Here is a 56,793-nt window from a genome sequence, read left to right as displayed (position 1 = left end):
GGGCTATCCCCCAGTATGAGGCAGGTTGCTTACGCGTTACGCACCCGTTTGCCACTGGTCTTGCGACCCGTTCGACTTGCATGTATTAGGCCTGCCGCTAGCGTTCATCCTGAGCCAGGATCAAACTCTCCATCGTAAATATGTTTGTGACCACCGAAGTAGTCACGATGTTTATAGCCTTAAATAGTGCTAACCTATTGATGTCAACATGTCAAAGAACTGTCTCAAACCTTTCAGTTTGATTGTAAGACCAACCGTTGTTGGTCTTCCTTATATTTGGGAGTGCAAAGGTACAACACTCATTCTTTCTTGTCAAGAAAAAGTTGAAAATATTTTTTGTCAACTTTTTCAATTCCCATTTGTAACTACCTGAAAGAAAAGCATTTAAATTATTAACACGCTTGCTCTTTCGTCGTTTGGGAGTGCAAAATTAGGTGTTTAAAATCCTTTACGCAAGCATTGTTTAAAACTTTTTCTAAAAAATTATTCAGGCTGTAAAAAAGGATACTCGAAAGACTTCGGTGGAGAAAAGGTCTCCTTGATGGTACGCGCTGACACCCAGCGATATAGGTTTAACGCTGACCCGGCTTTGTCATTTGTACCTGATGCTCGTGCGCCACCAAATGGTTGTTGCCCTACCACAGCTCCAGTCGGTTTATCGTTGATATAAAAGTTACCAGCAGCGTTTTGAAGCACTTTAGCCGCCTTCTCAACGATGTATCTATCCTTTGAAAAGATGGATCCCGTCAATGCATAAGGCGAAGTTGTGTTGACAATTTTTAGTACGTTGTCAAATTCTGACGGCTCATACACATAAATCGACAATACCGGGCCGAAGATTTCTTCACACATTGTTCGGTAGGCTGGGTCCTCTACTTGTAATACGGTCGGTTCTATAAAGTAGCCTTTACTTCCGTCGTAATTACCCCCCGCCACGACTCTCACTTTATCCGTTTGTTTGGCTTCCTTTATATAAGCTGTAATCTTATTGAAAGCTCTCTCGTCTATAACGGCATTAACGAAATTGGAAAAATCTTCCGTTTCGCCCATTTTGATCTCGCTCAAGAACTTCGTCATCTTCGCTTCAACCGCTGGCCAAAGCGTAGATGGTATGTATGCTCTCGAAGCCGCAGAACATTTTTGCCCTTGGTATTCGAAGGCTCCCCGTACTAAACCGGTTGCTACCTCGTCGATATCTGCCGATTCGTGAACCATCACAAAGTCCTTCCCCCCTGTTTCACCTACAATGCGTGGATAAGTTTTGTACTTATGGATGTTAGTGCCGATCGTATTCCAAATCTGCTGAAACACTCCTGTACTTCCTGTGAAGTGAATTCCTGCAAAATCCGGGTGACTAAAGATTACTTCCCCTGCAACTGGACCATCAACGTAAATAAGGTTAATTACACCAGCCGGTAAGCCTGCTTCGATTAGCACTTCCATAATTACCTTAGCTGACAATACCTGCGTATAAGCTGGTTTCCAAACAACCGTATTGCCCATTAGAGCCGCCGAGGTTGGCAGGTTTCCGGCAATAGCCGTGAAATTGAAGGGTGTTAAAGCAAAGACAAATCCTTCGAGTGGACGATATTCTAACCGATTCCATACGCCCGGCGATGAACCTGGTTGTTGTTTATATATATCCGTTGCGTAATGGACGTTAAACCGGAGGAAGTCAATTAACTCACATGCAGAATCGATTTCTGCCTGAAAAGCGTTTTTCGATTGCCCTAACATTGTTGCCGCGTTTATTTTGGCACGATAGGGACCTGCTATTAATTCAGCAGCTTTCAGAAAGATAGCCGCTCTATTTTCCCATGCCATGTTAGCCCATGCTTCTTTAGCTATTAATGCTGCATCAATCGCTTTTTGAACGTGTTCTGCTTCTCCTTCATAGAAATAGCCGAGGGTATGCTGATGGTCATGTGGGGGGGCAACCCGAAGTTTCCGATCCGTTCTTACTTCTTCTCCACCTATATACATTGGAATATCGGTTTCCTGATAGCGGAATTCTGCTATTGCTTTTTTAAGTGCTTCCCGTTCCGGAGAGCCTGGACGGTATTCTTTTACCGGTTCATTTACCGGTACTGGCACATTGAACGTTCCAAATGACATAATGAAGTGTTTGAGTTTTTACAAATTTACGGATTGCCTTATTTATCCACTAATCCACATTAGTTTTCCACATTTTATGCCTGTTTTTCGATTCATTGCCCTGATTTGACGTACTTTGTATCTTTATTTTCCGTGGTTTATGCGTTTTTACAGCACTAATAGTCCGTCAGTTACAGTTTCTACCAAGCAGGCTTTGTTCCAAAGTATGCCTGCTGATAAAGGGCTTTATATGCCTACTCCGCTGCCTTATCTCGGCGCTGACTTTTTTTCAGCTATTGCGAATCAATCGTTGGCCGACATAGGCTTCGCTATTAGTCAGGCGTTGTTTGGGGATGAAATAAACAAGTCAGATTTGGAAGATTTGACGCATTATGCATTTCCGTTCTCTACACCAGTTATAGAATTAGAGGCAGGCAAGGTTGGAGTTCTGGAGTTGTTTCATGGGCCTTCGCTTGCATTTAAGGACGTTGGCGCTCGTTATATGGCGGGGTTAATGTCCTATTTTTCGAAGCAAACGGATAAAGAGATAAATATTCTGGTAGCTACATCGGGCGATACTGGTGGGGCTGTTGCCATGGGTTTTCATAACGTTCCGGGTGTTAGGGTCTCTATTCTTTATCCTAGTGGTCGAGTTAGTGACTTACAGGAGAAACAACTGACAACGCTTGGTGGGAATATCCAGGCGTTTGAAGTAGATGGTTCTTTCGACGATTGTCAGGCTATTGTAAAACAGGCTTTTGTTGATTCTGAACTGAATGCTCATCTTGCTCTGTCTTCTGCCAATTCAATTAACATTTTCCGTCTTATTCCTCAAGGCTTTTATTACGTGAGTGCCTTTGGTCAGGTCAGATCTTCCGGTAAACCTGTTGTATTCTCCACCCCCAGTGGTAACTTCGGAAATCTGAGTGCTGGCGCGCTTGTACAAAAAATGGGATTACCAGTATCTCATTTTGTAGCTGCCACCAACCTTAATCATGTGGTGCCAAACTACCTTAAAACAGGAGACTATGTTCCGAAGGCCTCTATAGCCACCATTTCAAATGCCATGGATGTAGGAAGCCCTAGCAATTTCATAAGGCTTTCTCATTTATACGATGATCGCTATGATCAATTTAAAGCAAATGTTTCCGGCTACTTTTTTGACGATGACGAAACCCGAGATGGGATGAAGCGTATTTATGAGGCATACGATTATATATCCTGCCCTCATACCGCTATTGGTATTATGGGTTTAGAAAAATACCTGACTGATACCAAACAAGATGTTACCGGTGTTGCTCTTGCAACAGCTCATCCTTCAAAGTTTAAGCCGCTGGTAGAAGATGTTCTTAATGTTTCTGTTGAAGTTCCAGACAGGCTGGCAGAATTGGCCCAGCGAGAAAAAAATAGCTTTCGAATTTCTGCGAATTATGCTGATTTCAAAGAATCATTCCTACTGACAGTTTAACAAAGTTATCCACAAAAAAAGGCCTATTCCTGTGAATAGGCCTTTTTTTGTGGATAACTTTGTTAAACTGTCAGTAGGAATTTAAACAACTAATTTAGAGTATCTCCTCTTAACGCACGGAAACGTTTACGTGCCTCGGCTCCATGAATACTACCCGGATATTGTGTTAAGACTTTTTGGTAAGCTTCCATTGCTGCCTGTTTATCTTTCAATCGGTCTTCATAGATTTTGCCCTGCATAAATTGGGCATCATCGCCAAGTATATCGTTCGGATAAGAAGCAACAATTTTTTTGAGGTCCTCTAAAGCCTCTGTCGCCTTCCCCTGCTTCAGATAGGTATTAGCTCGTAGCCAGAGTATTTCATCGGCCAGGCTATGGTCTGCATAAGTTTTCAACATTTTGTTGAGGGCCTCTACTGCTTCGTCTGTTTTATTCTGAAACAGCATCAGATCAATGTCGGCATATTCACGCATTGCCGCTTCTGTACTGTCCATACCCGTGTTATCCACAATTAATAGACTTAACTGCTCAGCATCGTTTGCAATTTCGCGGGAAGTGGCCAGTTTAAGCACATCCAGCAGATCTTTTGCCACAGCCATGTTACCCCGGTAATATTGAAGCTTGGCATTTTTAAGTTTTGCCTCGTAGCCGAGTAACTCCTCCTTTTGTGACTTTTCAACCTGAGAGTACAGCAATGTTGATTCCCAAGGCTCTCCTTTCAGGAGGTAGATATCACCCTTGTCCAGTTTACAACGATCGACAAAATTTTTATCGGTTTTACCTAGATCGATAGCCAGGTCGAGTACCGTCAAGGCAGTATCCTTACTATCCAGATAATTGCCATACAAGTTGGCAGTACTACGCAATGCTTCGAGTGTTTTGCTATTCGTACCAATCTCCTGAAGCATTTTTTGATAATCACTAATGAGCTTTCTAATCTCTAGCTTATCAACCGGATAAGTGTTTTTTACCTGCTCTTCCCGCGCATTAATGACTAGTCGGCGAGCAAATGGATAAAGTTGTCCTTGTGGATACGTTGTGGATACATACTCGAATGACTCAGCCGCTGTTTTATATTCTTTATTATTCATGGCTAGCATCCCTAAATCATACACCCGGCTTCCGTTTAATTTCAGCCGTTTGTCAGTTGCTTTTTCCTGTAGCAGGGCACGGCTGAATTTTTGCTTCTGGACAAAATACCAGATAAGGAGTTCATTGTATGATAGCTCGTTTGGCTCCAGTTGAATCTTGGAATAAAGGGCCTTTTCCACAAGTGGTTCATCTTTTGTGTTGATAAATCCTTGCAATGCGGCTAAAACGGTTTCCTTCTTTTCAGGTTGCTTTCCCGTCAGAATAATTTCGTCAATGGCTTTTTCGGTTTGCCCTGTCGACCTATACAACGTCATTAACTCCTCACTGTAAGCTGTTTGCTCTCTACTGACCTCCCGAGCCGTTTCGAGTGTTCGGATGGCCCAGCGGCTCTCTCCTACCTCGCTGAAGGCAGCTGCAAGTTTTTCGAGCTTACTTATTGACGATCGGCTCGACTGTAAGGCAGCCGTAAATTGAACTTTTGCCTGTGTTGTATCTCCCTGTTGCGTGGCCAACTGTCCACTTAACAACTCGTAATATGATCGGTTTGCTTCATCGCTTCGCTGTTGCTTGCGTAAAAATTTTAATGCGTCCTCGGTCTTATTACTTTTTTGGAGGCTATACACATACCTGGAGAGCTTTGTCCAGTTCACATCGGTCTTCAACAACTTCGCATATTCATTCGCAGCCTTTGCAAAGTCGCCAGCTTTATAATACTCCTCGGCCAGCGTCGCTCCGCCCGATGTAGGGCTGACTTGCGCCCAGGTAAGTCCGGCAGACAAAACCCATAATAGCCCAATAATGACTGTTGACCTTATTAACATTTTATATAAAAGCTTTTTTAAAAAGAACGTTGTTTCAACTATTAGCCTTGTGGAAATGTGTATAAATAAGTTGTCCACTCATCAAGATACTTAATGTGGATAAGAACCACAAGATATCCACTAGTTCTTGTTTTATTATCCACGCTTAATTCACTTATACTTAAGTAAATAACATTTTATCCACATTTTGTGTGTTAATATCTTGTGGATTTGTTTATAAACTTAATGCACAACTTTACTTGGGGAAAATTTGTGGAGTTGCTTGGTATATGTTGTGGTTTCTCCACAATGCTCGTGCTCTTTTTTGCTGATGTGGATTACTTCCCTATTCGTCCACACTCCCTTTGTGGTTTGTAAACAAATTATCCACCCAGTTGTGTGAGTTATTCACACACTTATTCACACGAAAGTTTAACTTTTTTAATTTAGAATAGACCTTTACCCGACTAGGTTAAAATCACATGTTACGGTGTTGATAAGGCAATAACTATGCCTTCTTTAAGAGGTATATCAGGCTAGATGAGTTACCTAGCTTTTTGGCTTTCGCATTTGATGACAATCCTACCTGTATACTTTTCAGATAATCGGTTTTTCCAGTCTGGTACCGGGTACTTAACATGGCGATGTAAAAAGCATCGAATATCATGGGTAGTTGCTTAACTAATCTAAAGCCGTGTTTGTTGAAGAGAGGCTCTATTGTTGAGGGTGTGAAGTGATGTAAGTGGCGCGGCACATCATAAGCAGCCCAGTACTGTTTAAATAATTGGGCATCATAAGAGTCAGAATTTGGTACGGCTATCAACAGGGTACCCTGCTCCTTTAATAATTCACGAAGTTGAATTATTGATTCATTTAGATTTGGAATGTGCTCGAGCACGTGCCACAGCGAAATGATATCGAAGGTCTCTGCTCCTGCAAGCGCTTCCAGACTAGGCTTAATGTCTGCTTGCAACTTTTCCTTGGCAATGGTGCGAGCATCTGGATCTGGTTCCATTCCGGTTACCGACCAGCCACCTTCTTGGCAACTTTGCAGAAATGCGCCTGTTCCACAACCCACATCTAAAATCTTACCTGCTTTGCCTGAGAGCTTGTTAATAAGATTTAATTTCGATCGTAATGTATAATTTCTGACTAGTCGATACGCCGTATTGATCAATCCACCTCCATTATCATTATGGGAGATATACTGGTCCGATTTGTAATATGCCCCTATGGAGTTGCTATCCGGACGTGGATTAGTTAATCGAAAACTACAACGCTGACACTGTTGAATTTCAAATTTCTGATTGCTGACCAGATAGTCTTCACAACTTAAATAAGTACTGAAGGTGGTATTGCCACAGACTGGGCATTGAGTTACGGTTTCCAAAGCAGTGTCAGAATTGAGTGAATACAAAAAGGGTGTCAACTTTTTTAATAGCTGACACCCCACAAATGTTTAGCGGCCCATGTAGACCAACAGAATAGAAACGTCTGACGGACTGACTCCACTAATTCGTGAAGCCTGACCAATTGTTGACGGCCGTAGACGTTTAAGCTTTTCTTTACCTTCAAAAGAAAGGGCTTTCAATCGGTCATAATCGAACGCCGGATTTATAGAAAGACTCTCCCATTTATCGAGTTTATCAGCGTTTTGCTTTTCTCGACTCAGGTAGTCTTCGTATTTTATTTCAATAACGGTTTGTTCAATTGTCTCCTCCCCTACCCCACTCGGCATGTCAGGAAGGTTCGAAAGCAGGTTTTTTACATCCGTTTGATCTATTTCAGGACGTTTGAGCAGTGTGTACAGACTTCCTTTTTCCCGAAGTGGTGCGCTACCTTTCGATTCCAGAAAGGCATTAATCTCTTCTGGTTTTACTTTAGTGGTGCGGATTGTTTCGGTCAGTTTAGCGATACCTTCCCGTTTTGCAACCATAGTTTCGTAACGTTCCTGCAAGGCTAAACCAATGGCGTATCCTTTTTCAGTAAGCCGTAAATCCGCATTATCCTGCCTCAAAAGCGTTCGATACTCAGCCCGTGATGTGAACATTCGGTAAGGTTCTTCGGTCCCTTTCGTGATCAGATCATCGATCAAAACACCTATGTATCCTTCAGAACGTTTGATTGTAAATTCGGCTTCTTGATGACTATTGCGATGTGCATTTATACCTGCCATTAATCCCTGGCAAGCAGCTTCTTCATAACCAGTCGTCCCATTTATTTGTCCCGCAAAGAAAAGATTTTGAACAAGCTGGGTTTCAAGCGTTGGCTTTAACTGGGTGGGTGGAAAGAAATCATACTCCACTGCATAGCCGGGTCGGAACATTCGTACGTTCTCAAACCCTTGAATTTTACGAAGCGCATTATATTGAACGGTTTCTGGTAAGGATGTAGAAAATCCGTTCACATATACCTCCACAGTATCCCAGCCTTCAGGTTCCACGAAAATCTGGTGTCTGTCCTTGTCGGCAAAACGGTTGATTTTATCCTCTACGGATGGGCAATACCGAGGTCCTAATCCTTTTATTCGACCAGTAAACATTGGCGACTTATCGAAGCCTGTTTTAAGTTCGTCGTGTACAGCCTGATTTGTGTATGTGATCCAGCAACTCCGCTGTTTCGTCAAAGGTGACGTATTTGTGTATGAAAACTTACCAGGGTTCTCATCTCCAAGCTGCTCTTCCATCAATTCATAGTTGAGACTTCGACCATCTACACGGGGTGGCGTGCCAGTCTTCATTCGACCTGCTTCGAAACCTAACTGAACCAGTTGTTCAGTCAAGCCAGTCGCCGAACGTTCTGCCGTACGTCCGCCACCAAATACCTTTTCACCAATAAACATTTGGCCGTTCAGGAATGTGCCGTTCGTAAGAACAACTGCTTTAGCAGAAAACTCAACACCTAAACTTGTTTTGACACCTTTAACCCGCCCATCTTTTACGATTACTTCATTAACTGTATCCTGCCAGAAATCTATATTAAGGTTCTCTTCCAATGCCTTCCGCCATTCCCATGCGAACACATTTCGGTCACTTTGGCAACGAGGGCTCCACATAGCAGGGCCTTTAGAACGATTCAGCATTCGAAATTGGATCATGCTTTTATCGCTTATTATCCCTGACAGCCCGCCTAATGCATCAACTTCCCGAACAATCTGCCCTTTGGCAACACCTCCCATAGCAGGGTTGCAAGACATTTGTGCAATGGTTTGCATATTCATTGTAATCAGCAAAACTTTTGAGCCCATGGTGGCTGCTGCACTGGCTGCTTCACATCCGGCATGGCCCGCTCCTACTACAATGACATCGTATGAAGAATACATTTTTGATACTTTTTGAAAAATGTTTCACGTGGAAACTTTTCACAAAATTGATGAAAGTTGTTGAAAAGGTAAAACGTGATGATGAATTGATACGAAAACAACAAAAAACCGCCGACCTTAGTGCAAAGTCGGCGGTTTAAAAAGTATTGAGTTTACTTGCTTACCTTCTGTAAGTATTGATTTGCTTCTTTTTTGTAAAAAAGATTATAGTTAGGTGTAACGGACCGGAGTACTTCAACTTGTTTAGATTTTTGCTGAAAGTTTGTTGAATCGAAAAAAGCTGGTGTACTTTTCTTTGTGGTTTTAGCCGCTTCAGCCTGTCGTTTAGGGTCTTCTTCCTGCTGCTTTAAAGCTTTTTCGGATTCAAGCAAGCGCGTCAGAATCTCGTTCTGGCGATTGATGGTATTAGGATTTACCCGCTTATTAACAAGGTCGGTTTCCGCTTCATCCATCTTCTCCATCAACTCTTTAACTTGTTTTTCTTGTTGTTTACCAGCTTCGGTGCCTTTCGCACTTTCTTCAAGTTTCTTAAGCATGCTGCGGATCATCGCTTGCTCGGCGGCCATTTGCGAAAGCTCTTCTGATAAGCCCCTACCCGTCTTACCACCTTTCTGCATCTGTTGCATCTTCGCATTAAGCTGCTTTTGCATTTCACCCATTCCGCTTGGGTTATCACCTTTCTTTCCTCCTTTACCCTTACCAGGCATGGCCATCGCATTCATTTGCTGTTGCATATTCTTCAGAACATCGCTCAACATAAGTGCGAGGTTATTTATGGACGTCATAGCAAACTGCTGTTTAGAAGAAGCCATACTTAAACGGCGATCTTTAAGTTGCTGTACGCTTTCATCCATGTAGAACTTCATATTTGTAAGCTCCCGCGTAACAAAAGACTGGATTTGTACTACGCGACTTGCCAAGGCATTCAGGCTATCCTCAATGATCTTGGCATCATCCTGTAGCTTTAGCTGCTCCTGAGCTAACTTGGTAGCACGAGGATCTTGAATGTTCATCCCACGAAAATCTTTCATAACCCGTTCCTGTCCGAACGATAGCGTGATAAGGTTGTCAAGGATATTTCTAAGGTCATCCATATTTTCCTGCATCTCTTCCATCTCTGATGATTGCATAGACTCTTTCATGGCCTTACTCATTTGCTTCATGGCCTTTGCTGACTTTTTTTGCTTTGAAGAAGCTTGTTTGCCTTTGTTGCTCTTCATGTCTTTAGCCGCATCGTCCAGCTCTTTCTCAATCTCCTGCTGTTCCTTTTCGGATGCCTCTGGTTTGTTAAGATCTTCCTTTTCGGCCTGCTCCTGAAGCTCTTTTAATTGCTCTTTTGTGTTCTTAAAATCTTCCTGAGACTTCTCTTGTTGCTTTTGCTGCTCCTGCGTTGTCTCATTCTTCTTGGCACTTTCGTCGGCCTGTTTCTCCAACTGCTCAGCCTGCTTCTCTAAATTTTCCGCAACATTGTTGACCTTTTGTTCGAGTTGCATTTGCTTAAACAGCTTAAGGGCACGATCAAGGTCACGTTCCAAGTTCTTCTCTTTGCGAGTTAATCGGTCAAGCATATCCGAGGCTTTTTCATCTTGTTTGCGCTCTAATAGCTGTTTAAGCTGCTCATACAACTGCTTTGACTCTGGGTCTAATAAGTCTTTAAACAGTTTCTGCAACTGCTCCATTTTATCCTGTAAAGCTTGATTCTTCTCCGCGAATCGTTGTTGAGTGTCGTTTGTTTTCTGCATTTGTTCTTGCAGTTTCTGAACCTCTTTCATCAACTCTTCCCGCTTCTGTAGAATTTCCTGAAGTTGTTTCTTGTCCTGAAAATCAGAAGACTTTTTAGTTCTCATCCGATCCTCCATCGTTTGAAGTTCCTTCTTGATTTCCTGCGTCTTGCTAAGCGCATTGTCAATTTGCTGCTCAGTTTTTTCAGCAGATTTGTCGACCTGTTTCTGAATTTCAGCGTTTGAAGGAATGACAAAATTGAGTTGGTTGGAACGGCTGGACTTCGCCCCATTGACACCATCGTTATCCCAAACTTGTACAAAATAGTCTAGTCGGTCCTCCTGCCCTAACTTCAGACTATCGAGTGACCAGTTGTAGACAAAGTTTTGAGATGTCGTTGATTTGTTAACAGGAATGTCTATCACGTACGTCTGTGATGCCTTCCCGTTTCGGTTAATCTTGTAGTTAAGTTTAAGTTTTGAGAAGCCGTAATCATCTGAAATAAGCCCGGATAAGGCAATATAATTGTAAGTTACAGTGTCCTGTATCCGATCGACGGAAATCTGTGGATAACGATCTGGAATCACCTGAACGTTGTACTGAATCGTTGACGGAGACGCTACCTGACCGTTTTTTAGTGACACAGTGTAAACCGCATTTTGCATTAATCGACGGTTTAGTATGAATGTGTTATCATCAATGAGACGAGCAGCCGTGGGCCTTATTTCCGTGTTAAACTTGAACAACAGCGAATCGGTATGATCGGCAGCAAATTCCCAATTAACAGTAGTGCCCTGCGGTACAAGTAGATTACCAACATTCGACAGTTGTTCCGAGGGCTTGTTCAGATAAGCGGGATAATCAAGTTTAACATTAAAGGAAAGAACTGCCGGCCGATCAATTAATGACACCTTGTATTCTGGCGAGTTATAACCCGAAGCTTCTAAACGAAAATCTAAATCCCGTTGGAGATTGTCAAAATTATACGTGAACTTATTTCCCGACTGCTCAAGTTTGAAACGTGTTCCATTAGCCACAACGTAAACAGCCTGGGGCAACACATCGCCCACCAGTTTGACTGAAAGCGGAAAATCTTCATTTCTGAATGCTTTCAACGCTTTGTTTTGAATGACAAACTGAAAAGGAGCTTCTTCTACGAACTCTTTGTTATAATTGACAAGACGCGTGGAAGACTTGGTAAAAAAATCTGGATTAACTACCAGAACCAGCAGGATAACGGCAAGTGGTGGAATAGCATATTTGAGAAATTGCCGGTTACGGCTAATCTGAATTGCATTAGCGAAACGATTTATCAATAATTGCTGAGAGCGCTGGTTTAAACTTGCTTGGAGTAAATCGCTCTGATCCGTTGAAATCCGCTGAAGTTGAAGCGTGTTCAGAAGCTTATCCCCTACTTCGGGAAAAAACATACCAATTTGCCGGGCTGCTTCGTCGTTAGAAAGTGGCTTATTTAATCCATATAAATTAAATAGTGGGCGAAGTACCAGAAGATAAAGTCCAACAAGTATGGTGAGCAGAAAGCCAAAGAATAAGGCTCCACGGCCAATTGAGCTAAAGCGACCAATAAACTCAGCCGTGTTGATGAACAGGTAGCCGGTACAAAGCAGGGCTATAAAAAATAGGCTACCCTTAACTAACTGATTCTGAAAATAACGTTTCTTATACTCATCAATTCGCTGAAGCAGCGTGGTATAAGCAGATGAAGATTGCATAGAATTCAGATTGAGCAGTTAAACAAATAGAGACTCGAAGTACTGAATAACGTGTTGTTTCAAAAAAATCTCCTGGGCCAATAAGTCCCCATGTGGGATTGGCTTTGCCAACGTCCATTGAGGCCATCCATCTTTATCATGACCTTCAAATATGTAGTAACCTTTTGTGCTAAGGACTCGGCAAACAGCAATGTGCATTAGATCTTGCTTAGCTTCTTTCGAAAAGCGTTTGGGACCTGTTCCTAATTCCTGTACACCAATCAGGAAGAGAACGGAATTAAGATCAGCAGGGCGTTTTCCAACAAGTGCCTGTAACTGATCAAGTAATTCATCCCACTGATTATCGAGACTGTTTTCCATTTCTGCAGCCATAATTTTTATTCTTCTTCCTAAATTACAACGTTTTATCTTATCAAACGAATGCATCCCGCCGTTCAAAGAATTTATCTACTGTTTGCCGATTTTGTCGATCTGCTCTATCCAACTCTGTGTGTGGGCTGTGCTAAATCGCTCGGATTTAATGAAGGGGTGTTGTGTACAAAATGCCGAATCAATCTTCCCGAAACGTATCAGCATAGGAAGCCGTATAATGACAATCTCCTCAATAAGTTTGCCGGAAAAGTGCCTGTTCGTTTTGTAACATCATTTGTGTATTTTAAAAAAGGGGGAATTGTCCAGAAATTAATACATAAAATAAAGTACAAGGGGCAAAAAGAAGTCGCTAAAGAAATAGGCTGTTGGTATGGATATCAGTTGGCGAGTGAAAGTGAACTACTGACAGAAGTAGATCTTTTTATCGGCGTTCCTTTACACAAGAGCCGCTTGCGGCAACGCGGTTACAATCAGGCAGATTGGATTGCAAAAGGACTCTCTGAAGCCCTTAACATACCCGTTGCTGAAGATGTTTTAATATGCCGGAAATTTAAGGATTCACAGACTCGAAAGAATCGACTGCAACGCTGGGAAAATGTTAAAACAGTTTTTTCTGTTCAAGACGCTAGCAAGGTAAGCGGTAAAAATATTGCCCTCGTCGATGATGTTCTTACCACAGGGGCAACCCTGGAAGCTTGTGCTGTTGAACTTCTTAAATCGGGTTGTAAATCTGTCGGATTTATAACGCTGGCAGCCGTAAATAGGTAAGTGAATTGTTTGATTAGCAGGAGATAATGTGAAAAATAAAAAGCGGGCAACTCCTAAAAGTTGCCCGCTTTTTACTTAGTTGTCAACGTTTACTTGTTCCGGCCGACACCAATCATAGCGCATCGGAAGCCAATCATCGCAGTAGCAGAATCCTGATCCAGGAATCGGCGCGTACCAGGCGATAACCAGTAGGCTACATCATTCCAGGAACCGCCTTTATAAACGCGAAGTTTATCATCAATTAAAGACTGTTTGTTCTTGGTATCGTAATTTTTTGAATCATCAAGATAACCATTCCGACGAATCGGGTTCAGATCGTTTACATCTTGATAAGATAAAGGACGATACACGTCATATACCCACTCATTAACGTTGCCGGCCATGTTGTAAAGCCCGAAATCGTTGGCTGGATAAGCATAAATTTCAGCTGTGATGATAGCACCATCGTTCGAACGACCTGCGATACCAGCGTAGTCACCCCGGCCCCGCTTGAAGTTAGCTAGCATTTGGCCCTGTTTCCGGCCTTTCTTGGGGTTACGTACCGAAGAACCATCCCAGGGGTATATCCGCTGATTGATTTGATTCTCGTCCATATATTGCGTGCCTATGAGGGCTTTCGCTGCATACTCCCATTCAGCTTCCGTTGGAAGGCGATAATCAGGTAAAACTAAACCGCTTTCCAGACTTGGTTTAGCCGCAGATGTTGACGCCGTTGCTTCAGCTAGTGCAGGTTCAGCTTCGGCTTTAGATTTACGCTTAAGCGAGAAACCGCCCCCCTTTTTCTTTGGTGCACCACCTTTGGCTAACTCGTTATTTACAGCGTTTGACCGCCATACTGCATAATCACTGGCTTGTACCCACGATACACCAACAACTGGATAATAGCGGAACGCCGGGTACCGTAAATACTGCGTAACATAAGAGTCATTAAAAGACAGGGGGTTTGCCCAAACTGTAGTGTCGGGCAAAGCTGCTTTAACGACTTCTTCGGATGAATCGCGAGAAATGGCGTTCAGGTATTCCAGATAGTGAACATTGGCCATCTCTGTTTCATCCATATAGAAAGACTGAATGGAAACGGTACGCTCACGGTTATCGCGGCTATTCATTACATCCTCTTCGAGCGCTCCCATTGTAAAGCGGCCACCTTCAATAAAAACAAGGTTTGGACCGGCTTTCTGTCCTGCAAATTTCTTTACCTGGAAACCTTCCTTCTGGTTGTAAGCAATCCCCGTCGCCGTACTCTTCTTACCGGGCTGCACACTGGTCGGGTGCTTGGACTTACAAGATGCCAGGGCCGCCGTTGCCAGCAGCACAAAAGCCGCTCGTTGCAGGTGATACTTTTGAATCATTGTTCTATTTTGTGTAAAACGTAGGTGCAAAAATCGTAATTAATTTGTCAATGCGCCCATTATTTCGCCTAATTGCTCGACGGAATAAACGTCTGAATGCGTAATAATTGGCCTTCCCTTTGACTCTTTTAATGAACTTTTAGTTGGGTTTCGCTTGATGTACTCAATTACCTTGCCAAACTGGTCCGATTTAAAGAACTCATCGTTCCCGTTAGAAACGAAGTATCCTTTCATGATATTATTCTTAAGGGTCAGTTTTTCAAGGTATAATTGCTCGGCCTTCCAGCGAACATTTACCATTTTAATCAGGTTTTCAACCTCCTCAGGCATCGGGCCGAACCGGTCAATGACTTCCTGCCTAAATGCCTGTAACTCATTATCGTTCTGAAGACTATCCAGGCGAGTATATAACGCTAATCGCTCCGAAATATTCGATACGTATTTCTCCGGAATAACAACCTGTAAATCAGTCTCAATAACTGTATCTGGAAGTGATAGTTTCAAATCACCCGGCTTTGTTTCAAACAGGTCTTTAAACTCACTTTCTCGCAACTCCTGAACTGCTTCATCTAGTACTTTATGGTACATTTCAAACCCAAGGTCATTCACAAACCCACTCTGTTCTGCGCCAAGTAGATTGCCCGCTCCACGAATGTCTAAGTCGCGCATGGCAATTTTGAAACCCTCACCTAAATCCGAAAAATCTTCCAGGGTCTGAAGCCGCTTTCGCGCATCTGCGGTGAGCACAGAAGGCGGTGGTGTAAGCAGGTAACAAAATGCCTTTCGGTTAGAACGCCCTACCCTACCCCGCATCTGGTGCAGGTCCGACAAACCAAAGTAATGCGCATTATTGATCAGAATCGTGTTTGCATTGGGAATATCGAGCCCCGATTCAATGATATTTGTCGAGATGAGTACGTCATAATCACCTTCGATAAATCGAGTCATAATTCGCTCTAGCCGCTCACCATCCATCTGACCATGTGCAACGCCAATGCGGGCTTCAGGAACTAGGCGCATGATCAGGTTACCGATCGACTCAATATCATTGACCCGGTTATGAACGAAAAAGACCTGACCACCCCGTCTAACTTCCGTACTTACGGCATCCCGAATAATAGCTTCATTGAATGCATGAACTTCTGTAGTTACGGGCTGGCGGTTTGGCGGAGGTGTTGCAATGACCGACAAATCCCGAGCACCCATCAGCGAGAAGTGTAATGTACGCGGAATAGGAGTAGCTGTAAGCGTGAGTACGTCTACTTCCACCCGCATTTCTTTCAGCCGATCTTTAGTCTTTACACCAAATTTCTGTTCCTCGTCAATGACAAGAAGGCCCAAGTCTTTAAATTTGATGTCTTTGTTTACAATCCTGTGTGTACCGATCAGGATACCAATTTCGCCCGAACTGACCCCTTTTAAAATCTCTTTTATCTGACCAGCCGTTCTAAATCGGTTAATGTATTCGATCTTGACCGGAAAGTCGGCCATTCGCTCCGAAAACGTCTTGAAATGCTGCATAGCCAGGATGGTCGTAGGAACCAAAACGGCTACCTGCTTATTGTCCGTAACCGCTTTAAAAGCGGCCCGAATCGCGATTTCAGTCTTGCCAAAGCCCACGTCGCCACATACTAGCCGATCCATCGGGTGCGGACGTTCCATGTCATCTTTGACGTCGTTCGTTGCCTTGGCCTGGTCTGGTGTGTCTTCATAAAGGAACGACGACTCAAGCTCAGCTTGCAGAAAACTATCGCGGCTGTAGGCATAACCGGGTGCTGTTCGGCGTTTTGCGTACAGGGCAATCAATTCTCGCGCAATATCTTTTACCTGCTTCCGAATACGAGACTTTTTCTGTTCCCATTCCTGCGAACCAAGTTTGCTCATGGTTGGCGGACCACCTTCCCGGCCGCTGTATTTGGCTATTTTATGAAGGCTATGAATACTAACGAGCAATATATCATTGTCGCGGTAAATAAGCCGAATAGCCTCCTGTTCGTTACCGCCATGATCTACTTTTTCAAGACCTGCAAACCGACCGATACCGTAGTCAACGTGCGTAACATAGTCTCCCGGTTGAAGCGTCTTTAACTCACGAAGTGTAAGTGCTTTTGATTTTGAGAACTTATCCTGAACGCGGTATTTGTAGTATCGGTCGAAAATCTGGTGATCGGTAAAACAAGCAATTTTCAGGGCATCATCGATATATCCTTCCCGTAGGCCTACATTCATCGACTGGAATTTTACGAACGGGTCCAGTTCTTCGAATATAGTTCGCAACCGATCCAGCTGCTTAAACGATTCGGCTGCGATTACGTTGGTAAAACCCTTCGACTGAAGATCAGCCATTGTATCGATCAATCGTTTAAAATCTTTGTTAAACGACGGCTGAGGCTTGGAATGATACTGCTGGCGACCTTCTGTTTTAAAGTAAAATTTCCGGCCGTACTCAACTGTTTGATACCGCTTCAGTTCGTTGAGGAACGTGCGCCGTGTTTCAAACAAGGCATTCGGATCAGAAACTATTTGAATGCCTCCACTATTTCCCACCACTGTAGCAAAACTCTGTTCTGCCTTTTCGAAGTTTTTCTCGATGATCTCAAGCGTAAACTCAACGTCTTTTGCCCAGATCGTTGTGGCTTCTGGCAAAAAATCAAAAAAAGACTCGCGAGTTTCCTGAACCAGTTTTGTCTGAATATTTGGAATTACGTTGATAAAGTCAACGGCATCTGTCGATAGTTGGGATTCCGGATTGAATTTTCGAATACTCTCAACTTCATCACCGAACAGATCGATTCGGAACGGGAACTCGCTGGCGAACGAAAACACGTCAATGATGCCCCCACGTACCGAAAACTGACCCGCTTCGTAAACAAAATCGGTCTTCTCAAACTCATATGTCTGAAGTAATTCAGAAACAAAGTGCGTATCCAGCTTCTCGCCTACCCGGATTGTTAGCGTATTCGCCTGTAACGACCGCTTGTTAATAACCTTTTCAGATAACGCTTCCGGGTACGTTACCATCAGCAATCCATCTTTGGGCGCGGGGTTCAGCTTGTTCAGCACCTCCGCCCGCATCAGTACATTGGCATTTTCAATTTCCTCGTACTGATACGGCTTCTTGTACGACATCGGGAACAGTAGCACTTCCCGGGTTAGCAAGTTTTGCAGATCGTTGAAGAAGTATGCGGCCTCATCACGATCCGTCAGTATGTATAAGTGATTTCCACCCACTGACTTAAAAATCGTTGAGGCCACTACTGCGTCCAGGCTTCCGGACAAACCCTTGATCTGCAACCGTTTCGGCTCGCTCGATACTTTGCGGCTAAACGGTTCAGCGAGCAGTTTTATAAAACTATCGTCGGCGTAAAGGCCGATTAATTCATCAGGTTTCAAACGAAAGTCAGGTTGTAATTCACACACGAAAAGCCGCTGGAACTACATTCCGGCGGCACAATTCTGTAACAGCAGGTACTTAAAATTTGTTGCGTTCGATGTTATTTAAGTTCGGCTAGATGGGCATAGGCCATGCTTTCTCCGTCCAGTAGTTGTCGAATTTTTGGGCTGTCTTCAAAAACGATAATGATTTCTTTTCGGTCAAGCGGTTCATCATCGTCTACCCATTTCCAGTCTTCGGCGGTAGCCTCCAGTATACTCAATACACTGCTGATTTTAGCTGGGTCCCGTTCTTTACTGATGAATTCATTTGTGTTCGTGAAGTATAAAACAACCCGTTCATCTTCCAGCCATTGTAGGTCATTCAAAGATTCATTTAGCGCTTCAAGTGTGAACCCAAAGTTTGGTATTTCCAATAAGTCGGCCATTTCTTCATAAAACTGACGGAGGGTTAAGGCATGTTTACCGTCGATGTTCGCAATGAAGTCGTTCGCAAAATGGGCTTCTAATTCACGTTCAGTCTGACAAATGAGGATGTTGGGTGTCATGAGATTTTTATAAAGAAATGCTTGAAAGTATGATAAGTCAAGGTTTCACGTGAAACTGAAAATCAAGCAGTTATAATCGTATGTAACCAGTTAAACCCTGGTTACTTAAGTGATTTTGAATGTAGCGTACTTGCAAAAGTACAATTTAGACAAACAAAAAACCTCCACAATGGGAGGTTTTAAAGGCAATTAGTTTAAGGAAAAAAGAGGAATGCGAGCCGCTACCATATTATGAAACATAAGCTCTGTAATAATGGGTGTCATGTACTTAATGAGCGGAAATTCCGAAATTGACTCCATCACTTCCAACTCTGAATCCGCTTTAAAAATGCACCAAAGTTTATGGCGGTCAATAGAGAGCGAGTATGACAGTAGGAACCCTTTTTCCATTAATTCCTCCACTTTGAGCTGTTGGGCAGGAATCCGGTTCTCGAATCCTTCATCCAGCACGGTTGGAAGATCAAATTCAACCATATATTGGCTCATAGGCATTATCGTTAAATAATAGCCGGGCGTGGTTGGTCTCCGGCTATCAGCAAATTAACAATGTTTAGCTCATCTTCGTTAATGCTGTGCGGAAAATTTGGATACAATTTAGTCATTACGTCGGCGCCTAATCCTTGAAAAATAGCCTCAGATTCCAGAACACGCTTTTTTGGAACATGAGAATCTACATCACTACACCCCAGAAAAACAGGTGTCTTACCCATAGAACCTTCGTAGTTACGGGGCGTTTCGTCCGGACCAATCACTCCACCGCTCAGTCCGAAAACACCGCCATACTCGGCAGCATGGCGGGCAACGAACTCCAGCATAAGGCAAGCTCCCTGCGAAAAACCAAGCCAGTAAATCTGCAGTAGCTTAAAATTAAAATCGGCCTGAAGCTTTCCCCGTAAGCTGGCCAACACTTCCAGAGCAGACGATAAATAAGGCTCATTTTCATTCATGGGCCGCAAAAACGAATAAGGATACCACGTGTTCCCCTGCGCTTCGGGCGCCACAAAAGCGAAGTCTTTATCCTGAATATGATTGGATAGGGCCAGGATATCCCGCGCAGAACCGCCCCGGCCATGAACCATGATCATGACTTTGGAGGCTTCTTCAAGTGGTTTACCCGCTGTACGAATATTGTTCGGATTGTGTATCATAAGCTAATAAACACGGAGGTAAGGAGAACACAGGATTTTGAATGATCCCTAGTTGAAGTGCGCTCCGTACCCCTTAGTGTTTGATTAATAGTTAAAACTGATTGTCGGTAATTCAGCTTCAAGTTGAGCCCGACGAGATTCATACTGAGTGGGCAGTTTTAAGGCTGTTCCCAATTCAGCAAGAGGCTCATCGACGGTAAACCCAGGAGGGTTGGTGGCTATCTCGAACAGAATACCACCGGGTTCCCGGAAATAAATGCTGTTGAAGTAGTTCCGATCCTGAACAGGAGTGACGTGATAACCAGATTCTGATAGCTGCTGCTGGATAATTAACTGTGTCTCGTCAGAATTTGTAGAGAAAGCAACGTGGTGAACCGAACCGGCTCCCTGTAAGGCATGAACATCTTTCGGTGAATGCAATACATCAACATAGTTACCGGAGCCACCAACGCCCGCTTTGAACCGGAAGCGTCCTTCTTCCTCTCCTACCAGCGTGTGTTGCATGGTTTCGGTAAGAAGTTTAACCGTCCGGTCAGGGTTAACTTCGTTCAGAGTAACAGTATGAAAGCCCCGAACCGCATAGTCAGCAGGAATTCTGCCATTGTCCCAACCTGGACGTTGGTCATCGTCCGTAAAGACGAGCTCAATGCCCATACCGTCGAAATCCTCAAAGCGAACATACGTTTCCGAGAACCGTTTGTAAGGACCAGCATACGGAATATTCCGCTCATGCAATCGATCCATCCAGAAACTGAGTGACGCCGTAGGCGCCGAAAAAGCTGTATAAGTAAGCTGACCAACGCCTTTCCGACCACGAGGCAAATTGCCGTAAGGGAAAAACGTTAATATAGTACCGGGCGAACCCGTTTCGTTTCCATAATACAAATGGTAAACATCCGGAGCGTCGAAATTGACGGTCTTTTTTACCAAACGTAAGCCAAGAATGTCTGTGTAATAGTCAACGTTTCGTTGTGTATCGCCAGCAAGGGTCGTAACGTGATGTAAGCCGTTTATGAGCGTTTCCATATGTGCTGAAAGTTTCTAACTGGTTAAAAGGTTTTAAATGTTTCTACATTTGATGTATATACATTTAATTTTAATGAAATGTTCAAAATAAAGTAAAGAATTTGTAACCTCATGACAAAGGGCAGCCCAATTGATGGCCAACAAAAAAGCGTCCGGATTTTTAGTCCGAACGCTTTCTTTAATAAAGCAAGAACAACTAACTATTCCATAAGGAATGGGTAATCAGCCTGCATATAAACATCTTTAAACGCTTCTTCAGGAGCTGGGTAAGGCGACTCTTCGGCAAACTTAACCGACTCATCAACGATACCTTTTATTTTCTGGTCGATGGCATTCAAATCATCTTCAGTTGCAAATCCCTTCTCCAGAATCGTTGCTTTCACCTGCTCGATTGGATCACGCATTTTATACTTCTCCACTTCTTCCTTAGAACGGTATTTCTGAGGGTCAGACATGGAGTGACCACGATAGCGGTACGTCCGAAACTCAAGGAACGTTGGTCCCTCACCAGCGCGGGCACGTTCGGCAGCCCGGCTAACGGCTTCGTGAACGGCTTCGACACTCATCGCGTCGACGGGTTCAGATGGCATGTCATAAGCTTCGGCCAGGGTGTATAAATCAGTAACATTGGATGTCCGCTCAACGGAAGTTCCCATGGCGTACCCATTGTTCTCGACAACAAAAATCACGGGCAGTTTCCACAGCATGGCCATATTGAAAGCCTCGTGCAAAGCACCTTGACGAACCGCTCCATCGCCCATAAAGGTGATGCAAAGGTTATTGGTCTTATTATATTTTTCGGTGAAGGCAATACCTGCTCCCATTGGAATTTGAGCACCTACAATGCCGTGACCACCAATGAAATTGACCGATTTATCGAAGATGTGCATCGAACCGCCTTTGCCTTTTGAGGAGCCGGTTTGTTTAGCGAACAGCTCGGCCATAATTGCTTTTGGGTCGGAGCCCAGCGCAATTGGGATACCATGGTCGCGATAAGCGGTAATCCACTTGTCATCTTTTGTCAGAGCCGTGTAAGAACCCGACGAGCAGGCTTCCTGACCAATGTAAAGATGGCAAAACCCACGGATTTTCTGTTGTCCGTACAATTGACCGGCTTTCTCTTCAAATTTCCGCTGCAACTGCATGGATTCATACCAATACATGTACCGCTCTTTGGGGTGCTGTATTTTCTCGGCTACGGCTGCCGGAGCTGCCGGAGCTTTACCATTCTGTTTGGATTTCTCTTTGACGCTTGCCATGAGGAATGAGTTCGATAAAATGAGCTATCGCTGGCGCTCTGCCGTACTTGGCTAACCGGCTAAAGGTCTGTTAACCTAACAAACCGACCGTATCTTTGTTGCCAAATTGGTTGCGCATGTAATTACAGTGATCAGATGCGCAACTAATTCCCGCGAAATTACGCATTATCGCGTTATCTGCTACTCTCATGCATCTTGAAAAGCTAAGCCTGACCAATTTTAAGAATTATGAAGATGTTCGGTACACATTTAGCATGCAGGTAAACGTACTCGTAGGCCCTAATGGAAGCGGAAAAACCAACCTGCTGGATGCGGTCTATTTCCTGTCTCTGAGTAAAAGCGCCTTTCAGAGTCAGGATGCAATGAGCATTCTGCACGATACGGACTACTTTATTATCGACGGAATTTTTGAAGAACACGACGATCGTACCGTTCAGATAACCATAAGTTTACAGAGAGGTCAGCGGAAAGTGCTAATGGCCGACAAAAAGCCGTATGAGCGGATAAGCGAGCACATTGGCCGGTTTCCGGTCGTTCTGGTTGCTCCTAACGATACGGATCTCGTTCGGGAGCACAGCGAAGATCGGCGGCACTTTTTTGATGGGGTGCTCTCCCAGCTCGACCCGGAGTACCTGCGTAATTACCTCATGTATCAGCAGATACTCAAGCAGCGGAACAGCCTCCTGAAGCTTTTTGCCGAGCGAAATCAGGTTGATAACGACTTGCTGGATACCTACGATGAACCGCTGCTGGAGCTTGGTCAGAAAATACACGACCGCAGGCGTCAGTTCATCAACGAGTTTTTGCCAGGCTTTCGGTCGCACTACGCTTACCTGAGCGATGACCGGGAAGAGGTAACGATCCTCTATGAGTCGGAGATGAGTAATCCCGGTTTTGCCGACGAGTTCAGGCACTTTCGTCGGCGCGATACTGTGCTCCAGCGAACAACGATGGGTATTCACAAGGATGATTACTCATTTATTATTGGGTCAGGCAATGGCCAGCCGCCCGTACCGCTAAAGAAGTTTGGGTCGCAGGGGCAGCAGAAAACGTTTGTTATTGCCCTCAAACTAGCCCAGTTTACGCAGTTAGAGGCCGAAAAAGGCGTAAAACCCATTCTACTGCTGGATGATATTTTCGACAAGCTGGACGACCGGCGTATCGGTAAGCTGATCCAGCAAATGGACGAGGGCGTGTTTGGCCAACTCTTTATCACCGACGCCCGCCCGGAGCGTACCCGGCAATTGCTTACCAATGTTAAAGCAGATATAAAGTTTTTTGAAATCGGCAATTAAGCGTTTGTCAATCAGTTAACACTGTTAGGTTACTAGGAGATAGAGTTCAGTTCGAATAAATAAGCCCGGCTACCAGGAGGTTCGTCGGGCTTTTCAGTTGTTTCACGCTACCATTTCGGCCGTTCATCATATTCTCCAAACTTACTCCGGAAACTGCGAACTATATTTGAGTTTCCGGAGTTCATCCTGCAAAAGTTCTATTCATTAATGAAAGAAAGGATACTGGAAGAGGCTGAACGGTTGTTTTGGAAATATGGCGTTCGGTCTGTAACGATGGAGGATATTGCCCGCAATCTGGGGATATCCAAGAAGACAATTTACCAGCATTTTTCTGATAAAGAGCAGATTCTGTATCAGGTGATTGAGAGTAAAATTGGCCGAAACCTTTCAGAAATGAATTGTATGGTTGTTGAAATGGCAAATCCTGTTGAGGAGCTTCTGAGTGTCCTAAACATGATGCAGCGTAACGCCGACCATGTCAGTCCAAACTTACTTATTGATGTCAAACGATATTATCCCCAGGCATTCACACTATTTAATAAGTATAAGGAGGATGCAATAATGCGGTCTATTCTTGAAAATATCCAAAAAGGTATTTCTGAAGGACTATATCGCAACGACATAAATCCAGCCATTTTAGCTCGTTTACGGGTCGAACAGATTGAACTGGCCTTCGACAATGAGATTTTCCCTACAGACAAATATTCTATGCACGACATTCAGTATGAACTGATACATCACTTTGTGCGCGGTATGCTGACCGAAAAAGGTTTCACCATTTACAACCAGTTTTTGAATAAAGGAGTACAACCGATTATTTATGAAGACAAATAATTTACTTTTTGTGGCTGCACTTTGGTTGCCTGGCGTCTGGCTTGGGACCGGAGCCCGAGCACAAGCACAAGTGCCTACACAACCTTCTGTTGGGCAGCAACCGACAGGAGCTGCGCCAAGCGGTCAACAACCGGGGGCGCAACAACCTGCGGGTACCGGAGCCATAGTAGCGCAGCCAGGTACTACACCAGGAACGGGTGTATCCGTTCCATCGCAGCCGGGTGTGAATACGCAAACTGAAGTGCCTTCCATTAATCCGTCGACCGGACCAGTCAATCTTCAGCCCAATGTTATTACCAACTTTAACTCAGGTTTAGGATTAGCCCCAACAGGTTTAATACCATCCGGGCAGAAGGGAGCAGGGCGGTCTTTTACCTTGCAGGAAGCAATAGATTTTGCGATTAATCAGAACATTAACATTCGGAATAGTAAGCTGGATGGAGCGAGTGCCGAAGCCCGCATTCGGGAAATTAAATCATCGGCATTACCTCAAGTATCGATCAGTTCGTCTCTGACCGATAACGTAATCATTCAGAAAGCATTCTTACCGGCTAACACCTTCGATCCAACGGCACCGGCCGATCTCTCTATACCGGTGAAGTTTGGTGTTAATTATTCTGCGAATGCCACGGCTAGTGTAAATCAGGTCATCTATAGTGCCAGTCTGAACGTCGGGTTGCGCGCTGCTGCTACGTATCGGGAACTGGCTCAGCGGAACTTACAGTCTAGCAAAGTAACTGTGGCAGAGCAGGTTGCTAAAGCTTATTATGGTGTGCTGGTTGCGTTGGAGCGAGCCAATCTACTCGACTACAACATTGGTAGGCTGGATACGCTGCTGAAAGAAACCGGCGCAATGAACAAGCAGGGCTTTGTGGAGCGACTGGATGTTCAGCGGCTGGAGGTTCAGGCCAACAATCTACAGGCTGAACGGCAGAATGTGCAGAATTTGATTGAACTGAGCTATACGCTGTTGAAATATCAGATGGGTTTGGGAATTAATGATGAGATCACGCTGGCCGAGCAGCTACAGGATCGCAACATAGATGAACTTCGGCTTTTAATTTCACCTGATCCAACCTTTAAATACAGCAGCCGCATAGAGTATTCAACCCTGGAAACCCAGATCAAGCTCGCTGAACAGGATATTGAATTAACGCAAAAGGGCTATTTCCCATCTTTGTCGGCTTTCGCCAATTATGGGTATAACAGCGGTCGAAATACTCTTGGTCAGCTCATTACTGCTCCATGGCTTAATTTTTCAACTATTGGGTTAAGTCTGCAGGTTCCTATTTTCGATGGTTTTCAGAAAAAGTATCAGATTGTTCAGAAGCGAATTACGTTGCAAAAGGCTCAAAACAGCGGTGAGTTGCTGCGTAACTCGATAGATCTGCAAATCCGGCAGTCAAGTATTACCCTCAAAAACAGCCTTCAAACGCTTCAGACACAGCAACGAAACCGCGATCTGGCGCAGGAGATTGTCCGGGTAACACAGATTAAATACAAAGAAGGTGTCGGGTCAAGTATCGAAGTTCTGAACGCAGAGTCCTCACTCCGCGAGGCCCAGACGAATTACTTCGCTTCATTATATGATTTTCTAATTACGAAAGTTGATCAGGATAGATCCCTGGGTCGGCTTTATGTAGGAAACTAAAACGTTAAAAAAAGCCAAATGAAACCATACTACGCAATTGCTCTGGTGAGCTTATTAGCAGCCTGCTCGGGAGAAAAGAAAACAGATGTACAGGGTAAACGGGAGGAGTTGACCGAACTGAAGTCCCAGCAAACGGAGTTGACCACCAAAATTAAAACACTGGAGGCCGAACTGGCGAAACTTGAACCGAAGAAGCAGGAAGATGTACGCGTTAAAGATGTAACGGTGTCGCCGGTAGCCGCCACGACGTTTAAGCATTTTGTAGAGTTACAGGGTACGATTGACGCGAAAAACAACGTGCAGGTATCGCCGAAATCGGGAGGTGTCGTCACGGCAGTTTACGTGAAAGAAGGAGATCAGGTACGGGCCGGGCAGGCGATCGCGAAAATTGATGATCAACTGCTGCGGGAGTCGATGGCTGAGTTAAAAACGCAGCTATCGCTTGTAAACACGGTTTATGAAAAACAGGCGGCTTTGTGGAACCAGCAGATTGGTACGGAAATCCAGTACCTACAGGCGAAGAACAACAAAGAATCGCTCGAACGCCGACTGGCCACCCTAAATGCACAACTGGGCCAGTCAACGGTAACAGCGCCGATCTCCGGGGTTGTGGATCAGGTAATGGTCAAGATTGGACAGTCGGCAGCGCCGGGAATGGGCTTGGTTCGAGTCGTAAATTTGTCCCAGCTGAAGGTGGTGGCCAAAGTCTCCGACACCTATTCGGGTAGCGTTCATAAAGGGGATGTCGTGTTAATTGACTTTCCGGACTTACAGAAAAGCCTGAACTCGCGCATTTCCTTTGTAGCCACAACGGTAGACCCGCTAACCCGGACATTCACCATTGAGGCCCCTCTCCCATCCGACAATGCACTAAAACCAAATATGCTGGCACGGATCAAGATCAACGACGAAACAAAAGCGAATGCCATAGTGATCAACCAAAACCTCATCCAGAGCACAGAAAACGGGCAACTGGTTTATGTAGCGGTGAGCGAAGGTACCAAGAAAGTCGCCAAAGCGCGGCCCATCAAAACCGGACCGTCGTATGGCGGTCAGATTGCTATCATGCAGGGATTACAGGCCGGTGACCAGATCGTTACCACGGGTTATCAGGATTTGGTTGACGGACAGGCGATCAATTTTTAATCAGGTTTTTGGTACTGGTTTCAGTCTGTTTTTTCAATTGGTGAAACACCCGAAACCAGCAACCAAAACCGACAAACTCCTTCTTTATGAAATTTGAACAGTACAAAACCCTCGGATTCACCAACTGGTGCGTGGAGAACCGAACGGCGATTTACATCTTCACCTTCCTGATTACGATTGGTGGGCTGTTCGTTTACAATAACCTGCCAAAAGAGCAGTTTCCGGACATCAAGGTTCCGCAGGTGTACATCAACACGGTGTATGTAGGAACCGCGCCGGCCGATATTGAAAACACCATCAACAAGCAGATCGAGAAGCAGCTGAAGTCCATCTCGGGCGTGAAGCGCATTAAATCGAATGCCTTGCAGGATGTATCGGTTATTCTGATCGAATTCAATCCGGATGTGAATTCGGCCGAAGCCCTGCAACGGGTTCGCGACGCAATCGACAAAGCGAAGCCCGATCTGCCGCAAAAGCTCGATGCCGGTCCAACCGCCCAAGACGTCGACTTCTCCGAAATGGCGATCATGAACATTAACATGGCCGGTAACTTCTCGCTGAAACAACTGAAAGAGTACGCTGAGGATTTACAGGACGTCATTGAAGGCATGCCCGAGATTCGTCGGGTCGACATCGTTGGGGCACTGGATCGCGAAATTCAGATCAACGTCGATCTTCCCCGGATGCAGTCGGCTGGTCTGGCCTTCTCGGATATTCAACAGGCTATTCAGGGCGAAAACGTGAACGTGTCGGGTGGTGAATTACCTATAGACGGCGTTCGCCGGACAGTACGGGTGAAAGGTGAATTTACGGACGTTACCCAGCTTCAGAATCTACAGATTCGGACCGCTACGGGTGCCACGGTAAGGCTCGGTGACATTGCTGAGGTACAGGATAACTTCGAAGAGCAACAGAACTTTGCCCGGTTGAACAACAAATCGGTTGTTACGCTGAACGTGATCAAACGCGCCGGGGCTAACCTGATTTCGGCCGCCGACCGGATCGAGAAAACGATTGAAGACTACAAGGAAACTCGTTTCCCCGAAGGTTTGGAGGTGAAGATCACCGCTGACCAGTCGGAGCGGACGCGCGAAAACGTCAATGACCTGATCAACACCGTTGTATTGGGCTTCATTTTCGTGGTGTTGATCCTGATGTTCTTTATGGGCGTTCGGGATGCCATCTTCGTGGGTCTGTCGGTACCGCTGTCGGCGCTGGTGGCTTTCGTGTTGATGCCAATTCTGGGGCCTGCCGTAGGTGCATCGTTTACGCTAAACACGATGGTGCTTTTTGCCTTTCTGCTCGGTTTGGGGCTGGTGGTCGATGATGCCATTGTGGTTATCGAAAACTCCCACCGGCTTTTCAACGAGAATAAAAACTGGGACATCAAACAGGCCGTAAAAGCGGCTGCGGGTGAGGTGTTCGTACCGGTTTTATCCGGCACACTGACGACCATTGCGCCGTTCTTCCCACTGTTGTTCTGGCCAGGTATTGTGGGTGAATTTATGAAATTCCTGCCCCTGACGCTTATTCTAACACTGTTCGCTTCCCTCTTCGTTGCCTATGTGATCAATCCGGTATTTGCCGTAACGTTCATGAAACGGCATGACGACGATAACCACGAAGACAAACAGAGCTTCCAGGAAATTAAGCGGCCGCTTATGATAATGACGGTGTTGGCGGGCGTGGGCTACGTCGTTGACCGGGGTATCGGTAACCTGTTCGTGCTATTCATTATCCTGTATGTATTCAACCATTACGTGCTGACGCCGAAGCTGATCGTGCCTTTCCAGGAACGGTTATTACCCGCGCTTAAGAACGGGTATCGTCGGTTGATTTCGTGGATCTTGACGGGATGGCGTCCGGTTGGTGCCATTGCCGGAGCTTTTGGATTGCTGATTCTGACCTTCATTATCGTCGGTATCGCCAAGCCTAAAGTGTTGTTTTTTCCAAGCGGTGAGCCCGATTACATCTATGTGTACAACGTGATGCCGATTGGTACTGATGCTCGCGTAACCGATTCCATAACCAGGGTTATTGAGAAGCGCGTATTTAAGGTACTGGAAGACAATAAGGCGACAGACATCGTTAACTCCGTTATTTCTAACGTTGGTAAGAACGCCGGTGATCCGATGAATCCCGACCGGTCGGCCACGCCACAAAAGTCGAAAGTGACGATTGCGTTTAAGCCAAACGAAGAACGGAACGGTATTTCGACCGACTCGCTGCTGGCTAAAGTACGGGTAGCGGTGAGTGGTTTGCCGGGTACAGAGCTGTCTGTAGAACGCGAATCGAACGGACCGCCAACGGGTAAACCGATTGCTATTGAGATTGCTGGTGAGGAATTTGGTGAACTTCAGAAACTGGAAAAACAGGTTCGACAGAAGATTTCACAAGCTGGTATCAAGGGCATCGACCAGTTGAAATCGGACTTGATCACGAACAAGCCTGAGATCGTTATCAACATCGATCGGGAAAAAGCCGAGCGTGAAGGAATCTCGTCGGGTCAGGTGGCCCTGGCTATTCGAACCGCCCTATTCGGGTTAGAAGTGTCGAAGTTCCGTGATGCGAAGGATGAATACCCAATCATGGTCCGCCTGAAGCAAGACGACCGGAGTCAGATCGACAAGTTGTTGAGTCTGAATGTGGTCTATCGGGACATGGTCATGGGCGGGCAACTACGTCAGGTGCCGATCACGTCGGTAGCTAACATTAGCTATTCGACAACCTTTAGTCAGATCAACCGGAAAAACCAGCAGCGGCTCGTTACGTTGAGTTCCGACGTGGTACCGGGCTATAACGCCAACCAGATTGTGGCCCAGATTCAGGAGGTCATAAAAGAGATTGACGTTCCAAACGGGTATACGCTCAAAATGGGTGGCGAACAGGAGGACCAGCAGGAGTCGATGAACTTCCTTGTATCGGCTTTCGGTATTGCCATGATGCTCATTTACCTGATTATGGCAACGCAGTTCAACTCGGTGGTGAAGCCGCTGATCATCTTCGTGACGATTCTCTTCTCGTTGATTGGCGTACTGCTCGGATTCGTTATTTTCAATAAGGAGTTCTCCGTCATTATGTCGGGTGTGGGTATCATCGCCCTCGCCGGTATTGTGGTGAAGAACGGAATTCTGCTCATTGAATTTATTGAAGAGTTGCGTGGCCGGGGCGTTCCCCTGCGCGAAGCCATCATCGAAGCGGGCGGTATTCGTCTGACACCGGTCTTGCTGACGGCTTCGGCAGCTGTGCTCGGTCTGATTCCGCTGGCATTGGGGATCACCGTCGATTTCGTGGGCCTTTTCCGTGATTTCGATCCGCATATAATTGTGGGTGGCGATAGCTCCGTATTCTGGAACATCTTAGCCTGGACTATCATCTTCGGCCTGACATTCTCCACCGTTCTAACGCTGGTAATTGTGCCCTGTATGTACTGGATCAACGAACGTATCCGGATGAAGTGGTTCGGTAAAAAAGACCCGGCCCTGCAAATGCAGCGGCAGGAGCAGCCAGAAGAGGAGTTGGTTTAAGTGAAAGAGTGAGAAAATAAAGAGCGAAAGAGCGATGGGTCCAGAGGGGATTTATCGCTCTTTCGCTCTTTATTTTCTCACTCTTTAAAAACAATCCGGCTCCACTTCTCCGGCTGGTGGGTGTCATAAACGCCGTGGGGCGTCATAACCATGGCCGGATGCGGCTGTACTTCGGTATCTGACGCCATCAATTTTTGGAATCGACCCAGAAACATGCGCCATTCATCGCCGGACTGTGGAGGCAGGTTACGACCGTTAGCTAACAGTGTCAGACTTGACCATGGAATGGCGATTTCCAGCGTCCAGCCTTTGTCAATATCGCTGTTGTCATTCAGGGTGCCATCAACCTGAACGGCCGTTTCCAGACCCGGCATGTCGTAGTTCAGGAATGCCCAGCGCAGGCCGCGCGGATGCGTACCATACCAAAACGAGGAACCACTGCGGTCGAGGTCACCGCCGAAGGTGAGTGCCTGCGGATCGAATACGTCAAATTGGGGTGTGTCAAAGCGGCTGCCGCGCTGGTAGGCATCTTTCCAGATAAAAAACACTTCATACACCGTATTTCGGGCATTCACTTCCAGTTCGTAATAGCAGTCTCCGCCGTCGATAAAAAGCTCCAGATCGCTTTCAAGAAAGATAATGGAATCCCGTTCGGTCAGGTGCGCTTCAACAAAGGGTTCTTCGGCTTGAAAGGCAATGTACAGGTGCGTGTCGTTCCAGACGATAGCCGATTTGGTGTCGTACATCCCCGGTGCGCCGGAAGCCATATCGACAAATCGGTGGCTCCAAATGGCCTGTTGCCAGATGGGTTTCGTTACATCTCCATCGACTGTTATAAACTCGTTTATTTTGTTAGCGATGTATGAATCCATATAGAGTTAAAGGGCTTACAGTGTAAACCTGATCAATGGCTATTAATACTCAAATGTAATGAGTAGTGATAATCCTAATGACCTTCCAGGATTGTGTAATTGCATTGAACCATCTACCTTTAGCAACTATCATGAAGACACAAAATCACATCGTAACTACGCTGATTATAGGGGCCTTAGCTGGCCTCTCGTTCATTAGCTGTTCTGGCAAAAAAGAGGCTGATCAGCAAACTACCGCTGCGGCAACGTACAAACTCATTCCCGCCAAACGGGTGCTGTTCAACTCCTTTGTAGATTGTAATATGGCCGAAGCCTGGGTGGGTGATACATTCCGGATTTTTCCGGGCAAGTACGGCGAAGATCCACTTTGGGGCAACGCCCGCGACCTGAAATATGCCGATGGCAGAAACGCCGAAGAAGCTTTTGCCCGGCAGGGAAAAGACTTTACGGAACCCAAAATGCCCGCGAACGTACCGATTGGCCAGCCGGGCCTGCATGGTGCCGTCTGGTTCGAAACCGTTTATCAGGACACTACCGACAGGTCCGGTAAAACACTTTACGCTGTTTACCACAACGAAAACTACCCGGCCACCCTACCCTACGACCCGAAAACCGGCGAAGGGTACATCGACAAAAAGTGGCCGCAGGGGCTGACTGGTCTTAAGTCGCCCGCTGCCGTTTGCCGTATCGGTATCATGAAATCAACTAACGGTGGAAAGGCGTGGGAGAACAAAGGACTCTTTATTGAAGACCTGCAACCCCGGATGATTCTCAAGCCGCACAATACCTCAAAAACCTTTGCCGGGGGCGTCGGCGATCCTTCTGCCGTAGCCAGTGGCGACTACCTGTATATGTTTTATGGAGAGTATGGCTATCCCGGCCAATACGACGAAGCGGGTTATGACCGGAAAAAAGAATGGAGCGGCCAATGCATTAGTGTAGCCCGCATTAAACTCAGTGATCTGGACAATCCCGTCGGTAAAGCCCGGCGGTGGGATGGTAAAGGTTTCAACGCACCTTACAATGGTGTGGGTGCCCCCATTGCGTCTCTACAAATTCCGGAGAGCGAAGGGGGTGGGGCCGCTTCCTCGCCAACGGGGGGCTTTCACTGGGGGCCGTCGGTGAGTTGGAACACCTACCTTAATTGTTGGGTTATGCTCATGGGCAAAGTTGTGGGGCAGTCGTGGGCAGGGAGCAGCATTCATATTTCGTTCAACCAAAACCGCGATCTGGGCGAAGCTCTTCAATCACAGGCCTGGTCGAAACCGAAGTTGCTGCTCGATAAACCGGGTTTTTTCCTGTGGTATCCATCCCTGCAACCCATGAACACGCCGGATGATATTGCCAACAAACATACCTGCCTGCGGTTAGGCCAACGGGCGAGGCTGTTTGTCAAGAACATCAAGCCCGAAAAAAGCGAATACCTGTCCGAATACATCCTTGAGTTCAGCAAGGGCACTAACTAAACATTCATGAATCGTACTGCCTTATTTTTCATTCTTCCCGCTATCCTGCTGCTGATCGACTGGTATGTTTTTCAGGCCGTGAAGACACTTAGCCGTTCAGCTACAGAAAGCACCCAACGGATTATTACCATTGCGTTCTGGGGGTTTACAGCATTATCGCTGGTGCTGTACGTTATCATGCAGCTGCTCCCCCCCGATTCCATCAGCCGCAACACGCGTACGTTTCTATGGGCGGCCATTGCCATTCCCTACTTCTCGAAAATCTTTGCCGTTCTGATTATTCTGATCGACGACATCGGCCGGTTCTTCCGGTGGATTGTTTCGCTCTTTTACAAGCCCGAAGTTCGGGAAGCGGTCGAGGATTCGACCCGTCAGACGATGCCTGCCACAGACACTATTACGCGCTCTGATTTCCTGATGAAAACGGCGCTGGTTGTTGGTGCTGTGCCTTTGGTTGGTTTTACGTGGGGCATTGTTTCGGGCGCACATGATTACCGAATTCGGCGGATCAAACTCCCGCTGAAAAACCTGCCCTCCGGATTTAACGGCATGACCATCGCGCAGATTTCAGATATTCACTCCGGTAGCTTTTTCAATAAAACGGCCGTAAAAGGAGGTGTTGAGATGCTCCTTGGCCAGAAGCCCGATATGGTATTCTTCACCGGCGATCTGGTCAACAGCCATGCTGAAGAAGTGAATAGCTACATCGATATCTTCAATAAGGTGAAGGCCCCGCTGGGGGTTTACTCTACGCTGGGCAATCACGACTACGGGAAGTACGTCCAGTGGCCGAGCGCTCAGGCCGAACGGCAAAACGTGATGAATGTGGTGGCAGCACATAAGCAGATGGGGTGGAATATTATGATGGACGAGAACAAGATCCTGGAACAGAACGGCGATAAGATTGCGCTCATTGGGGTTCAGAATCTTGGCTTTGGTCCGGCGGCCTTGCGGGCGGGTAATCTGGCCAAAGCTTACGAAGGAACCCAGGATTATCCCGTCAAACTGCTCCTCTCCCACGACCCGACCCACTGGGATGCCGAAGTTCGGCCGAAGTACCCAGACATCGACGTTCAGTTCAGCGGTCACACGCACGGCGCTCAGTTTGGCGTCGACCTGGGCGATGTGCGTTGGAGTCCGGCGCAATACTTCTACAAACAATGGGCGGGCTTGTATCAGGACGGCGATCAGCGACTGTATGTGAATCGTGGATATGGCTACATCGGTTATCCTGGTCGTGTGGGCATACTTCCTGAGATCACCATTTTTGAGCTGGTGAAAGCGTGATAAATTTGTCAATCACATGTATCAACATGAATTAGTTGAAAGCTTGTGTTAAATTGCCGTAGCTTACGGAATATCGGTTAACTTATTCCCTGCTCATTCAGTTACTCCTATCAATTAACCATCACATACTATATGAAAATCGTATTCATTACCGGACTTTCGTTCTTCATGTCGCTGCTGTCGTTGCTGAACATCAAGCCAGCACAACCGCAGGAAACGGCGATCCCCCTTTGCCACGCACCCGCTACTGACGGTGAAGGCAACGACATGTCGGCAATGGCCGCTGACCCGGCTTTCCAGCGACTGCACGAAGCCCCCCTACCCTTCACCTACGTTGGCGCGGGCGAGATGATCAAGTTCTCGACACCCGACGGTCAGTCGGCAAATGGGTTTTTGTTGAAGTCGAAAAAGAACTCCAACAAATGGCTGCTCGTCTATCAGGAATGGTGGGGTCTGAATGACAACATCAAGCAACAGGCCGAAACGTTTTACAACGATCTAAAAGACGTGAACGTACTGGCCGTTGATATGTATGACGGCAAAGTGGCGACCGAACCATCGGAAGCAGGTAAACTGATGCAGGGCGCCAATAAAGATCGGCTGGCCAGCATCATGAAAGGGGCTATCGAATATGCGGGTCCGAAAGCTGAATTTGCCAGTGTAGGCTGGTGCTTTGGTGGCATGCTGTCGTTGCAGTCGGCTATGCTGGAAGGCAAAAAAGCCAAAGGCTGCGTGATGTACTACGGTCGGCCGGAGCAGGATGTGGAGAAGCTGAAAACACTCGACACCGATGTACTGGGTATTTTCGGTAGCCAGGACAAAGGCATCACGCCCGAGTCAGTGAAGATGTTCGAAGAGAACATGGCAAAGGCCGGTGAGAAAGTGACCGTAAAAATGTACGACGCTGGTCACGGTTTTGCTAATCCGAGCAACCCGGTTTATAATAAAGAAGCCGCAGCCGACGCGTATAAGCTGGCGCTGAATTATCTGAAAGATAAACTGAAAGCGTAAACGGAAGGTACATCTTACGATACTGGTAAAGCCTGACTACTATCTAGTGGTCAGGCTTTTTAATTAAACTTTAAGAAGAATCTTTACGTTTTCATTAAACGCTGGGGCCTGTAATCTGTCTAACTGACAAATCGGGTGAAAACCTGCCTCAGCGATGAAAACGATCAAGTGGAGTGGAGTTGTAGCTGGTCTGCTTTTGGGTGTAGCCAGTATTAGTTTTGGTCAGGTTTACGGACCCGGCAGTGGCTACGGTCAAGCCTATCCTAATGGAAACGGATACAATCCGAATTACCCCAACGGCTATGGCAACGGTCAGAATTATCCAAACCAGTCCTACCCAAACGCTTATAACAACGGCTACGGCCAGCCTTATCCGAATGGGTATGGTCAGCCATACCCAAATGGTAATGTGCTATATGATCAATATGGTCGGCCTTATCCGATGCAGCCACCCGTTGTGATTATACCACCCAGGGTAGTTATTGTGCCACCACCGCCACGGGTTGTGTATGCTCCACCGGTTATTGTTCGGCCGTATGGTGGCTATGGAGGGTACGGTTACGGCCATCGAGGAGGCCGGGGCGGCTACGGTCGCCGTTGGTAATGAGTAGCCTGAACGGCTGTTCAGGTCAAACAATAGATTGATTCAATCCGTTAATAATCAAAGAGAAGATCATGAAAACGATAAAAATCTTGCCCTTTCTGATGGCTGGTTTATTAGTTGTTCTAATGACCAGTTGCGGGCCATCCTACGTAAGTACGGGTCCTGGCTATGGCCCCGGTTACTATGGTGCGCGGCCTTATTACGGATATGGTTATAGCCCTTACGGTTATTACCGCCCACCGGTAGTGGTTCGTCCTCCGGTAGTAGTTCGCCCACGTTATTATTCACCTTCGCCCCGCTATTACGGCGGCAGCCCACGCGGTGGTTACAACGGCGGTCGCAGCGGAGGTGCCTACGGTGGTGGCAACCGTTCGCGCGGACCTAGGTAATTTTTGGTGAAGTAAGTAAATAGTGGGTGGAGTGGTTCATTGGTGACTTAATTACCGATGAACCACTCCACTCACTATTTACTTACTTCACCAAAAACCAATTACGCTGGCCAGGAAAAAGGCTTGCCGATGTGCAGAGAATAATCGCCGGATTCGATCAGGGGCTTATCATCTGTTGACAGGTTGTAGAGATAAATCCAGCAGTCGGCGGTTTGGTTGTTAAACTGAACGGGAACGACAGCCCGGATGTATTCGGTGGGTTGTTCGAAACCTTCGCCAACGCCTTCGTAGTAATCGAGGTAGGTAAGGATGGCAGCTTTCTGATTGCTGATGTCGAACACAGACCCATGCACAAGACTCTGACTGCCTGACTGATAAACAGCACCGGGGTAGCTTCCCATATCGAACGACTGACCTGTAAAGGAGCCTTCACCCACATAACGCCCACGTTGCCGGAGGTACTGCGAAAACGTATTATCAAAGGGAGGGCGGAGGGTTCCGTAAACGATCAGGAAGTCAGGATTATGGGTCATCTAATAAAAAAAATAGAGCAGCGCGACGAAAATAGGCTTTTTGACGTTACATAGAAAATTGCCCGGTCATGAAAAAGACAAAAATTCTGCTGCTCATTGCTGCTTCACTGGTTTTAACGACCGCTCCATTGGAAACAGTGGCGGCTAAAAATACGACTGAATCGACGGCTATTGGCCGTAAACGTAAGGGCTATAAACCGAAGCGCGGAGGTCTGTTTAATACCGGTCTTTTTCGCAAGAAAAACGGCTGTGGCTGCCCGAATCATTAAGCAATTGTTAAGAAATTGTACTTATAGCATAGCCTGGCCCTTATATGGGCCTTTTTTCGTTAAATTAGTTGTAAAAATCTGTGTTTCAGCGTAAAATTTCGTACCTTTGCGGCTTGAAATAGCTGAACCGTCGGGTTACCCGGTAGAATTTATTTGATTTTTCATGGTTTTCATGACTGCTTATAAACGGGTTCAGAGAAATACAACCAAATCATGAAAGTCAAACGAATCAGGTAAATCCGGGTTCAGACAACATTTGTATGCAATCAATTCGCAATATAGCAATCATCGCCCACGTTGACCACGGCAAAACGACTCTGGTTGACAAGATCATCCACGCATCGAAGCTCTTTCGGGACAATCAGGAGTTTGGCGACCTGATTCTGGACAACAATGACCTCGAACGTGAGCGGGGCATTACCATCGTTTCTAAAAACGTATCGGTACGCTACAAAGATGTTAAAATCAACATCATCGATACACCAGGCCACAGTGACTTTGGTGGTGAAGTTGAACGCGTTCTGAAAATGGCTGACGGTGTGTGTCTGCTGGTCGATGCCTTTGAAGGCGCCATGCCACAAACACGTTTTGTACTTGGCAAAGCCCTTCAACTGGGTTTGAAGCCAATCGTAATTGTAAATAAGGTCGACAAAGAAAACTGCCGGCCCGACGAAGTACACGAGCAGGTATTCGACCTGATGTTCAACCTCGGTGCTACCGAAGATCAGCTTGATTTCCCAACGGTATATGGTTCGTCGAAGCAGGGCTGGATGGGTCCGGATTGGAAAACCCCAACCGACAACATCACCTATCTGCTCGATACTATCGTTGAGAATATCCCGGCTTCGCCAATAAACGAAGGTCTGCCTCAAATGCAGATCACATCGCTGGATTATTCGGCCTTCGTGGGTCGGATCGCCATTGGTCGTGTACATCGCGGTACGCTGAAAGAAGGTGCCACTATGGGCCTTATCAAGGGTGATGGTACGGTGAAACGGGTAAAAATCAAAGAACTGCAAACGTTCGAAGGGCTTGGCAAACTGAAAGTAGCCGAAGTTCAATGCGGTGATATCTGCGCGGTTACGGGTCTGGAAGAATTCGAAATCGGCGATACTCTCACCGACCTTGAAAACCCGGAAGCTCTCGAGCGTATCTCGGTGGATGAACCAACGATGAACATGTTGTTCACCATCAACAACTCGCCTTTCTTCGGTAAAGAGGGTAAGTTCGTAACGTCGCGCCACCTGCGCGATCGTCTGTACAAAGAGATTGAAAAGAACCTTGCTCTTCGTGTAGAGGCAACGGACAGTGAAGACCGCTTCCTGGTCTATGGTCGGGGTATTCTTCACCTTTCTGTTCTGATCGAAACTATGCGTCGTGAAGGCTACGAATTGCAGGTTGGTCAGCCTCAGGTGTTGTATAAAGAAGATGAGAACGGCCACAAACTGGAGCCAATCGAAACCCTCGTGGTCGACGTTCCGGAGGAGACAGCTGGTAAGGTTATCGAATTGGCAACCCAGCGTAAAGGTGAGCTGCTGATCATGGAACCGAAAGGCGATCTGCAACACCTGGAATTCGATATTCCATCGCGTGGCCTGATTGGTCTGCGTTCCAACGTCCTCACAGCTACCTTCGGTGAAGCAGTTATGAGCCACCGCTTCAAAGAGTACCAGGAATACAAAGGACCAATCCCCGAGCGGATCAACGGTTCATTGATTTCGATGACCAGCGGTGCCGCTACGGCCTATTCAATTGATAAGCTTCAGGATCGGGGATCTTTCTTTATAGAGCCCGGTGACGAAATATACACAGGCCAGGTAATTGGCGAACATAACCGTCAGAACGATATTGTTGTCAACGTAATAACCGCAAAGCAGTTGACTAACATGCGTGCTTCAGGTTCTGATAACAACGTGAAGATTGCTCCGAAAATCTCATTCTCACTTGAAGAGAATATGGAGTATATACAGAAGGATGAATACCTGGAGGTAACGCCGAAGTCGATGCGTATCCGTAAAATATACCTCGACGAAAACGAGCGGAAACGGAATCAGAATAAATTTGCTATGGCTTAATTGACGAGTTATAAAAGCGGATCGTTTAGTTTATTAATCAATCCGCTTTTACGTCATCCGCTGTAATTTTGATCAATTAAAAAGCCCTTCCCGAACGTTCGGGAAGGGCTTTTTAATTGATCAAAATTATAGCTAAATAAGCTTAGAATAGCTCCTTGCCTAATGAAACTGGAAGGCAAAGGCAGGAATTGTTCTAAGGGAGAATAAAGACATAGGAGATGCACGTACAGTTGCCGGTGCTACAAAGCCGGTTTGCGTAGTTTGTGCATCTATATAAGCAACCTGATGATGAACATGGTAATAACCAGCTATAAACAGCGAGCCGCCAATAACTGATAGAACAACTTTTTTCATGGTGGAATGGATGTAAGTAATTAAAGAACGGTGCATCAATCTTAGTGTGAACATGGACTTGATACGAATTGTTTCAAAATGATATGCCTACCCGGAAGCACATTCGGTTGTAAATACGGTGTTCATCCCGTTGAATATCAACGCCACTGAGCGGTTTCTGTACATCTACAGACTGACGTTTGTACGATAGTGACATGACAAAAGCCGTAGAGGATGGTTTACCAATCCGTAAAGCTAAGCCCGGATTGACCATCCATCCGCCATTAAGTTCGTAACCGGTCGAATTTTTATTGAACCACGCAAACCCATAGCCTGCATCGGCAATGGCCAGTAAGCGTACATTTTGTTGTGGATGGCGTATCAGGTCGAACCGTAGTCCGGCACCAACGGGCGTCAGTAAGGCTGTCTTGTACCAATCAAGGCTCACCAGGCCACCAATCGCCAACTGGCGGCTTACCTGCACCCCATTAAACGTTTGTGCTGTAAAACTTAGTCGGTTTTCGACTGTCTGCGCAATCGATGGCCCATAAGCGACCCGGCCGAACAGGCCGCCAAACTCGGTGTAGTTCACGTACCGGGGCTGCGTAAACTGGCTCTGAGCATAACCGGTTCCGGCCATCAATACCAGCAAATACGGAAAAAGTCGTTTCATGGTGTGCGTTAGTAATACGATGGACGACTGATCGGAATACGGCTAATCTGGCGCAACTGGCGCGGGTTGCTGATGTCAAACTGATAAAAGCCATCTTTACCAATCATGAGCAGCGACTTTTCCAGCGGGATAACATCGAACGCGTTGATACCTTCAATATGCTGCAACAGGTTACGATCGATGTTCAGTGCGTCACGTACATCGAATGACTTTAGCCCATAAGCCCCCTCACAGATAAACAGATTAGGGAAAGAAATGCCCAGGCCGTGCGGATTGCGCATGGGATAACTTTTTAGCAGTTTCGGACTTGTCAGGTTCGTCACATCGACTACATCCAACTGATTGGTAAACCCACCGCACTGGTTACCCGAACGGAGGGTAACATAGGCCAGATTATCATGAACAACCACTGGGTCGCAAACGCGGGCGTGTTGAAAGACGGATAGGAGGGATGGCTTTTCCGGGTTGGCGTTGTCATAGATATGCATACCCGACTGTGAGCCAATAAACAGCTTGTCTTTGTACGGAAAAATCGTTTCAATACCCCAGCCCAGCTGGACCTGGTTGCCTAGTTGAGGCTCTGCCGGATTTTTGATGTCGAACAACTGCATGGCCGACTGATTGACGGTATACAGGTAGTTGTCGTACAGGGCAAACCGCGCCATAGAGCCCGCTACTCCGTTTGTAACGGAACCGCCCGATTTGTCGTTAACGGCCGCTGAGGTTTGGGCGCTGAAGAAAACTCCGCCCCACCAGTTCGTTGGTGCAACACCTTCTTCACAATTGGTCTCTGTGGTTTCGGTAACGTAGCTCACTTTTTGGTCGTAGAGCAGTTGGCTGGCTGGGTCGAAACTCCACCATCCCCCTTCAAACGAGCCATTCGGGAATACATTCGGGACACGTTTTACGGTCTGAACAGCCGTTGGATTGCTGATGTCGAATGCAATCAGATCCATGTAGCTATCGGCGTACAGAATGTTGTTTCGAATTGCCATATCGCCGTTTCCGGGGATACGAAGAAACGCCACCGGCTTGGGGTCGGATGGGTTGCGGTTGTCAACGATGTGAATTCCCTCCTTCAGCTCATTGATGAAAAGAAACTGGTCTTTGGTGTAAATCTTACCGGGGTTGACCAACGCCTGTGGAGGCTCGGTCTGAATGCCCTGTCGCACCTGAGCCGCCGTAAATGTAACGGGCGAATACCGGCGGAAGGTGCGGGTTTCCTTACAGGTATCCGTGCAGCCCGTTAAGGAAAGTAAGGGCAACAGAAACAGGAGTAGACGATTCGATTTCATATACAGGATCATTAGGGTTTGTTATCAGGATTCTGCGAACGGACAAATCGTTGTAAATCATCAAAAAAATTCCCCGGCTGTCCTGATTACGGCCGGGGAATGTTGATCTTACACAAAAAGAGTATTGACTGAAATAGGTAATGACTGGCCCACTTTCTTAGGTGTTGGTTTTAGTCGGATCGGCGATCTTGCCGACAAACAGCACAGCACCCGATGTTTTCTCGTGGATAACGAACACAAAAGGCCGGTCGCAGAGGGTTGGCATTTGCACCGATGTGGTTGAAATACCGCCAGTCGTTACGGCAGCCGCTTCGGTCCCTGCTTCGTCGACTGCTACAAACGTATTCTGCTTCACAAAGCTCAGCAGTAAGCCGCCCTGTGCGTTTATTTTGGTAAAGTCAGCCCGATCAGTAAATGCCGTTGGCATACCCAGTGTGCTCAGCACATTGTTTAGCTTGGCTTCGTAATTTACGGTGAATTTGGGCAGGCCAATGTCAAATAAACTCTTGGTCATGTTTTTTTGAAGCAGTGCCCACTCATCACTGTTCAGGTTGTTAATCAGTACATCGGCTGTTGAATTGCCGGTGGGCAGCAGCACCGTCATCACATAATTACCCGCACCGTACGGAAGTTCGAAGGCCGTATAGCCTGGCCGCGATGCGTGGTTCAACTGGGTGTTCAGTCGCATCATCCGGACGGTTGTCTGAGCGTCGGAAACCAACGTAAAAGGCCAATCGGTAGTTTTGGCGGCATCGAAGCGAGTCGTCCAGTCTCCTTTGAAATACAGCGCGTTCATCAGAAATAGAACATTGTCGGGTTGTATCTGATCGATTACCTTCGGGATTTTGCCATTGGTCTTCTGACTGGCCCAGCTGTTGATCGTACCAACGGTGGCCGGGTTGTTAAAATCCTGCGCCGATATTTCTGCGCTAAATGTTTGTTTCAGCAAATCCTGAAAAGCCGTTTCAACGGTAAACGTATTCCGGTACCAAACCGAATTTGCCAGCCTCAGCGTAACCTTCGGGTCGACTCCCGGCAGATTGGCCATCAGGTTTTGATACGTTGCATTAGCGTCGGCCAGCGTTTGTGCGTCTAGTTTGAGCGTTTTCTGGATCTCCTGAGCTGTTTGGCCGTTAGCTCCATTCATTATCATGCCTAACGCCATATGAAGGCTTAGAGGAGAAATAAACACGTTTTTGGCCGGTCCATCCTGAGCGTTTACCTGTTTGGCAAGATCGAAGGCAAACTGGGTTGTTTGTGCGGTAAATGGAGCCGAAAGCCGAAGTTCACCGGTTGTACCGGTCGTTGGGGTAACTGTGGATGTATTACAGCTGACAGCCGTGAGCAGAATACCGGTTACAGCTGCGGAAACGGTTGAAAAGAGGGTTGTTTTCATGGGCGTAGTTGACTTAAGAACATACTGGTTTGAACGTTTGCGAGACGCTGAAAGCAGGCCTTACTTACACTCTTTGAAAGCCTCGCGTTGAGCACGCAGGGCCGTTACCAGTGGTTCGAAACCCGGAATTGTAGCGCCATACTCAAAGGTAACCCGGTGTTTCTGGCCATTGGCCTCCATTTCTATGTACTCGGCACCGCCGTCGGCACAATCAGGGCAGCCCAACTGCTCCGGTTTCTGAATAAATAATGTTGGGTTAGCCGCTGCTCTGAGTGTATCCCAGACAGCCTGGGGTATCGTCGTCTGGCAAGTCTTCGCTGGGTTTTGGTTCTGTGTTCTTGCCTGACTGGTTTGTGTGAGCATCAGGGTAGTACCACTAATTACATAGTCGTGTTTACAATAGCCAACACACATACCGAAAGATGTACCGGTACGAATAATCAATCCATCCGTTGCTAAAGGCTCTGCCAAGACCGATTTATCCGGCGAGCAACGGCCCAAAAGGCTTAGAAACAAAAGGCAGATCCCCAGAAGTTTCATGATTGAACGCAATTAAAAATGATAATCGACACCGAAACTCATACCGGCCGACGTTGGACGGGTTTGTACTTGAGAGTCAGCTGTTGTGCCCGCTTCGAGAGAGGGTTGATAAACACCGGCTACGGAGGCCGACCATTGCCGCGAAGGCCGGTAGCGTACTCGGGCTCCCATGGTAGCCGCCAGCGATACCGGGCGATAAACCCCATCTTTGCTGGTTACAACTAAGGCTTCGCCAACGGTGTTTTTAACAAAAATATTTGTAAGTAACCCGCCCAACACGGCCATACTCAGCTTTTTGCGCGGCCGAAACTGGTACCCTACCTGAACCGGAACCTGTACAAACTGATAGTCATTCGTTACTGCCTGTATGCTTCGGCTGTCGTAAGGCGCAGCTGACTTGAAGCCATTTGCCGCCAGACCCGAATAATTAGCCTGGGGCGCATTTGCCAGATCATTGCTGCGTACACTGCTCCGTAGGGCATCGGTGTACAAATTGTTTAACCCCGTATTCCGATTGGTCAGGGCATCCATCTGCACCGAAGCCAGATACTGCTGAGCCGGTGTCTCCACCGTTGACCTACCCGACAGATAACCCACTCCCGACTCAACCGACCAGTGGTCGTTCAACTGAACGCCCGCCCCCGCCTGGTAAGCTACCGAAAAACTAGCCCGGCTGCTAACGGCCGATTGGTTCGATACCGTTGAAGAAGCAATCATTGTGTTGGAAAATGAAGGTTGAGCCGTCTTAAGCGATACCGTTGGGTTGAACGACCCCGGCATCATGCTTACCGATGCCCATAACTCCCGCGACTTCTGCTTCGATTTTATCATCGCCGGTTCCATGTCAACCTCCACTGGTCGAGCCCAGACGATACGCTGAATGGCACCGATTGTGCGCAACCGCATGGGTTTACCCGACAGTTTATCAAAAGCCGCTTCATGGGCTGAACCAAATGCCTGAACGCCTGATTCTGCATGCTGGCTGGCTGAGTAAGCAACAGCCTGCATCCTGGAGGCTACCGATTGGGTGCGTTGCGACGCTTCGATAGCCGCTATATGCTGTTGAAGCGCTGCAAAACCCGAATCAAACGCTTTCTCATTCCTGGCAATTGTCTCACTGGCATCTTTCACAGCAGCTATCCGCTCGGTTGATGCATTATACGGAGAACGCTCCGCCTTTAGCCGCGACGTTACACCAGACGAGGCTATCACCTTGTTGGCGGCTGTTGTCGATGCATCGGCCGGGCTGGTTTCCGTAGATAAAGCATCTGATGATTCCGTCCGTTTCGTTGAAGCAGCTACATTTTCTGACGGAACTGCCCGCTGTATATGAGCTACGGGTGTGGGGGGCGTGGAGGGCGTGTTGACTAGCCACCAGCCGACGAGCAGTAGTGCCACCGCTGCTGCCAGCCCAGAACCCCAGAAAAGTGAGCGCGACGATGCCGGACCCCAACCCCAGATAGGTACAACCTTTGGGCCATCAGATTCATCCAGCTTGCGCTCTATAGCCGCCCAAACGCGGGGTGGGGGCGTTTCGGCGGCTTCGTCAAATGTCTTTCGCCAGAAATCGTCCGGCAGATTCTTATCTAACTCATCCATTTTTATAGCGTTGTTCACTCGGAACGGCCCTGTGCAGGGTAACCGTCCGCAAACCGTTTATCCGATTGTAGTTTTTGTTGTAACAACCCCCTGGCGCGGGCATATTGCGATTTAGACGTTCCTTCGGCAATGTCGAGCATCTCCGCAATTTCAGGGTGGTTGTAGCCTTCAATAGCGTATAGATTGAAGACGGCCCGGCAACCGGGGGGCAACTCCTGAATTAATTGCAGCAGGTATTTATAATTCAACGACGGTAAACTCTCGTCGGCCTGAGGTAATACGGGTGCCAGCTCCTGTATGTCGGCAGTGTGTTCCCACGGTTTCTGTTTGCGTATTGCTTTCAGCGCGGTGTTGATCACTATGCGTTTTAACCAGGCCTCCAGCGGGCACTCGAACCGAAACGAATCAATATGCCGATATATCTTTACAAAAGCATCCTGCAATACGTCTTCTGCTTCATCTGGATCATGAATATACCGTTTACAAACGACAAAGAGCTTCCCGGCAAACCGCTCGTAGAGCTGTCGCTGCACAATTCGGTCTTGCCGACGGCACCCTTCAACTAGTTCGTATTCATCCTGCATAACAACGTGGACAGTAACAAAGACCTTATATAGCGGTAAACGGTTGGAAACGATCTAAATTTTTTTTGCTTTTACACGATCACCGGCTCAATCTGCCCATTCGCGGCTCCTTGATAACAAAGATTATAGTCTTAAGATAGATTATGTTGAATATTTTATAGATATGTATATTTGAGAAACCTTTTCGGCAACTATAGATGAATCGTCGTGATGCACTCCGTTACTCATTTGGTGCGGGAATTTCTGCACTGACTTACGGTGCGTTTGCTCAAACAAGAGCCGACAGCAACCGATTCAGGATTGGTGCCTGTGATTGGTCAATTGGCCCGGCGGGCGATATAAAGTCGTTTGCCGTAGCGAAGCAAATTGGCCTGGACGGGGTACAGATAAGCCTGAATACAGCGTCGGATCATGAACACCTGCGCAAGCCGGAGCTTCAGCGGTTAGTGAAGGAGGCTGCGCAACATTCGGGCGTTCAGATTGGCGGACTCGCCATCGGTATGCTTAACCAGATTCCCTACAAATCAGACCCGCGTACCGAAGCCTGGGTACAAGACAGCGTAGATGTCGCTAAAGCACTCGGAGTAAAGAATATTCTTCTGGCCTTCTTCTCGAACAACGATTTGAAAAACGACCCGAAGGGCACGAAAGTCGTTATCGAACGCCTGAAGGCCGTTGCGCCAAAAGCCGAAAAAGCCGGCGTAGTGCTCGGTATCGAGTCCTGGTTGTCGGCTCCTGAACATTTGGCTATTCTGGAAGCCGTTGGCTCTCCGGCGGTGAAAGTGTATTACGACGTCTGCAATTCATCGGAGATGGGATACGACATCTTCAGCGAAATCCGGTCGTTGGGTAAAGATCGAATCTGCGAAGTTCACCTGAAGGAAAACGGATACCTGATTGGTCAAGGAAAAGTCGATTTGCCTAAGGTTAAACAGGCTCTGGACGACATTGGCTATGTCGGCTGGTTACACCTTGAAGGGGCTGTGCCTAAAGGGAAACCGATGCTGGGAAGTTATATTGAGAATAATAAAACGGTGCGAGCCCTATTCACCTGAATCAATTGTACTGGCGCGGGCATTCGCCCGTGTCTGTTCTATAAACGCGAGTATAGGCTCGCTACATTGATGGGCATGGGCGAATGCCCGCGCCAGAACGCATTTGACGTTTAAATTAAATGATGAAGACAACCTTTTCTTCGAATCCTGTCCCATTCGTTCTAACAACGCTTGGTTTTTTATACCTGGCTGGCCAGACGTTCCGGCCAGCTACTCAATTTGCCGTCCCAACTCCGGGAGCCGAACCATCCAGACAGCACAGTATGGTTGTTGGGGCCGATTCAAATACGCTCTACCTTCCCAGCGATCTGGAGGCTACCCTATGGGCAGAAGCTCCCATGTTCCACAACCCCACCAATATGGACATCGACGCCAAAGGCCGGGTATGGATTACGGAAGCGGTCAACTATCGAAAATTCAACAACAAAGCCAACAGTCGACTCGACCACCCCGAAGGTGAGCGAATCGTTATTCTGGAAGATACCAACGGGGATGGAAAAGCCGATGCCAGCAAAGTGTTTGTAACCGACCCGGATCTGGTGTCGCCCCTGGGTATTGCCGTTATCGGGAACAAAGTCATTGTGTCAGCCGCCCCAAATCTGGTGGTGTATACCGATGAAAACGGCGACGATAAACCCGATAAAAAAGAAGTAATGCTCACAGGTTTCGGTGGACTGGATCATGACCACTCCCTGCATGCGGTGGTAGCCGGACCCGACGGCAAATATTACTTCAACACCGGAAACGCCGGTCCGCACATCGTAAGCGACAAAGATGGATGGACATTGCGCTCGGGTAGTTTGTACGTGGGTGGAACGCCCTATAACAAAAGCAATAAGGGCAATCAGGTAAGTAGCGATGGGCGTGTCTGGACCGGCGGTATGGCGCTACGGATCAATCCGGATGGGTCGAACCTGAAAGTAATGGCGCATAACTTCCGGAACAACTACGAAACGGCCCTGGATTCGTACGGCAACATGTGGCAGAATGACAACGACGATCAGGTAGTAGCCTGCCGCACGAGCTTTTTGATGGAAGGGGCCAATGCCGGGTACTTCAGCAGCGACGGCACCCGCTATTGGCAGGGCGATCAACGGCCGGGGCAGACCATCCCAATCGCGCACTGGCATCAGGAAGATCCGGGCGTTATGCCTGCTGGTGACATCAGTGGAGCCGGTTCGCCAACGGGCATGGTCATGTACGAAGGTGATGAACTCGGGCCGCAGTACCGGGGGATGCTGCTCAGCGCCGAAGCCGGCCGCAACGTTATTTTTAGCTATAAACCCGAACCAATGGGGGCTGGTTACCGGATGCCCCGTACGGATTTTATCAGCACTTTCCCGGAAGTGGACCCCAATTATAAGTGGGATGCCGCCACCGACGATACCCGAAAATGGTTTCGGCCCAGCGACGTAGCCGTTGGGCCCGATGGAGCCATCTACATTGCCGACTGGTACGACCCTGTGGTAGGGGGACATCAGATGAAAGATACAAAAGGATACGGCCGTATTTATCGGATTACCCCTAAAGGCAAAAAGCTTAAAACGCCCAAAATAGATCTTCGAACAACGCAGGGGCAGATTGCCGCTCTGCTGAACCCGGCCGTAAATGTACGGATGCTGGGTTTTGAAGCACTGGTGGCGCAGGGAGAAAAAGCCGTCGAGCCGGTTATGGGTATTCTGTCGTCATCGAATCCGTTCCACCGTGCCCGCGCTATTTACCTTCTGGCGCAATTAGGTGCCGAAGGCCAGTTTGAGGTCGAGCGGTTGCTCAAGGCAGTCGATGCGCCGGTGCGAATGACGGCCTTCCGGGCTTTACGCAGTATAACACCCGAAAACTCGAAGTCGATTCCGGCCATTACGGCGTCGCAAAAGGCCTTATTACCACTTATGGGCAACTTGTCGGTCGACAAAAGTGCTGCCGTACGTCGGGAAGTGGCCATTGCCCTGCGCGATGTTCCCTTTGATGACTGCCGGTTCTTACTGATAAATCTGATAAAGGGGTATGACGGGCAAGACCCCTGGTATCTGGATGCGCTCGGAAAGGCAGCCGATGGCAAAGAAGAAGCGTTGTTCTTTGATTTGCAGCAGACAATGCCGAAAAATCCCATCGAGTGGGACCAGCGAACGGCGAACCTGGTTTGGGAGTTACACCCACCCTCGGCGGTAACGATGCTGAAAAAACGAGCGGCTAGTCCTTCATTGGCTGCCGATGCGCGGAAGCAATCCATTGTGGCGCTGGGCTTTATTAAAACGCCACAGGCCGCACAGGCAATGGTTGAGTTATCGAAGCTGACCGATAGGGAGGTGGCCGACCAGGCTTTGTATTGGATGGGATTCCGGCGTGGTAACGATTGGGCCAAATTCCTGAACTGGGAGGAAGTAATGCCAACAAAGGTGTCGACGGGAGAGCAAAAGATGCTGGCAAATCGGCAAATTCTGCTGGATGAATACAAGTCGGATGCCGAAAAGCGGAGGCTGGCCCTGGAAATGGCCCGCGATCCTGAAGGCGGCAAAATCCTGGTTGGCCTGGCCGCCGATAAGAAACTGTCGGATAAGTTAATGAAAGCCGTTACGCCAACCCTGCTTAAAAATCCGGATCAAAGTGTGCGGACGATGGCTAAAGAATACTTTTCCGTAAAGCCGGAGACCCCTTCGGCCGAAGTAAATTCGGAAGTAGTAGCCACTAAACCTGAACTGGCTAGTACTTCCGAAACTGCTTCCTCCAAACCGGCAATGGTGACGGCCAGCAGTAGTTCGGACCCGGTGCTGAACCAAATTGCGATGCTATCTGGAAATGAGCGGACAGGTAAGACGGTATTCAGTGCCAACTGCGCCACTTGCCACAAGCACGGCCAGTTGGGAAGCGACGTTGGCCCGGAGCTGACAAAGATTCACCAGAAATTTGATAAGAACGGCCTGTTAGATGCCATTCTGCACCCCAGCGCGGGCATTGCATTCGGTTACGAGCCCTGGCTGATTACGACCAAGAAAGGCCAAACCTTTTATGGGTTTCTGGTAAGCGACAACGATCAGGCTGTTGTGGTTAGGGGTATTAAGGGACCCAAATACACCATCCCCGCCGATCAGGTTTCGTCGAAGCGACAGTATAAAACCAGTCTCATGCCAGACCCCGTGGCTATGGGTCTCAGCAACCAGCAAGTCGCTGATTTAACGGCATTTCTGCTGAAGCAGTAAGGTATTTAACCACAGAGAGGGTCCGCCGATGCGGCACAAAGAACACAGAGGTTGAGAAGCTAATCTCCTTTGTGTTCTTTGTGCCGCATCGGCGGACCCTCTCTGTGGTTATAAACTTCGAAACTAGTTTGTTACTGTGTACCCGGCCTTCTTCAACTCTGCGGCAGTAAGGTTAATGATATTCACATCCAGCTTAATCGGCTCCAAGGGCGCGTCTGTTTTGTCTGTCTTGACGGCTACGATAGCATCAACCACATCCATACCCTTAAAAACCTGCCCAAACACCGTGAACTTATCATCTAGGCGGGCCAGTCCTTTTTTGTTCTGCACGATGTAGAACTGGCAACCCGCCGAGAGCATCTCGGGGTTATTGTCTCGCCCGGCACCCACCGCCCCATAAATGTGCCGTATGGTGGGCACAAACTCCGGTTTCAGCAAATAGGGTGAATCCGAAAAACCCGCCGGGGTATCGGGACAACCACCCTGCGCCACAAAATTGTTAATGACCCGATTGAACGTCAGCGTATCCCAGTAATTTGCCTTGGCCAGCTTCACGAAGCTGGCCTTATGGGTTGGTGTTTCGTCATACAGCCAGAAAAGTATCTCGCCTTTGCTGGTTTTTATTTGCCCAATGGGGTAAGTTTTAGCCGGTTTAGGCGGAATAGAAAATGAAGCAAGACAGGCTAGTAACAGAAGAAGTGTAGGCATGATAGTACGGATTAGCATTCAGGTTGTGTTAACGACTCAACAAGTCGATAATATACGAGATTACTTCACTACCTTATATAACATGCCGTCCGATTTGGTCATCAGGTAGAGTTCGCCGTCGGCATCCTGCCCAATTCGGAAATCGACTTTAGTAGCTTTGCTCAGCTCTTTCAGCGTTGTTTGTTGACCATCCAGCCTCAACGGGAACTCATGAATGGTCGCTTGTGCGCCTTCCCTGATCTCGTTGAGGTTAACGTAGAAAACTCGCCCCCGAACGATCTCACCAAATACGTATTTTCCTGCTAATGCCGGAATCTGCCTGCCGGTGTATTCGAAGCCGCCCATGATCGCGTTGCCCTCGTCGTGGTCGAACTGCGCCACCGGATACGAATAACCATAGCGGGCGTCATTTTTTGGTAAAGGATACACGCTGTTTACATTGGCTGTCGAGTCGATCAGGAAAGTGCCTTCGCGGTCGGGCCAGCCGTAGTTTTTGCCCGGTTTGACCAGATAAACGGATTCGATCTGTCGCTGACCGATGTTGGAAACCAGCATTTTTCCGTCTTTTGTCCACGAAATCCGGTTGGGGTTGCGAAAACCGGCTGCGTATACTTCGTCCAGCCCATCTTTACCCACAAACGGATTAGTTTTGGGAATACCGTACTGTCCGTTTTTACTTGTCCGACCGGTAGGGTCTATGCGGAGTACTTTGCTCCAGATATGGTTTTTATCCCGCGCAATAAACGGATAGCCTTTCTCAACGGCCCCGCCGTCGCCTATGCCAATGTAGAGTAACCCATAATCCAGACTTTTAGGCGTTGCGTACGGATTGAAAGCAATTTCCTGCATACCGTGAATCTGATCGACCACGTTGACCCGAAGCAGTTCGCGGGGTTTCCCGGTCAGCACACGAGAACGGGGGTCTGTAACGGTCCATTCGTTGACTACCCACTGCAATCGAATCGGAATACTGTCGGCATAACTGAAATCAGCCGTTGCGGAATTTTTTGGTTCTGTATGAGTTGTGTAAAAGAGTCCGTTTCGGGCATAATCAGGATGAAATGCGAAACTACCCAGGCCCGTCGCCAGACCGGGCGTATTGATGAAATTTTTAAAATGCTTCGCGGCATCAAAAAACACATCGGGCTGATTGTTGGTCGTTAGGATATAGATTTTCCCCTGTAAATCGGACACCATCGTTTCCTTCGTAATCGGGTGGAACCCCATCTTATTGATCCGTGTGCGAGGTTGCGTTTTGTTTGTAAAGGGAAACTGCATGACCTTTTGCAAGTTCAGCGCAAAAGATGACTGGGGTATTGAGGAGATGATCGGGTTCTCCAGCGCCACTTTTCCGGAAGAGGCCCGGACGACGGGAGCGGGTTTTTCAAAAATATAGGCGACCAGATCGTCGAGTTCGGCAGACGTCAGGTGTTTGAAATCAGGCATGACAGTGCCGAATTTTTTGGCTTTATCCAGTGCCCGCGCTACTCGTGCATCAATCTGAGCTTTGGGGCTTTTAATAAACTCGACCAAATAGGCTCGGTCAACAGCGTTCTTCAGCCCACCCAGTTGAGGGCCAATGCCATCCTGCTTGAAATTATGGCAACCGGCGCAATTGGCGTCGAAAAGTTTTTCTCCACTTCGCACATTCTGCGCAACTGAAGACGCGCAGTGCAGGATAACAAATGCAGAAGAAATAATAAGCCGACAAAGCGCTGCAAGCGAAGGGTGGCGAGACGGGTGCATACTGGGAGTAATATAGATTTGGCAGATGAGAACCGCAGGGGTCAACAGATGTGAGTTGACGACCGCATTTGTTAACAAAGCCTACTGGCAGGTCTTATCTAATTCTATACAGCAAACTATTTTATCTGAGCAACAGGTGTATAGAACGTAAAAATGGTCTGCCATTGCGGCACATAGAACGCAAAAGATTGATAGGTTTAATTGGCTGAGCCTCTATGATCAATAATAATTTTCAGACAGCGTAAAAAGGTTAAATCAAATGCAGGTTAAACCCTTGTCCCTAAATCGGAATCATACCGGCAACGGGTGTGGAAAAATAGATTTACATTCATCCATCCCAACAATCTGCCATCGCTACGAACTATGAACGCTTATTTTTCTATCCCACTTCTGCTGATTTCGATGGCTGTATCTGCCCAAAATCGTCCACAACCTACTTACGCACGCGACTGGAAACGGGCCGATTCGCTGGTGGCTAGAGGGTTACCTAAATCGGCCCTTGATATTGCCAATCGGATTTATAAAGAAGCCAAAGTCCAGAAGAACTATCCGCAGGTAGCCAAAGCGGCTATGGCCCGGCAGGTTTTCCGAAGTTTTTCTGATGAAGATTCCCATGTTGAATTAGTACACTCGCTGCAAAGCGATATTAAGGACACGCCCGAACCAGCCAAATCTGTCCTGCAATCGGTGCTGGCCGATGTGTATTGGCAGTACTTCCAGCAAAATCGTTACAAATTTTATAATCGCGCCACGGTATCTGCTGGCGGAAAAGTTGCTTCTGGAAAGCCCTCCCAAGGGAACAAAGTCACTGAAACGCCAGCCGATTCAACGTATGCCGATTTTACCACCTGGGATGCTCCGCATCTGATCGGGGTAATCACATCAGCTTATCTGGCTTCTGTTCGTGATAAGGCGTTGTTACAGAAAACGCCCATTGCGGAGTACGATGTGCTGATCGACAAAGGTGATGCTGACGCCCGTCCGCTTCGGCCAACGCTGTATGATCTGCTGGCGCACCGCGCCATTGGTTTCTTCCAGAATACCGAGCCCGATTTACTCAAGCCGGTCTTCAAGTTCGAGCTGAACCAGCCCGTCTTCTTTGCCGAACCAGCGGAGTTTGCCCGGTTATCCATCCAGAGTCAGGATTCCTTGTCAGGGCGTTATCAGGCACTTTTACTTTATCAGCAACTGGTGGCTTTCCATTTGTCGGATGCAAACTCCAACGCGCTGGCGGACGTTGATGCCCTCCGGCTGGCGTTTGTACATCGACATAGTGTGCTGCCCGATAAAGACACGCTGTATCAGCAGGCGCTGGAAAAGCAGATTGCCACGGACAAAGGCAAGCCCGCCGAAGCGGTTTATGGGTTCCAACTAGCTCAGTTTCTGAGCGGTCGGGGTGCGCCGGTTCGTCCGCTGGACGAGAACGATGACGCTAACGAGACCAAACCCGATCCGTTTCGCTGGAATCGTAAACGAGCCGCCGACATTTGCCGGGATCTGATCAAGCGGTTCCCCAACACGCTGTCCCGTGAACAGGCCAATGTGTTGCTGACCGAATTACTGGCGAGTTCTTTCTCAATACAAATTGAAAGCGTAAATGCACCGGAGAAGCCATTTCGGGCGCTGGTCAACTACCAGAATACCCCGACGATTACCTATCGGATTATTCGGTTATCGATGGCTGAAGTGCGAGAACCGCTGGACCAGTATGATAATAGAGAGGAGCAGCGACGCAAGCGACTCGGCAAGTGGCTGAAGCGGTCGGCGGCTATTGAAAAATCGGTGGTGCTCCCTGACGACGGCGACCTGAATGGTCATTCGGTGGAAATACCGATTGCGAGTTTACCTGTTGGTCAGTATGTGCTTGCCGTTACAACCGAAAATACCTTTAACGAAACGTCGGAACATACGCAGCTATCGCTCTTTACAGTATCGACGCTTAGTTATCTGGCCCGACAGGACAACCAAATCAATAAACCACAAACGTTATCGGTCATGAACCGGACCACGGGTGCGCCCATACCGAACGTGTCGGTAACGCTGGTTGATGTTGAGAATTTTAAACTAACGAACCAAAAAAAGTCGTTCATAACCGATAACAGTGGGCAGATTGCCCTTGGCCAAAGTGAAATACCTACGGCCCAGCGGTTCGGATACCTGATGGCTTCAGGTCGCGACACCCTGCTTTCCGGTACACTATATAACTATAACTACAGACCGGAGCCGGAAAAGGAGCAAACCTACACCCGGCTCTTCACCGACCGGGCCATCTACCGACCCGGCCAGCCAATTTATGTGAAAGGGCTACGCTACGACGGAAAAGCGAATCAGTACGCCGTGCTGGCTAATGAAGAAGTAGACGTCGAATTTTTGGACCAGAATGGTGAGCGAATAGCCGAAAAAACGCTTAAAACAAACGAGTTTGGCACGTTCGAGGCTACGTTTACCGCACCCGTTGGGCGATTAACAGGTGCTATGACCATTAGCACTGATGGTGGCAGCACCAGCATCCGGGTCGAGGAATACAAACGCCCGACCTTCGAGGTGAAGGTCGACCCCATAAAACAGTCGTTCAAACTGGAGCAGGCCGTTACGCTTTCTGCTTCGGCCAAAACGTTTTCGGGAGCCGTGGTCGATGGGGCCGAGGTGCGGTATCGTGTCGTGCGGAGTCTGCGGCCACGCTGGGAATGGTGGTATCGACCCAGACCAGTCAGCCAGGCCAAAATTGCCAGTGGCGTAACACAAACCGACGCTCAGGGGAATGTGCGTATCACCTTCCCGGCAACACCCGACCGGGAGCAGGCCCGCGAAACGAACCCCGTCTTTGATTTCGAACTGACAATCGACGTGACCGACCGCGCCGGCGAAACCCGGACGACCACAAAAACATTGCGGATTGGCTATTCGTCCATACAGATCAGTCTGGACATTCCGCCCCAGTTAGAGAGCAATACGGCAGCGAATTTTCCGGTAAACATCACCAACCAGTCCGGCGAGAAAGTAGCGGCCAAAGGCCAATTGGTCGTTTACCGGCTGCAACCGCCCGCCCGTCCTTTGCGCAACCGGCTGTGGAGCCGCCCCGATCGGCAGTTTCTGAGCCGGAATGAATTTGAACGGCTATTTCCCAACGACCTGTATGCCAATGAAAACGACCTGCGTACTTGGCCAAAGGGAGATGTCGTACAACAACAAGCCATCATAAGCCCGGCCGATTCGCTGGTAAAACCCGACCTCAGCCGATATGCCCCCGGCGAATACGTAGCCGAACTGACGGTGACGGATGCCAATGGTGAAACCGCGAAAGAGCGGGCCTTTTTTGCCGTTGTCAATGACAAACAACCAACAGCATCGGCCCGGCCGGAGAATTGGGTGCAGGTACGAAAAGCCACGGCACAGCCCGGTGAGGAAGTCGTTTTCTGGGTAGGCAATAGTCGGCCCGGTGAGTTGAATTGGGTTTTGATGACCGTTGAAGAAAACCAGAAGATTGTGCGGAACGAGTGGCTGAAGATAGAAGATCGTCCCCGTCGTGTTGCCTTATCCGTTACCGAAAAACAGCGCGGTGGCTTTGCCGTACACTTCGCTATGGTACAGAACGGCAGGTTGTATGAGAAATCGCAGACCATTACAGTGCCATTTACCAATAAAGAGCTGAAGATCGAAACGCAGACCTTTCGCAACAAACTCAAGCCCGGTGAGCGCGAGGAGTGGACGCTGAAAATTAGTGGCCTGGATAAAAAACCAGCCGAACTTGTCGCCACGCTATACGATGCCTCGCTGGATGTATTCGACCGGCTCGACTGGCAAACATCGTTCTACCAGCCTTACTCACCAGCTTTCGGTAGTTGGGAGTCGCAGGCGTTTGGTGTGCAGGGTAGCCAGGCACTATCTTACCGGTATCGTCCGCAGCCGACTGCTCCTGAGCGCCAGTATGACCAGTTAGGCTGGCTGGGGTATCGGTTCAATATATATGGCAGTCGTCCGTTCGGTCTGGCTCCGCTAAAGGTGTCGAACGATGCCATTCGAATAAGTGTGAGCCGGACGGGCAAAACGATTACCGGAACAGCAACGTATAAAGATGGGTCGGTGGCACCGGGAATAAGTATATTAATAAAAGGAACCGATAAAGGGGTTGTTTCGGATGCCAAAGGCAAGTTTTCGATCAACACAACACCTAAAGCTAAAGAAATAACCCTTGTTTTCTCCTGGGTGGGCTATAAAGCGCAGGAAGTCGTGCTTGCGCATAAGTCGAAAACGATTCAACTGATACCTGATGCAACGGCCCTGAATGAAGTGGTCGTAACTGGATATGGCACACAAAAAAGGAGGGATGTAACAGGAGCCGTAGCCATGGCAGCTCCAAGAGCAGAGGGTGCTTTGAATAAGTTTATAAGCGCTGATGCAATGCTGGCATCGAAGGTACCAGGCGTCATGCCAACGGAGGCTCAACCGATTGTCCCGTCCATAAACCCCCGCAAAAATTTCAACGAAACGGCTTTCTTCATCCCGCAGGCGCAAACGGATAAAGACGGGCGGGTCGTGCTCAAATTCACCATGCCCGAGGCCCTGACCCGCTGGCGGCTGCTGGCCTTTGCGCATACCAAAGACATGAAG

The 56,793-nt window shown here is 47.6% G+C and carries 41 protein-coding genes and 1 rRNA gene (1 of these 42 only partly in view); 17 read left to right on the top strand and 25 right to left on the bottom strand.

Translation table 11 applies throughout. From position 1 onward, the window contains the following. Together NT073_RS02265 and pruA are read right to left on the bottom strand one after the other, a co-directional pair. A 16S ribosomal RNA gene (locus NT073_RS02265) occupies positions 1-136 on the bottom strand; the annotation flags it as partial. Positions 137-483: 347 nt separating this feature from the next. Next, on the bottom strand, positions 484-2,115 hold the full coding sequence (gene pruA, locus NT073_RS02260) for an L-glutamate gamma-semialdehyde dehydrogenase (RefSeq protein ID WP_297368128.1): 1,632 nt from the start codon (positions 2,113-2,115) through the stop codon (positions 484-486). A gap of 139 nt (positions 2,116-2,254) precedes the next feature. On the opposite strand from pruA, the gene thrC reads away from it, so the two are divergent. Then, positions 2,255-3,562 carry a threonine synthase gene (gene thrC, locus NT073_RS02255; protein WP_297368126.1) on the top strand — a complete coding sequence of 436 codons (1,308 nt, stop codon included), beginning with the start codon at positions 2,255-2,257 and terminating at the stop codon, positions 3,560-3,562. An 89-nt stretch (positions 3,563-3,651) separates the two neighbouring features. Here the strand turns inward: thrC and NT073_RS02250 are convergent, their stop codons facing one another. The 5 genes from NT073_RS02250 to NT073_RS02230 all read right to left on the bottom strand — a co-directional run bounded on the left by NT073_RS02250 (position 3,652) and on the right by NT073_RS02230 (position 12,603). Beyond that, positions 3,652-5,553: a tetratricopeptide repeat protein gene (locus tag NT073_RS02250; RefSeq protein WP_297368124.1), complete on the bottom strand. Its 1,902-nt coding sequence runs from the start codon at positions 5,551-5,553 to the stop codon at positions 3,652-3,654. Positions 5,554-5,962: 409 nt separating this feature from the next. After that, positions 5,963-6,844, bottom strand: a complete 882-nt coding sequence (locus NT073_RS02245) for a class I SAM-dependent methyltransferase (protein WP_297368122.1) — start codon at positions 6,842-6,844, stop codon at positions 5,963-5,965. 69 nt (positions 6,845-6,913) lie between these two features. Beyond that, positions 6,914-8,776 carry a tRNA uridine-5-carboxymethylaminomethyl(34) synthesis enzyme MnmG gene (gene mnmG, locus NT073_RS02240; RefSeq protein ID WP_297368120.1) on the bottom strand — a complete coding sequence of 621 codons (1,863 nt, stop codon included), beginning with the start codon at positions 8,774-8,776 and terminating at the stop codon, positions 6,914-6,916. 152 nt (positions 8,777-8,928) lie between these two features. After that, on the bottom strand, positions 8,929-12,231 hold the full coding sequence (locus tag NT073_RS02235) for a DUF4175 family protein (protein ID WP_297368118.1): 3,303 nt from the start codon (positions 12,229-12,231) through the stop codon (positions 8,929-8,931). An 18-nt stretch (positions 12,232-12,249) separates the two neighbouring features. Further along, on the bottom strand, positions 12,250-12,603 hold the full coding sequence (locus tag NT073_RS02230; RefSeq protein ID WP_297368142.1) for a hypothetical protein: 354 nt from the start codon (positions 12,601-12,603) through the stop codon (positions 12,250-12,252). A gap of 48 nt (positions 12,604-12,651) precedes the next feature. On the opposite strand from NT073_RS02230, the gene NT073_RS02225 reads away from it, so the two are divergent. Next, positions 12,652-13,371 carry a ComF family protein gene (locus tag NT073_RS02225; protein WP_297368117.1) on the top strand — a complete coding sequence of 240 codons (720 nt, stop codon included), beginning with the start codon at positions 12,652-12,654 and terminating at the stop codon, positions 13,369-13,371. A gap of 89 nt (positions 13,372-13,460) precedes the next feature. On the opposite strand, the gene NT073_RS02220 is transcribed toward NT073_RS02225, so the two are convergent. The 7 genes from NT073_RS02220 to pdhA form a co-directional block, all read right to left on the bottom strand. Further along, positions 13,461-14,723 (bottom strand): SUMF1/EgtB/PvdO family nonheme iron enzyme, encoded by a 1,263-nt coding sequence (locus tag NT073_RS02220; RefSeq protein ID WP_297368115.1) that lies wholly within the window; start codon positions 14,721-14,723, stop codon positions 13,461-13,463. A 39-nt stretch (positions 14,724-14,762) separates the two neighbouring features. After that, positions 14,763-18,116 carry a transcription-repair coupling factor gene (gene mfd / locus NT073_RS02215; protein WP_297368113.1) on the bottom strand — a complete coding sequence of 1,118 codons (3,354 nt, stop codon included), beginning with the start codon at positions 18,114-18,116 and terminating at the stop codon, positions 14,763-14,765. Positions 18,117-18,217: 101 nt separating this feature from the next. Next, positions 18,218-18,664, bottom strand: coding sequence for a barstar family protein (locus tag NT073_RS02210; protein WP_297368111.1), 447 nt, complete (start codon positions 18,662-18,664; stop codon positions 18,218-18,220). A 189-nt stretch (positions 18,665-18,853) separates the two neighbouring features. Continuing rightward, a complete protein-coding gene (locus NT073_RS02205) occupies positions 18,854-19,150 on the bottom strand; it encodes a muconolactone Delta-isomerase family protein (protein ID WP_297368109.1) in 297 nt (98 codons plus the stop codon). Between the two features lie 11 nt (positions 19,151-19,161). Then, on the bottom strand, positions 19,162-19,812 hold the full coding sequence (locus NT073_RS02200) for a phospholipase (RefSeq protein ID WP_297368107.1): 651 nt from the start codon (positions 19,810-19,812) through the stop codon (positions 19,162-19,164). Positions 19,813-19,896: 84 nt separating this feature from the next. Further along, positions 19,897-20,838 (bottom strand): ring-cleaving dioxygenase, encoded by a 942-nt coding sequence (locus tag NT073_RS02195; RefSeq protein ID WP_297368105.1) that lies wholly within the window; start codon positions 20,836-20,838, stop codon positions 19,897-19,899. A 200-nt stretch (positions 20,839-21,038) separates the two neighbouring features. Continuing rightward, positions 21,039-22,097 carry a pyruvate dehydrogenase (acetyl-transferring) E1 component subunit alpha gene (pdhA, locus tag NT073_RS02190; protein WP_297368104.1) on the bottom strand — a complete coding sequence of 353 codons (1,059 nt, stop codon included), beginning with the start codon at positions 22,095-22,097 and terminating at the stop codon, positions 21,039-21,041. 188 nt (positions 22,098-22,285) lie between these two features. On the opposite strand from pdhA, the gene recF reads away from it, so the two are divergent. The 5 genes from recF to NT073_RS02165 all read left to right on the top strand — a co-directional run bounded on the left by recF (position 22,286) and on the right by NT073_RS02165 (position 30,550). Continuing rightward, positions 22,286-23,392, top strand: a complete 1,107-nt coding sequence (recF, locus tag NT073_RS02185; protein ID WP_297368101.1) for a DNA replication and repair protein RecF — start codon at positions 22,286-22,288, stop codon at positions 23,390-23,392. A 207-nt stretch (positions 23,393-23,599) separates the two neighbouring features. Then, entirely contained in the window at positions 23,600-24,226 is a 627-nt protein-coding gene (locus NT073_RS02180; RefSeq protein WP_297368099.1) for a TetR/AcrR family transcriptional regulator, read from the top strand. Then, positions 24,213-25,877 carry a TolC family protein gene (locus NT073_RS02175; protein WP_297368097.1) on the top strand — a complete coding sequence of 555 codons (1,665 nt, stop codon included), beginning with the start codon at positions 24,213-24,215 and terminating at the stop codon, positions 25,875-25,877. The genes NT073_RS02180 and NT073_RS02175 overlap by 14 nt, the downstream gene beginning before the upstream one ends. Positions 25,878-25,895: 18 nt before the next feature. Continuing rightward, positions 25,896-27,023 (top strand): efflux RND transporter periplasmic adaptor subunit, encoded by a 1,128-nt coding sequence (locus NT073_RS02170; protein WP_297368095.1) that lies wholly within the window; start codon positions 25,896-25,898, stop codon positions 27,021-27,023. Between the two features lie 86 nt (positions 27,024-27,109). Beyond that, positions 27,110-30,550: an efflux RND transporter permease subunit gene (locus tag NT073_RS02165; RefSeq protein ID WP_297368093.1), complete on the top strand. Its 3,441-nt coding sequence runs from the start codon at positions 27,110-27,112 to the stop codon at positions 30,548-30,550. 77 nt (positions 30,551-30,627) lie between these two features. Here the strand turns inward: NT073_RS02165 and NT073_RS02160 are convergent, their stop codons facing one another. Further along, positions 30,628-31,422, bottom strand: a complete 795-nt coding sequence (locus NT073_RS02160; RefSeq protein ID WP_297368090.1) for a carbohydrate-binding family 9-like protein — start codon at positions 31,420-31,422, stop codon at positions 30,628-30,630. Positions 31,423-31,553: 131 nt separating this feature from the next. Here NT073_RS02160 and NT073_RS02155 point away from each other — a divergent pair, with 131 nt between their 5' ends. From NT073_RS02155 to NT073_RS02135, 5 genes are all read left to right on the top strand, one after another. Further along, on the top strand, positions 31,554-32,888 hold the full coding sequence (locus tag NT073_RS02155; protein WP_297368088.1) for a hypothetical protein: 1,335 nt from the start codon (positions 31,554-31,556) through the stop codon (positions 32,886-32,888). A 6-nt stretch (positions 32,889-32,894) separates the two neighbouring features. Beyond that, positions 32,895-34,175: a metallophosphoesterase gene (locus NT073_RS02150; protein WP_297368086.1), complete on the top strand. Its 1,281-nt coding sequence runs from the start codon at positions 32,895-32,897 to the stop codon at positions 34,173-34,175. Positions 34,176-34,307: 132 nt separating this feature from the next. Continuing rightward, a complete protein-coding gene (locus NT073_RS02145) occupies positions 34,308-35,186 on the top strand; it encodes a dienelactone hydrolase family protein (protein ID WP_297368084.1) in 879 nt (292 codons plus the stop codon). Between the two features lie 154 nt (positions 35,187-35,340). After that, complete coding sequence (locus NT073_RS02140; protein ID WP_297368081.1) at positions 35,341-35,790, top strand: hypothetical protein; 450 nt, start codon at positions 35,341-35,343, stop codon at positions 35,788-35,790. Between the two features lie 71 nt (positions 35,791-35,861). Beyond that, positions 35,862-36,179 carry a hypothetical protein gene (locus NT073_RS02135; protein ID WP_297368080.1) on the top strand — a complete coding sequence of 106 codons (318 nt, stop codon included), beginning with the start codon at positions 35,862-35,864 and terminating at the stop codon, positions 36,177-36,179. A gap of 101 nt (positions 36,180-36,280) precedes the next feature. On the opposite strand, the gene NT073_RS02130 is transcribed toward NT073_RS02135, so the two are convergent. Beyond that, complete coding sequence (locus NT073_RS02130; protein WP_297368078.1) at positions 36,281-36,712, bottom strand: gamma-glutamylcyclotransferase family protein; 432 nt, start codon at positions 36,710-36,712, stop codon at positions 36,281-36,283. A gap of 68 nt (positions 36,713-36,780) precedes the next feature. On the opposite strand from NT073_RS02130, the gene NT073_RS02125 reads away from it, so the two are divergent. Both NT073_RS02125 and typA read left to right on the top strand, forming a co-directional pair. Further along, entirely contained in the window at positions 36,781-36,981 is a 201-nt protein-coding gene (locus NT073_RS02125; protein WP_297368076.1) for a hypothetical protein, read from the top strand. Between the two features lie 260 nt (positions 36,982-37,241). Beyond that, positions 37,242-39,056, top strand: coding sequence for a translational GTPase TypA (gene typA, locus NT073_RS02120; RefSeq protein ID WP_297368073.1), 1,815 nt, complete (start codon positions 37,242-37,244; stop codon positions 39,054-39,056). Between the two features lie 159 nt (positions 39,057-39,215). On the opposite strand, the gene NT073_RS02115 is transcribed toward typA, so the two are convergent. From NT073_RS02115 to NT073_RS02085, 7 genes are all read right to left on the bottom strand, one after another. Beyond that, positions 39,216-39,410 (bottom strand): hypothetical protein, encoded by a 195-nt coding sequence (locus tag NT073_RS02115; RefSeq protein ID WP_297368069.1) that lies wholly within the window; start codon positions 39,408-39,410, stop codon positions 39,216-39,218. Positions 39,411-39,483: 73 nt separating this feature from the next. Continuing rightward, positions 39,484-40,062, bottom strand: a complete 579-nt coding sequence (locus tag NT073_RS02110; RefSeq protein ID WP_297368066.1) for a hypothetical protein — start codon at positions 40,060-40,062, stop codon at positions 39,484-39,486. A gap of 8 nt (positions 40,063-40,070) precedes the next feature. Then, entirely contained in the window at positions 40,071-41,357 is a 1,287-nt protein-coding gene (locus NT073_RS02105) for a hypothetical protein (protein ID WP_297368063.1), read from the bottom strand. A 157-nt stretch (positions 41,358-41,514) separates the two neighbouring features. Beyond that, entirely contained in the window at positions 41,515-42,753 is a 1,239-nt protein-coding gene (locus NT073_RS02100; protein WP_297368059.1) for a serpin family protein, read from the bottom strand. 60 nt (positions 42,754-42,813) lie between these two features. After that, positions 42,814-43,293, bottom strand: coding sequence for a hypothetical protein (locus NT073_RS02095; protein WP_297368056.1), 480 nt, complete (start codon positions 43,291-43,293; stop codon positions 42,814-42,816). A gap of 12 nt (positions 43,294-43,305) precedes the next feature. Continuing rightward, entirely contained in the window at positions 43,306-44,892 is a 1,587-nt protein-coding gene (locus NT073_RS02090) for a hypothetical protein (protein WP_297368054.1), read from the bottom strand. 14 nt (positions 44,893-44,906) lie between these two features. Continuing rightward, entirely contained in the window at positions 44,907-45,476 is a 570-nt protein-coding gene (locus NT073_RS02085) for an RNA polymerase sigma factor (RefSeq protein WP_297368051.1), read from the bottom strand. A 197-nt stretch (positions 45,477-45,673) separates the two neighbouring features. Here NT073_RS02085 and NT073_RS02080 point away from each other — a divergent pair, with 197 nt between their 5' ends. Both NT073_RS02080 and NT073_RS02075 read left to right on the top strand, forming a co-directional pair. After that, positions 45,674-46,531: a sugar phosphate isomerase/epimerase family protein gene (locus NT073_RS02080; RefSeq protein ID WP_297368048.1), complete on the top strand. Its 858-nt coding sequence runs from the start codon at positions 45,674-45,676 to the stop codon at positions 46,529-46,531. A 122-nt stretch (positions 46,532-46,653) separates the two neighbouring features. Further along, entirely contained in the window at positions 46,654-49,728 is a 3,075-nt protein-coding gene (locus NT073_RS02075) for a PVC-type heme-binding CxxCH protein (protein ID WP_297368140.1), read from the top strand. Between the two features lie 123 nt (positions 49,729-49,851). On the opposite strand, the gene NT073_RS02070 is transcribed toward NT073_RS02075, so the two are convergent. Both NT073_RS02070 and NT073_RS02065 read right to left on the bottom strand, forming a co-directional pair. After that, complete coding sequence (locus NT073_RS02070; protein ID WP_297368045.1) at positions 49,852-50,436, bottom strand: peptidylprolyl isomerase; 585 nt, start codon at positions 50,434-50,436, stop codon at positions 49,852-49,854. Positions 50,437-50,496: 60 nt separating this feature from the next. Further along, positions 50,497-52,182, bottom strand: coding sequence for a PQQ-dependent sugar dehydrogenase (locus NT073_RS02065; protein ID WP_297368042.1), 1,686 nt, complete (start codon positions 52,180-52,182; stop codon positions 50,497-50,499). A gap of 363 nt (positions 52,183-52,545) precedes the next feature. On the opposite strand from NT073_RS02065, the gene NT073_RS02060 reads away from it, so the two are divergent. Then, a protein-coding gene (locus tag NT073_RS02060; protein ID WP_297368039.1) for an alpha-2-macroglobulin family protein crosses the window boundary here: on the top strand, positions 52,546-56,793 show its 5' portion. Its footprint extends 2,181 nt past the window's final position; the window shows 4,248 of its 6,429 coding nt (coding positions 1-4,248); the start codon lies at positions 52,546-52,548; its stop codon lies beyond the right edge, outside the window.

Source organism: Spirosoma sp., assembly GCF_026391055.1.
Classification (GTDB): Bacteria; Bacteroidota; Bacteroidia; order Cytophagales; family Spirosomataceae; genus Spirosoma.
Note: the sequence above shows the minus strand (reverse complement) of the source record. Positions and strands in the feature narration are given on the sequence as shown.

Excerpts from the sequence above, each read along its gene's own strand:
- NT073_RS02135 (WP_297368080.1), top strand. The coding sequence starts at position 35,862 with ATGAAAACGATAAAAATCTTGCCCTTTCTGATGGCTGGTTTATTAGTT.
- NT073_RS02070 (WP_297368045.1), bottom strand. The coding sequence starts at position 50,436 with ATGCCTACACTTCTTCTGTTACTAGCCTGTCTTGCTTCATTTTCTATT.
- NT073_RS02080 (WP_297368048.1), top strand. The coding sequence starts at position 45,674 with ATGAATCGTCGTGATGCACTCCGTTACTCATTTGGTGCGGGAATTTCT.
- mnmG (WP_297368120.1), bottom strand. The coding sequence starts at position 8,776 with ATGTATTCTTCATACGATGTCATTGTAGTAGGAGCGGGCCATGCCGGA.
- NT073_RS02130 (WP_297368078.1), bottom strand. The coding sequence starts at position 36,712 with ATGACCCATAATCCTGACTTCCTGATCGTTTACGGAACCCTCCGCCCT.
- NT073_RS02175 (WP_297368097.1), top strand. The coding sequence starts at position 24,213 with ATGAAGACAAATAATTTACTTTTTGTGGCTGCACTTTGGTTGCCTGGC.
- NT073_RS02085 (WP_297368051.1), bottom strand. The coding sequence starts at position 45,476 with ATGCAGGATGAATACGAACTAGTTGAAGGGTGCCGTCGGCAAGACCGA.
- NT073_RS02065 (WP_297368042.1), bottom strand. The coding sequence starts at position 52,182 with ATGCACCCGTCTCGCCACCCTTCGCTTGCAGCGCTTTGTCGGCTTATT.
- NT073_RS02090 (WP_297368054.1), bottom strand. The coding sequence starts at position 44,892 with ATGGATGAGTTAGATAAGAATCTGCCGGACGATTTCTGGCGAAAGACA.
- NT073_RS02160 (WP_297368090.1), bottom strand. The coding sequence starts at position 31,422 with ATGGATTCATACATCGCTAACAAAATAAACGAGTTTATAACAGTCGAT.
- NT073_RS02110 (WP_297368066.1), bottom strand. The coding sequence starts at position 40,062 with ATGAAACGACTTTTTCCGTATTTGCTGGTATTGATGGCCGGAACCGGT.
- NT073_RS02225 (WP_297368117.1), top strand. The coding sequence starts at position 12,652 with ATGCATCCCGCCGTTCAAAGAATTTATCTACTGTTTGCCGATTTTGTC.
- NT073_RS02145 (WP_297368084.1), top strand. The coding sequence starts at position 34,308 with ATGAAAATCGTATTCATTACCGGACTTTCGTTCTTCATGTCGCTGCTG.
- NT073_RS02210 (WP_297368111.1), bottom strand. The coding sequence starts at position 18,664 with ATGACACCCAACATCCTCATTTGTCAGACTGAACGTGAATTAGAAGCC.
- NT073_RS02220 (WP_297368115.1), bottom strand. The coding sequence starts at position 14,723 with ATGATTCAAAAGTATCACCTGCAACGAGCGGCTTTTGTGCTGCTGGCA.
- NT073_RS02105 (WP_297368063.1), bottom strand. The coding sequence starts at position 41,357 with ATGAAATCGAATCGTCTACTCCTGTTTCTGTTGCCCTTACTTTCCTTA.
- NT073_RS02115 (WP_297368069.1), bottom strand. The coding sequence starts at position 39,410 with ATGAAAAAAGTTGTTCTATCAGTTATTGGCGGCTCGCTGTTTATAGCT.
- NT073_RS02150 (WP_297368086.1), top strand. The coding sequence starts at position 32,895 with ATGAATCGTACTGCCTTATTTTTCATTCTTCCCGCTATCCTGCTGCTG.
- NT073_RS02125 (WP_297368076.1), top strand. The coding sequence starts at position 36,781 with ATGAAAAAGACAAAAATTCTGCTGCTCATTGCTGCTTCACTGGTTTTA.
- NT073_RS02180 (WP_297368099.1), top strand. The coding sequence starts at position 23,600 with ATGAAAGAAAGGATACTGGAAGAGGCTGAACGGTTGTTTTGGAAATAT.
- recF (WP_297368101.1), top strand. The coding sequence starts at position 22,286 with ATGCATCTTGAAAAGCTAAGCCTGACCAATTTTAAGAATTATGAAGAT.
- NT073_RS02100 (WP_297368059.1), bottom strand. The coding sequence starts at position 42,753 with ATGAAAACAACCCTCTTTTCAACCGTTTCCGCAGCTGTAACCGGTATT.
- NT073_RS02200 (WP_297368107.1), bottom strand. The coding sequence starts at position 19,812 with ATGATACACAATCCGAACAATATTCGTACAGCGGGTAAACCACTTGAA.
- NT073_RS02170 (WP_297368095.1), top strand. The coding sequence starts at position 25,896 with ATGAAACCATACTACGCAATTGCTCTGGTGAGCTTATTAGCAGCCTGC.
- thrC (WP_297368126.1), top strand. The coding sequence starts at position 2,255 with ATGCGTTTTTACAGCACTAATAGTCCGTCAGTTACAGTTTCTACCAAG.
- NT073_RS02195 (WP_297368105.1), bottom strand. The coding sequence starts at position 20,838 with ATGGAAACGCTCATAAACGGCTTACATCACGTTACGACCCTTGCTGGC.
- pruA (WP_297368128.1), bottom strand. The coding sequence starts at position 2,115 with ATGTCATTTGGAACGTTCAATGTGCCAGTACCGGTAAATGAACCGGTA.
- NT073_RS02165 (WP_297368093.1), top strand. The coding sequence starts at position 27,110 with ATGAAATTTGAACAGTACAAAACCCTCGGATTCACCAACTGGTGCGTG.
- pdhA (WP_297368104.1), bottom strand. The coding sequence starts at position 22,097 with ATGGCAAGCGTCAAAGAGAAATCCAAACAGAATGGTAAAGCTCCGGCA.
- NT073_RS02230 (WP_297368142.1), bottom strand. The coding sequence starts at position 12,603 with ATGGCTGCAGAAATGGAAAACAGTCTCGATAATCAGTGGGATGAATTA.
- typA (WP_297368073.1), top strand. The coding sequence starts at position 37,242 with ATGCAATCAATTCGCAATATAGCAATCATCGCCCACGTTGACCACGGC.
- NT073_RS02235 (WP_297368118.1), bottom strand. The coding sequence starts at position 12,231 with ATGCAATCTTCATCTGCTTATACCACGCTGCTTCAGCGAATTGATGAG.
- NT073_RS02155 (WP_297368088.1), top strand. The coding sequence starts at position 31,554 with ATGAAGACACAAAATCACATCGTAACTACGCTGATTATAGGGGCCTTA.
- NT073_RS02140 (WP_297368081.1), top strand. The coding sequence starts at position 35,341 with ATGAAAACGATCAAGTGGAGTGGAGTTGTAGCTGGTCTGCTTTTGGGT.
- NT073_RS02075 (WP_297368140.1), top strand. The coding sequence starts at position 46,654 with ATGAAGACAACCTTTTCTTCGAATCCTGTCCCATTCGTTCTAACAACG.
- NT073_RS02095 (WP_297368056.1), bottom strand. The coding sequence starts at position 43,293 with ATGAAACTTCTGGGGATCTGCCTTTTGTTTCTAAGCCTTTTGGGCCGT.
- NT073_RS02205 (WP_297368109.1), bottom strand. The coding sequence starts at position 19,150 with ATGAGCCAATATATGGTTGAATTTGATCTTCCAACCGTGCTGGATGAA.